This window comes from Bradyrhizobium sp. UFLA05-153 (assembly GCF_054185185.1).
Genome location: NZ_JBBIAM010000039.1, coordinates 1 through 54,902 on the forward strand (window position 1 = coordinate 1; position 54,902 = coordinate 54,902).

A 54,902-nucleotide genomic window follows, 5' to 3' on the forward strand; every position below is an offset into this window, starting at 1 on the left:
TGCTTCTCTCATGAGACAAAAGCATTGCGCGATTCGACCTCACGTACCAGCCGGATTAGGGTTTCCGACAGGGACAGGTACGCCAGAAGAAAACAAGGCGGTCGTAGCGGGAAGTCTCGCGCATTTCGGCACCTGTGTCGTCGACGAGGCGGACAAGAGCTTCACGTTTCAGATCGAGCGCGCGACATTTCCAAATTGGGAGGGCAAGAACAACAAGCGTTCTTTTGTCATCACCGGGGATGAACTGCGTTTTACGGACCCGCACGCGTCGGGCGGTGGAGTAGCAACGACCATCTTCGAGCGCGCGAAATAGGTCATCCCTTCTTGATGTAGCCCGTCACCCTCGGACCTCTTGGACCATTACGCCGTTGCGGCTTGCCGCATGGCAACCGTCTAATCGAATGAAGCGGCACAACGTCGACTTCTGGCCCCTCGCGCCATTTGCTGCGTCTGCACAAATGGGGGCGCTATCGGGACCGAAGCGGACATCGATTGGTAGCGAGAACTGCCCGGCTCAGTCGCGGATGACCCGAAGCAGCCGAACAGCCTCAATAGCCCTCGCAGAAAGCCGAGAAAGTGCTAGGCTCCGAAGCCGCATAGACATGATCCTAGAGGGGGGCACATGCGACGGCGAGAATTCTTGGCGTCAGTCTGTGGCGTCTCTGCCGCACTCTCGCTTCCGAGATTGGCGCGCGGGCAGTCAGCGCAGAAGCGCCCGCTGATCATTTGGATCGCGGCCTTTCCCATGCCTACGGGGAAAGAGGACCTTGGATTTAAGACCTACTTTTTGGAAGCGATGGCCGAGCTTGGTTATGTGCAAGATCGAGATTTCGCCCTCGAATATCGAACCGGGCATGGCCTATCTGACCTTCCCAACTTGGCAGAACAAGCTGTCAGAGCACAACCTGCTGTACTTGTCGCACCGGCCACGCTCGAAGCGGTCGCTCTAAGCAAGACAGGCTCGAACATTCCGATAGTTTGTCCGGCGCTTGCCGATGCGGTCCATTTGGGCTTGATCCAGAGCGAGGCGCGACCGGGTCGGAATGTTACAGGCATTGAGCCGTACATTGGGGGGTTGCCTGCCAAGCAGATTGAGCTTGCACGGGAGTTGGTGCCGGGTGCCGACAAGATTGGCCTGCTTACGAACGATGCTGATCCAAAAGGCCCGCCACAAACGCGTGAGCTTAGTTCGGTGATTGCAAAGATGGGATTGACTGCCCATTCCGCTAACGCGGACCAGCCAAGCGAGATTGGCCCGGCCTTGGAGCGGCTCGCGGCAGAAAAGGTGGATGTCGTCATAGTATTGCAGACCAACCTAATGCTCGTCCGACGATTTACGGTCTCAGATATCGCGCTCAAAAAACGGCTGCCGACCATCTACGGATACCGAGAGCACGTGCTCGCTGGTGGCCTCGTAAGCTACGGTGTCGACCTGCGCTGGTGCTACCGTCGCGGCGCGTACTTCGTGGACCGGATACTCAAAGGTGCAAAGCCCGGCGATTTGCCGATCGAATTTCCTACCTCATTCTGGTTGGCGGCAAATCTTAGTGCGGCAAAATCACTTGGCATTAGCCCGCCACCCAACTTGCTCGCCCGCGCTGACGAGGTGATCGAATAGCTCTATTTTGCGGCGCTGCATGAGTCCGGTTTTGGCCCTTCAGAAACCTGCCAACAGCCGGTCGCAACGTCTGCTGCTCGGAGTAGACCGGAAGTGGCGGCTTGATCGCTAAAACGGCACTCATGACCCCGAGCCGACTTCGGCTGATCGAAGTCCCGCGATACGGCGGGCTCTTGCAGCGCCTTCAGTTGGTATGTGAACCCCGCAGCTCAATTTGGAACTCCATCGAAAGGAAGGCCCCAATTAGGTTGAGTGCGGCCAAATCACGGGCTCGCGAACAGAACGCTGGCAGTTCGTTTGGCTCATCGGAGGGTTTATCCTTCCGTAAGTATATTGTTCTAAAGTCGGTCGTTAGTTGCGTGGAGTATGCATATGACTAATTTCCAAGAGCTGCGCGAGCTCGCAAACCAAACCCGCAGCTTCATCCAGATGTCCCATGATAAGGCGCGTGCGCTGAGAGTGGTTATTGCCAAGCACGACGTGGTCTTGGTTATTTTCCCGTCGGACGACAAAGGAATAGGTTTTCACGTCATTAAAGGTGAAGAACTTCTTCGCCAAATCGCGAATACGAAATGGACGGGCAATTACACCCATACGGCTATCGCCGTTCATAATCGAGAACAGGCGATTGTCCTTCAGCACGCGATGGCCGCCTAATTGAGATGGCTCGATCGCCATTTCAGAGGCTACGTCCGATCCCGCTATCGTTGGGCACTTGTTGAGGCGGCCGCCAATCTCAAGAACAGATCGGCGAGTTGCCCCGCTGCGCCGGATACTCCCGAAGCGCCCGATAGAGAAAGAATAGGTCTGGCTTCTCTCCAAGATGTCCGGATGTGGCCCCTCGCGTCATTTGCTGCGTCTGCTCAAAAGCGGTTGCTATCGGGACTGAAGCGGACATCGATTGCTAGTGAGCGCTGCCCGCTCAGTTGCGAAGGGTAGAGTCGAGATGTGGCGCGGTGGCTTTAGGCTGCACATATCTGTTTCCGCCTCTTTCGTCTGGCGGTGCCTTAGTGGTGCAGCCGTGACTCCGTTTCCACATCCCGCTCGTCGAACCGGACAGGCAGATCTCCCGCATCCGGCTCTCGGACAAGACCTCACGCCTTCACCCACGGCAGGTCGCGACCAAGCGCGGTTAGACGTTCGAGCCCGAAGTGCCCGTAAAGGTGCGAGAGTGGATAGGTCCCGCCCCTGCGTCGCCTGACCTTGTGCTTGCTGCGTAACCACCGGCGTAACCGCACAGCGGTGTAGTTGTCGATCGCGCGATACGCTTTGATGACGGTGCCTACGTTGAAGTAGTTCGCCCATCCGCGCAGTGTGCGGTTCAACTTCGCCACCAACTCTGTGGTGTCTTGCCCTAACCCAGTTCGAGCCGTCAGCGCATGAATGGTTTCAACCATGCGCTTGATGCTTTTCTTCGATGGCCGGTACCCCAGGCGCGCCTGGCCGGTTCTCGCTGAGTACATCCGTCCGAACGAGTAGCCCAGGAAGTCGAACTCTCCTTCCGGCACCTTGCAGATTCGTGTCTTGTCCTCGTTGACCGTCAGCTTCAGCTTTCCCATGATCATGCGCAGTTGTCGCAAGGCCTCTTCGGCCTTGCCCCGCCTGCACAGGATTACGAGATCGTCGGCATAGGTCACGATGCGAGAGCCGAGGCTTCGCTCCAACCCGAGCATCTTCCATCCCAGCACGAACCGGCGCATGTACAGGTTTGCCAGCAGTGGTGAGATCGGTGAGCCTTGCGGGATGCCGCGCCGCTTGTCCCGTGCCTCGGTCGTCCGTTTCTTCCTTCCTCGATCGTCGGTTTCTTCCACGGGGCATTCCAGCCACATCTTGATCAGATGCAGCACGCGCCGATCAACAATCCGACGCGAGACCGATTTCAGTAGCTCGGCATGTGGGATGCTCCCGAAGTAGTCCGCGAGGTCAGCGTCAACGACTTCCGGGTGGCCGCGAAACAGCTGCGCTTCCACCTCGACCACCGGCTGTTGGGCATTTCGCCCCGGACGGTAGGCATACTGCTCTGGTGGAAGGTCGGCCTCGAAGATCGGTTCTAGCACCAGCATCGCTGCCGTCATGCAGACTCGATCGCGCAAGGTCGAGATGCCCAATGGCCTGAGTTTGCCGTTGGCCTTCGGTATGTACACTCTTCTGATAGGGTCCGGTCGATACGTCTCCTGCCTGAGCGCAAGCGCCAGTTCACCAAGCCATCGCTGTAGCCCGTACACTTCGATGTCCGCGAAGTCCTGACCGTCCACGCCCGGTGCGCCCTTGTTGGAGCGGCATTGAGCATAGGCATGGGCCAAGATGTCTTCCCGGCTGATCTTGTCGTACAGGGCATAGAAGCGGTAGCCGGCTTCTGCCTTCGCTTTCGCGTGCAACGCCGTCTGCAGTTTCTGAACACTCTTCGGAGTTGATAGGTTGCCCAATCCCCAGGTCCCTCACTACGTCTTGCGTTCGTCTTGAACTGAGGTCCCTTCCCTCCCCCGGCGTTACCCGGCTTCACCAGTACTGCGAACCTCTCCGCATCCCCACGGCGCCCGGCCTGTCCCTCGCGGGCGTCCGGTTGGTCATCCCTGACCACGTCGTGGGGCCTCCCGTGTTGCGTACGCTTTCCTTGTGTACATGCTGTCGCCACTACCCCGGCGCAGCGACTGGAGGTACTGCTTCGCTCACTTCCTCCAGCCGTGTCAGCCTTCCCCGAAAGGGTCGTCGGGTCGGCCTGCGCATCGTCCTTTTCGAGGCTTGCTCGGCGTTCACTCGCGTTACGGCCTGCACACTCGCGCTGTCACCAATTCGTGACACGCTAATCGAAGGCTTCAGCCACTTCGTTACCTCCATGACTGCTCCGATTGCTTCCGGCTGGAGCGTTTGCCGGGTGGGACTTGCACCCACTGGAAAGCGCCGCCTTGTCACGGCGCACACCCCTAACGGACGTCACCGTTGTCGTGATGAATGTCCGCTTTCTGCGTGATAAAGCGGACATGGGATTGAGCTAGCGGACTTCCTATGATCGTTTGTTCCTGCAACATCCTAAGCGACACCGAGGTGCGAACTGTGGCCAACACTGCGACGCGCCGAACCACCAGCTATGTCTTTAGCTGCCTTGGCTGCAGAGCTCAGTGCGGTCGCTGCGCCCGTACCATCCGAGAAATCATGGACGAGGTATTTGACAGAGCGAAAGTCCGCTCGCAAAGTAGCGGTGATACGCCATTCCGAAAACGTCGCGCTTGATTTGCAACAGAACCCGAGGTTGACCCGAAGCGGTCCTTCGAGGCACCTCACATCCCCACGGTAAAGTGCTAAGCTCTATCTTCCCACAGGCGTGACCCTTGCAGGGAGGGATGCATGCGACGGCGGGAATTCATCGCAGGCACTGCGGCACTGCTCGTTTCACCACGGCGTTCGTGGGCACAGGGGACGCCTCGCCGGGTCGGCTATCTTGATAGCGCGCCCCTGTACTTGCCAAATTTCAAGGTGTGGCAGGACAGCATGCGCGATCATGGCTGGATCGAAGGGAAGAACCTGATCGTTGAGTACCGGTCGGCCGAGAATCATGCCGAGCGCCTAGCGCCTCTAGCGAACGAACTTGTCGCCCTCAAGCCCGATGTGCTCTTTGGCCCGGGCACGCCAGTAGCTTTAGCCCTGAAACCGGCAACAGCCAGCATTCCGATTGTAGCCATTGCTGTCGATCCCGTGGGGCTCGGCCTCGTCCAAAGCCTGTCGCATCCAGGCGGCAACGTAACTGGTCTTGCGTCCTTCGTCCCGGGAGAGATCGTTGGCAAAACGATAGAAAAGCTGCGGCAAATGGTTCCTACCGCCTCGAAAATTGCGATCTTGGTCAATCCGGACAATCCAATGCACAGGTTGCACGTAGTCGAGGACATACCCCAACTTGTCCAGAAACTAGGCGTCGCGCTGCCGATAGTGGAGGCGACCACGGCCGAGGAACTTGACATCGCCTTTGCCTCGGCCGCAGCCCAGCAGCCCAATGCCATAGTTGTCATGGGCGATGCCTTGATGGTTAACAACGACACACGCGTTACCGCGCTGGCGGCGAAGCATCGTCTGCCCGCGATTTACCTATTCCGACTATTCGCCACCAATGGCGGTTTGGTTTCATACGGCCCCGATATAGCCAATAGCCTCCGCCGTGCAGGCGACTACGTCGATAAGATCCTCAAAGGCACCAAGCCTGCCGATCTGCCGGTTGAGCAGCCGACCAAATTCGAACTGGTGATCAACCTCAAGACTGCAAAGGCGCTTGGCCTCACCATACCGCCCTCGTTTCTCGCCCTTGCAGACGAAGTAATCGAATAGAGAGGCGGTTATTTGCTGCGGCGCATGAGTCCGAAAATGGCCCTTCGCGTCATTTGCTGGGTCTGCTCAAAAGCGGTCACTATCGGGACCGAAGCGGACATCGATTGGTAGCGAGCACTGCCCGGCCCAGTCGCGAATGATCCATCTCGGACATTGGCCTATCGGACATCGGCCCACTTTTCTGCTAAACTGGCCCTTGATTTTCCCGGGCCGAGGTGCGTCTTGAGCGACGAGCGCGTGGAGCGGCGACTGGCAGCGGTGCTTGCGGCGGATGTTGCGGGATATAGTCGGCTGATGTGGGCTGACGAAGAAGAGACGCTGGTCCGGCTAAAGGCTGTAAGGAAGGCCATCGTTGATCCCACCATAGCATCCCATCGAGGCCACATGGTCAAAACGACCGGTGATGGCATGCTGATGGAGTTTGCCAGCGCCGTCGATGCGGTGCGCGGTGCAGTTGAAATCCAGCGGAGTGTGGCCGAGCAGAATGCCAGCGTGCCGCCGGATCAAAGGATCGAACTCCGGATCGGCATTCATGTCGGTGACGTCATTTTCGATGACAACGACATATTCGGTGATGGCGTCAACATTGCCGCCCGCCTTGAGAGCATCGCCGAACCGGGCGGGATTTGCATGTCTGAGAAGTTGACATTGCCTGTGATGACATGGGACAGCAGTCCCTTAAAAATATTGCTGAGCGCATGAGGGCGTGGCGGGTTCGGCCGACTTGTCAAACCCCTTCCGCAGTAAAATCAGGTTCGGCTGTGAGCCAGCCTCCGGTGCTCTCGCTCCCTGACAAGCCCTCCATCGCAGTGCTGCCGTTCCAAAACATGAGCGGCGATCCCGAGCAGGAATATTTCGCTGACGGGCTCACAGAAGATGTCATAACCGAACTGGCCCATACCAGCACGATGTCGGTAATCGCCCGCAACTCGACGTTTGTCTACAAGGGCAAGGCCGTCGACGTGAAGCAGGTTGGACGCGACCTCGGTATCCGGTATGTGCTTGAGGGCAGCGTCCGGCGCATAAACGAGCGTGTTCGTGTCACCGCGCAGCTAGTCGAGACCGCAACGGGGCGTCACCTATGGGCCGAGAAATACGACCGCGATCTCGCCGACATCTTTGGAATTCAGGACGAGATCACCCGCAGCGTCGTGGGCTCCACCCAAAGTCAGCTGATTTTTAGCGAAGGAGTTCTGGCCGAGCAAAGCCAGAGACCAGATTTTCGTACTTGGGATCTCGCCAAGCGCGGGTGGAAAAAGATTTACGAGTTGACGCCGGAAAGCATCGCAGCAGCGCGCGAGATCGCGGGCGAGCTCACGCGCATCGATCCATCATTCGCGAAAGGTCATCAACTTCTTGCTGCCGCAAGATATCATTTGGCCTTGATGGGCCTTCTTGGCAACCCACGAGAAATGCTTGATGTTGCTCTGCAGTCGGTCCAGAAAGCGATCCGGCTCGATGACGTCGACGAATATTCGCATTGGATGCTGGGCGGCATTCTAGGTCAGGGTCTCGGGTACCACGATAAGGCCATCGCGGCCTATCGCCGGGCCCTCGAACTTAATCCAAATTTCGCGACTGCCTATGGAAGCCTCGGCACCGTGCTGGCGCTCGCTGGACGGGTCGATGAGAGTATCCGAAACTCGGAGACGTGCCTGAGGTTGAATCCACGCGAGCCCGGTAACTTTTTTCGCCTCTCCGGGCTTGCACTGGCATACTTTGTTGCTCAGGACTACGCGAAGGCGCGCGAGTGGTCCGAAAAAGCCGTGGAGCGTAAACGAGACTGGTGGCAAGGCCACGCCCTTCTAGCCGTTAGCTGTGCGCTGCTAGGCGAGCAAGATGAAGCGCGCGCGGCCATCGGTGATTGGCTTCTCGCCATCCCGGGCGCGACCGTGAGCAATTTGCCACCAATACCATTCAGAAATGCAACGGACACGGAACGCTTCCGAGACGGCCTTCGCAAGGCGGGTCTCCCGGAATGACCCTGCAGCTAAAGTTGCGAGAGTCCGCTCCTGGCCCGACTCGGACCCCTGATGAAGTCCGCTATTGCGCCGCTATTAGGCTCACAGCAGACCAATTACTTGGGCGACCAGACCAGGCCGTGACATTCCGAAGAGGCAAAAACCGTGATTTTCTGATCTCCAAAGATCATGCTGGTCGTGATTCCTAGTTTATCGGTTTCTACGGTACTACCGCCTCTCCCACCAGAAACCATCTCAAGTTCGTTGTCCAATAGCTCATGAGTTGCGTGAGCGTGCGTGGTCATACTTTGTCTCCCAGTCGGTCCTTAGCCGTCAGCAACCTGCGGTTTCGGTTCATTCCCGCTGGGATGCATGTCACGCCGGCCGTACACCAGCCGGTACGGTTTGCCTTGCGGAAAAATTGTGCCTTTCGGGCACCACTTGCCTCTCTTTTTCGGCCTCGTCCCTTCTAACCTCGCGACTCAGGTATGGGTGATGAACATGGCCGGTAAAGCGAGGTAGCGCGATGCTCCTTTTTTTTCTGCTCACGCCTTGGATCCTCCTCAAAGTCTTCACATCCGCTTCGCAGGCGCGCTGGCTCTGACCGTTTGGAGACGATTTGCGGGATCTGCCGATTCGTTTGCGCAAGACGAACCTGGAGCGACTATTGGCGCGCCGGCCAGACGGCATCGCCGTTGCGCCTTTCGAGCGAGGCGAGATCGGCCCAGACCTATTCCGTGCGGCGCGTCGCATGGGCCTTGAACGTCTCGTCTCGAAGCATCGCGAGCGGCCTTACCGCGGTGGACGGCAAAAGTTCTGGATCAAAATCAAGAACCGAAGCCATCCAGCCGTTGAGCGCGAGCTATGAGCCCCTATCCGTACGCCTGAACACCGAAATGCGGTGGTCGTCCCGCCACAGCTCGACTGCTTTGCCATCCTTGAGTTGCCTAGCACGGGCCTTGGCCGCCTCGTCTTGGCGTAGCGGCATCATAGTGCCGGCGAGATCGCTCAGTTGCGGGACTGGATTCTGGGTGGCGCAATTGGGAGATGCTGGCGATATGCTGAATGCCACCTGTTGCCTCTCCTGCAGCCCTTGGGTTGATGTGTGAACCTCGCAGCAGCCGAAACATACTCACATTCATAGTCTAAAAAATTTGCTCGGAAGCAGGGGCGTCGCGATGCTGGTCGTGCGCTGGATTTCGCTAGTCGGCTTTATCGCGCCTATGGGGCTATTGCTGACGCCGCTACCGGCGATGGGGCGCGACCTCGACGGGCGTTACGCGAATTCTCTACTCAGGCCGTGGTTTGACCAACTGAAAAGTGGCAACGGCCTCTGCTGTTCGTCTGCCGATGGCTACGTCGTCGAAGACGCCGACTGGGAAGCGAAGAACGGTCACTATCGCGTGCGAGTGCCAAAGAGCCCCGACTCCAACATCATGGTATGGGTCGATGTGCCGGACAATTCCGTCATCAGCGAGCCTAATAAGGCCGAGCGGACCATGGTCTGGCCTGTCTATTTCGAAGGCGATACCGACGACGAAGACTATCCATACATATTTATCCGCTGCTTTATGCCGGGGAGCATGACGTAGATCGCTACTTGCTCCGCTGCTGTGATCGCCCACAGCCGATAGGCTTCCTCGATGTACGGGTCCGGCTCCGCGGGCTCCGGCACCGCTCGGCGCATCTTCCCGGCATGGGGACGAAATCACGCGAAACCATCTACGGCGGCTCGGTCCGGGCAGCGGCAGAGCGGGCGACGGAAGCACGCAAGCAAGCCGACCGGGCTCGCCTGCGAGGCGTGGAATAAGCGCATGCTCGCCTTCAAGGGACCGGCGCAGCCATCGCCGACGCTCGGCGACGCGCTCAATGCCGGTTACGGCTACCTGGAAGTCCGATGTCTCGGTTGCGACACCAATCAGGCGGTCGCTCTCGACATCGTGCGGCGGCCGAAGTCAACGCCGGTTCATGAGCTGGAGCGCTACATGCGCTGTAAGGATTGCTCGCGCCGCGTTCGTTGTGGTGGCCACGATAACAGTGACCGATACCCGTGCGCTCCTTCACAACTCACACGCGCGTACTGTAGTGTCCCCGGCTAAGATGGGTGGGGGAATTCAATGGCGTCAGAGGACGATGCAATCTGGCATGTACTGATCAACGGGGCACAGCGCGGGCCGCTCCGACGATCACAACTGCTGATGGGCTTGCGCGATGGTACCATTAGCGGCGACGATCTGGTCTGGCGACCCGGCTTCGAGAATTGGGTACCGCTTCGTGAAGTGCGGGGGTTCTGGGTCCTCCTAACCCACCAGATCCCAAACCAGAGACAATTGTTTCACCACCTCCGCTCCAAGCGGATATTCCTTGGCGCATGTCGATAGCAAGTGGAGCCTGTGGAGGGCTGCAACAATAGGCTTAGCCATCGCATCGTTAGTGCTAGCGATCAGCGCCTTCACGACACAAAGTTACTTCCTGGCAAACATCGGATACGCACCAACTGCCGGATTGATCGGCGAACTGATCGGCCAACTCCTCCTCCTGCCGCTCCTTTTCTTTCTGGTTACCGTGAGACGGCGCAATTTGCGTCCATCAAGTGTCAGCGCAGTCCAGGGGGCTGCAGTCTTCTTTGGTATCCTGATCGTAGTTGGAATTTCTCTTAGGATTTTCGGTTCAGTCTACTTCGCTCGCGACGAAATCATTGAAGGCGACGCACGAGCCGAATTCACCAAGGCCTTCGCGGCAGGTTGCTTCCGCTCGCAACGAAATGCGGCGATCAACGCTGGGTTCACGGACGCGCAACTAGACGGCTATTGTAACTGCGCTGGCAATTCCGTCGCATCGACCTTCACCTACAGGCAGCTTGCCTTGGGAGATAAGGAAAACCTTCGCAAAGCCGTTGAGCAGGTCGCACCATCGTGCCGAGGAAAGCAATAGGTGTCCTACATCAAATTCGACGGCGCAATTCACCGGAAAGCGCGACTAAACTGTCAAACAGGCGCATCAGACCACCACCAATGTGCAACCTCTACTCCATTACAACGAACCAAGAGGTCATCCACCGCCTCTTCCGCGTCGTCAACCGCTACGTCGGCAACCTCGCGCCGATGCCCGGCGTCTTTCCGGACTATCCGGCTCCGGTGGTCCGCAACACGGACGCGGGCACCGAGATGGCGCTAATGCGCTGGGGCATGCCACCACCGCCGCGCACGGGCGGCCCGCCGGTCACCAACATCCGCAACACATCGTCGCCGCACTGGCGAGGCTGGCTCAAGCCAGAGAACTGATGCTTGGTCCCGGCCAACAGCTTTGCCGAGTACGCACCGGAGCCGAACCCGGAGACGAAGAAAAAGGACGTTGTCTGGTAGCCGCCCAACGATGACCGACCCCTATTCGCCTTCGCTGGCATCTGGACCACGTTCAACGGTTATCGCGGCACGAAGTCGAAGCCGGTGCCGGGGCCGCATCAGGTGTACGGCTTCCTGATGACCGCGCCGAACGCGGTGATCGCGCCGATCCATCCGAAGGCAATGCCGGTTATCCTGACGACCGACGAGGAGCGCGACGTGTGGATGCGCGCGCCGTGGGACGAAGCGAAGGCGTTGCAGCGACCACTACCCGATGACGTGATTGCGATCGTCGCGCGTGGTGAATCGAAGGAAGATCAGGCCGCCGCATGAAGCTCACCACCGAACGTCCCTTCGCCAACCCGGAAGCCGCAGCGCGCAAGCTGGTCGAATTCACCTCCGGCATCGAGCCTGTCCAGGATGGCCGCATCCATATCGAGAAGATCAACACGCCGTTCCTCTACGCGTTCAAGGCCAGCGGGGCCGAGTTCGGCGCCGGCATCAAGCATGCGGTCGAACGTGGCTGGCTCGAGCTGCACGAGTCCGGGACCTACGTGAGGCTTCTACAGGCAAACGCCGGCAACTGAGGCGGCTTCAGTTCCCAACCGATGAACCTTCGTCTGGTCCATTCAGACTAAATCCATGCCGGGGTTTTGCATCACACCCACCCTGGGGCTGGAAGGACGCCGCCTGCGGATCATTTCAAGCAGGCGGCGATTTTATTTCCTCATGGAGCATCCCAAGAATGACCAAAGGCTGGGCGCGGCCTTTCGATGATCCGATAGAGGTTGGCGGCCAAAAGCTGGTCACGCTGCGCGACGCCGGCCAGTACATCGCTGCGCTGCCAAAGAAAGAGCATGACGCGCCGGAATGGCAAGCGGCTATGGAGGCGCTGATCCTGGTGGCGGAGAAAGGCGGCCCGACCAAGTTCGCCCGGATTGGCATCATGCGCGCCTTGAACCGCGACCACGTCGAGGCGTTCAGTTCAGGACAGAAAAAGCCTCACTGGGGTCGGCGCAAGCTAAAGCGAGATGAGTGATTTTGCAGGTCAAGATCGGGCAGGTAGAGAGGGCGAGCATGACTAACAATCAGGTCAATCGCATTGTCGAGCACCTTTGCCAGCAATTGCACGTGGCGATCCGATTGAAGGGCACACTTCCGGAGGTCCGCCCGCCAAACCTCAAGGATCTTGTATTCGATCCTGTGTCCGTGAGAACCGTATTGGCGACAGGCTTACATTGGGCAGGCGTCACAGTTGCCGAGAAGACAGAGGTTAGCGAAGAGCCGCCGTGGTCGTGACGAAAGGCGCGGGACCGAAGCCCCAGCTAGATCGCAATTCCAGCGGCTTGGTCCGGTTCAGACTATCTCGTAAGCGCGATCGCCACCCGGAACCACAAAGTCAGGATTGTCCGCCGACGAATTGACCCGTCGTTCGACGATGCCGGTTATGCGGAGCCAAAGGAGAGGATCGATGCCTTCTCCGATGAGAACTTCGGCGTCAGGATCGGGCAGATCCATCAAATGTGCCATCAACTCACGAACCGTCATGACGCTTCGCCCGTTGCCACTTTTTCCCGGTACAGCATGGGGCTGGCTAAGTGGCAAGCAGTAAACTTCCGGACGAGGCATAGAGGGAACTACTAGGTGCGTGCCAAGCGCCTGGACGAGCATCCAGGCGATTCACAGTAGACTCGTCCCCCCGCAGGACCATCTACGCCATGCTGGGGATCGTGGAGGCCCGCCAGCGTGAACCGGCGGGCCACTTGATTACTGCCTCAGCCGTACCGTGGCGGCCGGAGCTGCTCCAGTCCACCCTCGATCACTCGGAGGTCCTCGAGTACAGAATTTCGAGACGGATCGATGCCAGATGTGGACTGTAACGTTCCCAGCAACTGGCGCCGAAGTTCTCGCATATTCTCCAGGGCTTGCCGGTTCTTCAAACGCACATAAGCGGAAACGATCGATTCAATGGTTGTTGGCAATGGGTAGCTCCGAATGCACAGTTCTAATATAGATTGTAGACTAATCCATTCGAGCTAATCCGCAAGATCTGATTATCCGAAGCCGGCAGACCGCCGTCATATAGACGCTGGTAGGTAATTAGTCCCAAGGTTCCATCGGGACGGGGCCGCTGGGGAAGGTTGCGGCCTTGTGCTTGGGGTGGAGGCCCGCCCACCAGACTGGGCGGGCCTTCCTTCAGACCGGACTCCCATTGTGATTTAATTCATACTGCACTTCGGCAAAGCTGCCGCAGGTTATTGCGTCCTGATTGACATTGGAGGACGGCCATAAAGGCGAAGGAAAATTGCTTAGTCGTTTTTGCTGCGGGAAGACAACTTGATCTGCTACGCGGGGAAGCTTCACGTATCGCCAAAGAAAATAAAGTGGACTGGCACATCGACTGTGCCGACATCGGCACGCGCTTTTGCTTCGAGGACGCTAAGGCGAAAGAAGCCTTCGCGCTCACCTGCGACAACTTCGGCATATCCTGCCGAGACAGCCAGCCATGAAATCCCCCGTCGCGAAACGATCCATCGTCGTCGCCAGCCACAAGACCAGCGTCAGCCTAGAGCTGGCCTTCTGGACCGGCATGAAGGAGATTTCCAGCCTGCGCAACATAACGCTGTCGGAGCTTGTCGGTGAGATCGACCGTAACCGCCAGCATGGTAATCTGTCGTCCGCGACACGCCTGTTCGTCCTCGACTACTTTAAGGACCGCGCCGCGATCCAGCCTCAGCAGAAAATGTCAGCACCACAACCATCCCGCGATGGAGCGTGAGCTCTGGGCGCGGAATCGAAGCCCAGCGCGTTGTTCGACGGATGGGATTTCTCCGGTTGGATTGATCCATCTCAATAAACCTCCCGAGGCGAGCCTAAAATCTCTGGGTCGATGAGATGAATTGTATTGGTTGCAATAAACTCAAAAGCAATGGAGGAGCGTCATGATCAGGCTGGTCACACGTGGTTGCTTCACCGAGAGTTATGCCAAGGGATTGGTTAGCGCACCCGAGGACAGAGAGCCGGCTGTGCGCAAGCTGATTGAGGGTGCTGGTGGCGAGCTTATCAGCTTTTACTTCACGACCGGCGACAGCGACTTCATGGTCATTTCTGAGGCTAAAGAGTCCGAATCCATCATCGCCGCAATGTTGGCAGCGGTGGCGGCGGGCACAATATCTGACGTGAAAACTGCAAGAGCTTGGACCGGAGCGGAATTCAAAAAGGTGGCCGAAAAAGCTTCCAAAGCAGCGAGCCACTATCGAGCCCCCGGCAAGAGCTAAGCGCGTCCGCTGGCCTGACGAGGTGCGGTTGTCGGACATCGAGCCGCGGTTCGTCTGCTCCGGCGTGCGGCAAGGGCGGCTCCATTCTCAGGGGCGGCAGCGAGATGAGCATCTTCCCAAGCCAGAATCGCGCTAAAGCTGGTTTATGAAGCTCAGCGCCGAACGTCCCTTCGCCACCCCGGAAGCCGCAACGCGCAAGCTCGTCGAGATGGCCGTCGGCATCGAGCCAGTTCACGACTGTCGCATTCGTATCGAGAAGATCAACGCCCCGTTTCTCTACGCTCTGAAGGGCAGCGGTGACGAGTTCGACGCCGGCATCAAGATGGCGGTCGAGCGCGGCTGGCTCGAGTTGCACGAGAGTGGGCCTATGTGCGGCTCTTGAAGACGGACGCCGCTTAACTGAAGCGGCCCTATCGAAGGAAGTGAAGGCACCAAAATGAACCAGGTGAATGCCCGGCGCGAGATTATTCGGGAATGGCGTTCGCTTCCGAAGGAGCTGAGACAAACGGACGAACAAGCCGCAGCGTTCGCGATGCAGATCAAAGACAAATACAAATTCTCTAGCGATAGCGCAGACCCATATCAAACCGTCATGGGTTGGCTGCTGAGTTACCTATCGCTTACGCGCAGGCCTGGAGTGAAAGACAGCGGAGCGCCCGTGGCGACTTTCTTTCGCAGGTGATGACCAACTTAGTTCGCTAACTACGTAAGCGCTGTTGCCGTCGTCAGGGATTCGGATAGCCCTTCCACAACCACTCCAGCGCCGCCGGCAGGGTTTGCGCAACCGTCGGGCGGTCGACATGCTTGGCGTTGCGCGCGAACAGGAACCGGTAGTGGTAGCCCTTCTCCGTCAGCACCTTCGCCATCAATTCGGCGAACAGCGTCCAGTCGTGCATGCCATCAGGGATCGTCGGGTTGGGATAGAACAGGTCCTGATCGCCCATCTCGAACCAGTAACGGATCGGCTTGGTGGGCGCGCTGGGGATCAGCGGCACGCCGGGCGGCTCCGACGGCGTGAGCACACCCGCCTTGACGGTGAGGTTGGGACCGGCGGGGCCCGCCCATGGGCTGTGATATTCCCACGCGCCGCCGCGCAGCGCCGGATTGTACGGCCATTGCTGGTTCACCATCGTCGGCGAATAGGCCAGCACCCGGTGATAGAGTTCGGGATGAAACCACGCCATGGTGAAGGCCGCCGTGCCGCTCGAGCTTAGTCCCATGGTCGCGCGGCCCTCGGGGTTCTTGGTGAGTTTTACGCCGGCATTCTGCTCGACGAGCGGCAACACCTCGCGCTCGACAAACTGCGCATAGGTCCCCGACACCGTGTCGTATTCGCGCCCGCGCTGGGCACCCTGCGCGTCCTGCCCGCCATGCCGATCTGGATCGAGACCATCGGCGGAACGCGGCGCTGCGCGATCAGATTGTCGAGGGTGGTGTTCATGTCCTTCCAGGCCATCGAGCCACCGTCACCCAGCACGATGAACGGCGCCTCCGTGCCGGGCACATATTGCGCCGGGACATAAACCTCGATCGTGCGCGTCCAGGTGCCGGGATGGCTGGTTGTGACGATCATGTTTGACTTGTCGCCCGGCGCCGTCGTCGCGATCATGATCGAGCTGTTGCCGCAGCCCGCCACATCGTCGCGGATCAGGCCGGGGTTGTAGATCACGCTGTCTTTCGACGAGAGGGTGAACGACGTAACCTTGCCGCGCGGCACGCCCTCCTTCGCCACCGTCTCAGGCGCGGGCGCATGCGTCGGGCCGACGATGAAGTTACCCTCAGCGCCGGCCGGCGGCAGCGTGCCGTCGGAAAGCTCGGTTGCGCGCGGATAGTTCGGGTTGGACGGATCGCGCGTGGGTGGCGCCGTCTTGAAATCGAGGCCTGTGGCGTCGATGAAGAAGGGCGCCGTCTTGTCAGAGGTGTTGGCGCCGGGGGGAACGGCCATGTTCTGGGTGACGCAGGGCGATTGCGCGAGGGCGGCAGGCATGAGCGAAACGGCAGGGATCAGCGCCCCCCGCGAGGACAGCCAACAATTTGCGCATCGTCTTCTCCCGGCGAAGACGAGTCTCATTGGCTCGCCTTTACGGGAACTATGACGAGCGGCCGGAGGACGGTCAAGCATGGCCCCTAATGGCCGTCATACTCCGAAAGCGGAGTATCCAGTGACGCCCCGGCGCGGGGTATCGCAGACGACATTAAGCGCTCAGGGATCACAACGGTGCCGAGGGAGCCGCATCGCGACCCTTGATCAGGTCCAGTGCGAGGGCATCGATAGCCTGCGTCCATTCACGAGGCGGTCGGGATCAGCGTCACGGCCGTGTCGGCCGATTTTACTTGTCGGTGCCAAACTTCCCGCGACTTCGTGCCTTGGCGCTTTTTGGACGCCGGCGAGCTGAGCGTGCGGACGGTCTCGTTATTGCTGGCGTCCAAAAACCAGCACAATAGCCGACATGACGGTTGTGGTTTAGCATCGTCGTTTTTGCGCATCGCGTCCCAGAAGCGCCGGGCGTCGACCTCATGCGCAAAACCAACGACGATATCGTCGGCATACCGCACAATCATCATTCCGCCCGTGGCCTCGTGCCGTCGCCAGCGCTCGGCCCATAGATCGAACACATAGTGCAGGTAGACGTTGGCGAGCAGTGGCGAAATCACCGACCCCTGCCCCGTCCCCTTTTCACTGATTGTGACGACCCCGTCCTCCAGCACGCCCGCCTTGAGCCATTTCTGGATCAGGCGGATGATGCGTGGATCGGCGATCCGATGCTCGAAAAACGGATCAGCCAACTTTGACTGACTTCGTCGAAAAAGGATCGAACGTCCGCGTCAAGAATGAAGTTCACCTTCTTGTCGGTGATCCCGACCGCCAGAGCGTCCAGCGCATCGTGCTGGCCGCGCTTCGGCCGGAAGCCATAGCTGAACCCGAGGAACTCTTCTTCGTAAATGCAGTTCAACACCGCAACGGTCGCTCTTCCTCTCCGGCTTCCTGCCAAGAGAGCGTGGGGATGGATGCGCAGCGGGGAAACAGGTTTCCTCTTTGGCCGGTCTCCCGCACATATCACAGATCGCGCTGTCGGTGGCCTGCTCGACGGCGCGTTCGGCAAGGCACCCGTTGACGCAGGGGTGTCTTGTCAGGGCGGAGCGCCCGCTCCGAGTGCCCAGGCGACGGGTTGCAAGGCCGGTTTCACGTCGCGCAGGGCTGGAACAGGGGCATCCAGCCCGCCTCTGATGTGGTCGAGAAACAGGACTATAGCGCTGTTCGGGATGTCGTTGATGTTGCAGCGGTAAAGGTCATTTGTCAGGGGTTGCCGCATGCGACGGGTCGCCGCACATGATCCAGATCAACGCTGCCCGCTCGACTGTCGCCAAAAGTGGTGCATGCATTTGACCCAAGACCGGGTTTTCAACATCGAAGTGGCCCTGGCCTTCATGCTGTCGCCAATGGATTTGCTCGTCCTGTCTGCTGTTTTCACCAAGCGGATAGCAGGATGTAGGTGATCAGAGCGACGCTGAGAATGATGGTCGCCAAGACAGACATCCGCTGGATCTGTTGGTCGAGCGTTGGTAGAGGCGGCACATGAGAAACATCGTGGACGAAGCCGGCGAGATCATCGCGATAGCAACGGATGACCATACGCTCATCGGTGGCCACCACCGCCTCGCGGTGGTGGCCAGCCTCGGTAAAAAACTGTTCTGGCAAGATACCGGCGAACCTGTGAAGCTTAATCCCTTCTTCGGGGGAAGTTCTCATCGAAAGACAGCCTGATGCGCAGTCCAACTTGACGCGACTGGCCGAGCGTCCGGTCGAGGCGCATCACGTCGATGCTGCCGACCACTCCTCCTCGCGTTCCAGCCGCACCGCCTCGCACGTCGGGTTCTTCGACTTGAGCCACGTCCTCGACCGCCCGCTGCGATAGGGTGCATCCGTCCGCTTCGACACGATGCCCTCCAGCCCCATGCGGCAGACATGCTCGAAGACGGTTGGCCCGTCACCCGTCACATGCTCAGTGAACCGGATGGCGCGCCGCTTGGCCTTGCCGATCAGCTTGGAGCCGGCGCTGGCGCTTAATCAACGGCAGGTCGCGCAGGTCGTTGCCGTCATGCTCGATCAGGTCTTACCGATTAAGCACGGTGGGAGGTTGGCGAGCCGGGCTTCTACCTGGCCGCGTGACCACTTCTGCCGCAGCACGATTGCGCCGCGCTGATCGTGGCCCACGATGTGGAACGAGTTCTTGCCGATATCGATGCCTATCACGGCGATCGCTGAGCTGCGTTTCTGAGACATGGCGTGCTCCTTGTCTTGGGCGCCCCTTGCCAGCTTGTCATGCTGGCAGGGCCGGAGCACGGCCGGACCATTCCATTAGCGGACCTCAGCTCAGCTGCTCGCATAGCGCCAGTCCTGACGGATCAGACGCGATCACGCGCTCATCCGCTGAGCCGCATTGTCCAGATAGGCGGCGAGATGCGCGCTGAGGTCGCGCGCGTCATCGCCGGCGCCATCGATCAATGCTGACTTCCGACGCCGCAAGAACTGCATCCCCATGAGGTAGACGCCCGGCGCCGGGACAACGCCGCCGTCATGCGTGACGTAGCCTTTGCGGTCGAGCACCGGCAGCTCCAGCCAGGAATAATCCGGCCGATAGCCGGAAGCCCATATGATGGTCCTGATCCCGCTCTTGACGAGGTCCATGCCGAGCGGGGGCGCGTCCTCGACGCGGGTCGGCGGCAGCCGATCGGGCGTCGCCACCGCGCCGTCGAGGCCGTTCGCGCGCGCCCATTCATCGAGGAGCTCGAGCAGCCTCCGCATCTTGAGATCGGAAAGCGCGCACATGTTGCGCAGCGAGCCGGAAAATTGCGCCTTGCCGTCCTGTGTGATGCCCGCGAGACGGCCGGTAAGCTTTACACCAATGTCGGAGAGCGCATTGAGGTCGAGCGTCGAGCGGTCCGGCGTGCCGGCAAGCTGCAGCGAGGGAACGCGCCGCGCCCGCACGACGTCGTCCACCTGGTCATAGCGTTCGTCGAGCACGCCTGCGGCGTCCATCCACCATTCCAGATCCTTGCCGCGATAGACGCGCGGGGCCCGGATATGCTCGCCGACCGCGAGCGTGACTGGCCGTCCCGAGCGCTGGAGCTCGTGCGCGATCTGTGTGCCGCTCGAGGACGCGCCGACGACGAGAACGCCACCGTCGGCGACCTGAGCCGGATTGCGATAGGATTGCGCTGTCAGCGTCGCGACCGACGGCGGCACGCTCGCCGCAAAGCTCGGCACCTTCGCGGTGTTGCACGCACCCGAGGCAATGACGACGGTGCGGCATCGCCAGTCGCCGCGATCCGTGCGCACGAGGTACCCCGCACCATCGCTGCGCACGGAGGTGACGGTCGTATGCGTTCGCACCGGGGCCGAGATCGATTTCGCATAGCCTGCGATGAAGTCGACGATTTCCGGCAGCGTCCGATAACCATCGGGATCGCTGCCCGTATAGGTGAATCCGGGCAGCCGGCTCTGCCACTTGGGCGTGAGCAGCCGCAGCGAGTCCCATCGCTCGGTACGCCAGCTCTGCGCGACTTCGCCGCGCTCCAGCAGGACATGGTCGATCGAACGCTCCGCGAGGCAGCGGCTCATCGCAAGAGCCGCGTGCCCCGCACCGACAATGACGGTGGTGACAGCGCTCATCGGGCCGTCTCGGCAAGATAGTGGTCGCTGCCGCGATCAGTTCACCACGACGGTAACGTTCGTCGGATTGGTCACGATGTCATAGACGGCCGAACGCTTCTGCGATTGCGCAACCAGCGCCTCGATGTCCTCGGGCTTCGCGTCGGCATCGATCTTATATTTCACCGTGATGCCCTTGAAGCCGTTGCGCACCTCGCTGTCGATGCCGAGGATGCCGGCAAGGTCCATGTCGCCCTCGATGGTCGCGGTCACGGACTTCAACTGGATGTTCCGGTTCTGCGCGACCGCCGCGACGCCTGCGGTGAGACAGCTTGCCAGTCCGACCAGGACGAACTCCACCGGCGTCGCGCCCTTGTCCTCGGAGGCGAAGACCTCCGGATGATCGGCATCGAAGTTGAAGGTGGTCTTGCGGTGCTGCTCTTCGCCGAGGCCGAAGAAGCTTTCGACGGTCGAATGGCTGTGGGTGCCGTTCTTCCACTCGCACGCCGCGCGCCACTTGAACTGCGCGGCCTCCGGAGCCTTGGTGAGAGCGTCGCGCGCGTCGAGCAAAGCCTGAACGTTGACGCCATTGCTGACAGTTGTACCGTTTGCCATGATGTGTCTCCCTGTTAATATCCGTGCGGTTGAGTTACTAATCCCGCGGCAATTTCGTTGCCGCGCGATCAGAAGTTCTGAAAGAGCTAGACAAGCGAAACCTCGATTGCCAGCGGCGGCCGCTCCCTGAGGGTGCAGTCCACGGTCGATTGCGTCTCGGCGATTTCGGCCAGATCACGCAATTGCTGATCAGGGACATTTTCCGCCCCGATCTCAATCGACATACGCAGGCTACTGAGCGCTGTCGAAACTCCATCGATGCCCGTCATTCCGCGAGCGTCTGTCTCACTGTGTACGGTCACCTTGAGCGATCTCAGGGTGATACCGAGGCGAGCAGCACGCATGGCGATCGACGTAGCAGTACATGAAGCCATAGAAGCTCGCAGCAGCCAGCCGGGGTTCGGCCCACTCGCATCACCTCCCATGGCAGGCGGCATGTCGGTGATGACCCTCTCCCCATGGGGCCCCGTGACTTCACACAGCAGTCCATTCTGCCACGTTGCGCTCGCCGGCGGGTTCGACTTCTTGGCTGCCGCCGGGCGTTCGAGGAACACACGGTGTAGTCTTTCCAATGACTCGCGCACGCGCGAATTTGACATGGTCCGATCCTTCCAAATGGACGTACCGAACTGTTCGTCCGGCGAAAGGGGTTCACTTCGTTCCTGCAACGACAACGAATTCTCCCGGTATCGAATAGTGGTCGCTAATCAGATAGGCCTTGAGGGACTCGAGATATTCCTTGCGCGCTTCTGACTTCGTGTCGGGCGAAAAGTGACTGTAGGCGAGCGCCACCGGTCCGCCGACGAATGCCGCATCACAGGCTTCGTCGCCCGTGGCGTATTCGAGTCGTGTCTCAAGTCGCCTCTCGACAACGTCGCCAAACCCGGCAGCGCTGAACGCATGCTGAAGGTTCTGGGCTGTGCCAAGGCGAAAGAACATTGGGCAAACCTCCGATTGGACACGCGCATCAACGATGGGGAAAATTTCCGCCCACCCACACTTGCTCCGCTGGCCCCAAACGGCGCATACGGCGCGCCCTCCCGGCCGCAGCACTCTATGGAAGTCGCGTATCGCCTTCTCGGGATCAGGCACGTACATCAGGCCTAGAGCGCAAAGCACGACGTCGAATGAATTGTCGCCGAAGGTCGACTGCTCGGCCTCCATGCGTTCGAACTGAGCATTTGCGATTCCCCGACCGGCCGCGATGTCTCGCGCGGCGAGGACCATCTGCTCAGAAATGTCCGTGCCGACAATCATACCACTGGGCACAATCGCGGCGGCAGCTCTGAGGGTCACAAGCCCCGTGCCACAGGCAACGTCCAGAACCTCGCCCCCGGGCTCAAGGGCGGCCAAATCGAGTAGGGTGGACTGTGCCGGTTCGAGTTGGGTTTGCCACGAACGTTCATAATACGAGGCGGCCTTGTCCCATCCGTACCGTTGCACGCGTCGTTGCAGCTTAGCGTCCATCTTCATCCTCTCGATGAGGATCGTCGCAATCGGCAGGATGGAGGATGCGCCCGAAATAGGTCTAAGTGTTTGAGGATTGCTTGATTTGTCCCTGAGATTGCCCTGATTATTCGCTGAGGACGCGGCCGATTTCCAAGGCGAACGGGGGTACTCGTGCGGTTCGACTGCCTCGATCCTACCCGACTCCCATTACCGGAAGTCACGTCTTTGAGTGACGGTCGGAGTCCCGCGATTGGCTCCCAGCATTCAGGAATCAAACGTTTCGATGCCCTGGCGCGTGAGCCCCGCCTGCTATGCGACCAGTAGGTTCGGCCAGGCGTGGCACGAAGGTGCGCCGCAAGGTCTCAGCGCCGGGCGGGCGCCGGCACTAACCAGGCAGCGTCGAGCGGGCCTTCGAGATCGTGCGAGCGCACTTCGCCTCCGTGGCTCGGGCAGTTGACCCGCACGTGTCGCGCAGCCAAGAAGCCGTGCCAGCGGCCGCGCGCGTGTCGGCGGCAAGCATCCTGCTGGACCGCGGCTGGGGCAAGCCCACCCAGCCGCACACCGGCGAGGACGACAAGGACATCCACGTCACCATCCGGAACATAGTCCAGGAGCGGCGTAAGGATTGACGTCGGTGTCCCCATTCAACGGCCGGCGCAGTCGTGTCGCTGCAGCAGCCGGCTGACAGGCAGCACGGCGCGCCCCGACGGGAAAAAAGATGACATGCGGCGGCAGCGGCGCGGTGCGGTGTGCCTGACGAAGCGGCCCTTGGCATCGCGAGAACGTATCATCGATCAATCCTCCAGCCCGAGCCGAACGCGAGCGCGCGCGATGGTCTTGTACGACAGCTTGCCGAGGCCACGGCGCTCGATCTCGGCAGCAGCAGCCCTTGAGGACAAGTGCGACAACTCCCGCAGGACAGGCTCCAGCTCGGCGTCACGGGCTGCGGCGGCGCTGCGGTTGGCGTCGGCGATCTCCTGCCTGCCAAGCCTGACGCCGCGCGCCTTGGCCGCTGCCAGTGCTTCCTTGGTGCGCCGGCTGATCATCGCGCGCTCCTGCTGCGCAATCGCCGCGTAGATGTGCAGCATGAACGGGTCGACGTTCCTGCCCAGCGCGGTGACGATGAACGGCACCCGCTGCGCCATCAGGCCTGAAATGAACGCGACGTCACGGCTGAGCCGGTCGAGCTTGGCCACGTCAACTTCACACCGGACCTTCTAGCTAGGGTGGCGGAGATTCTCCGCTATCGCTTCATCTCGCCTCGAATCGAGTGTCAAGGAAAGCCGATGTTCAATCCGATTCCCGACAATGACGCGAATGAAGCCTATGAGGTCGTGCCCGCTAGCTATCCTGCGGGCTGTTGGACAGTTACGGCCCAAGGCATCCCCATTCGCCATTTCGGCGATAAGCGGATGGCGGAGCGGTACGCCAGCGACCCGGAATATCGGGCGAGCGTCGTCAGCCGGACACTGTAGCGGCGGGACCGAGAGCGCAAGGCGGAGTGGTTACGCAGGGGTCTGCAAAACCAGTTGCATTAGATCAACCGCCGTCGCCCTTCTTGCCGCGCCATCATTGATGTGCCGCGCATCACAGTCGAGGCGAGACCGATATATCGTCATCCGCTTGCAATGGGAAGCGGAGAGCAACATATGAAGATCTATCTGTTGGTGATGCTGACGGCCGTACTTCTGTTCGCGGGCATGGGAGTCATGCGGTGGTACGAATCGCGGATGACCCTGGTGGCCGGATCGGAACCTACGTCGACAGATATCAGGATCTGCGCAGTTCCGGCGAAACCGTCATCATCGACGGCCTCTGCGCCTCCGCCTGCACCATTGTTCTCGGCGCCATCCCGCACGACCGGATCTGTGTGACCTCGAACGCGACGCTCGGCTTCCATGCCGCCTGGGATTTCGGTTCCAATGGCCGGGCGATTACCAATCCCGAGGCGACCCAGCTGCTGTACTCGATGTATCCGTCGCAGGTGCGGCGCTGGATCGCGCAGCGGGGCGGGCTCAGCCCGCACATGATCTTCCTCAGTGGCAAGCAGCTCCAGGCGATGTACAGGCCTTGCTATCTGGACGCGCAGGCCGCGACCAGCACGCCGCGGTCCTTTATTACCCCGCCTCGCTTGCGAGAAGGGGCGGAGGCCGCCTTCGGCGACGTCCCTAAAGCAGGTTACATGGTGCCATCGCACTGGCGCGCCCGAGGGGGAAGATGACATGCGGCGGCAGCGGTGCGCCTGACGAAGCGGCCCTTGGCGTCGCGGGGATGCGTCATGACGCGCCCCCTGTTGCCTGGAAGCCGAGGCGGACCATCGCATTCCTGACCGAGACCGCGTTCCAAGGCTTGCCGCTCCAGCTCTTGATGCCGCGGCGGTCGAATTCGGCGGCAATGGCGCGGAGCGACTGACCGGCGAGCTTCTGCAGGATCGGCCGCAGCACCTTGTCGCGCCTGGTCGCCGCCGCAACCAGCTTCGGATTGCCAAGTTGCTTGCCCTGCGCCTTCTTGGCAGCGAGTGCATCCCGGGTACGTTGAGAGATCAGCCGACGCTCCTTCTCGGCCAGCGCTGCGTAGAGGTGCAGCAGGAACGGATCGACGTCGGCGCCCAGCTCGGTGACGACGAACTGGACGCGCTCCGCCATCAGCCCGCTGATGAAGTGAACGTCGCGGCTGAGCCGGTCCAGCTTGGCAACCGCGACCGCGCACTTGCGATGTTTGGCCTCAGCCAACGCGGCGGCCAGCTGCGGGCGGCGATCAAGCACGTCGGCACCTTTTCCGGTCTCGACCTCGACGAACTCACCGGCCAGCGGGAAGCCCTCCGCCTCGGCGAACCGGGCAATGGCCTCGCGCTGCGCTTCCAGTCCGAGGCCGGAGCGACCTTGGCCCACACCAACCGAACCTACGATATCTCATCCAACGCATGAGGCACTTCACCGGCGCCGCAGTGGGCTCAGGTCTTACGCTCTTTAAGAACTCCGTTGAAGGGCCACCAACGTTAGTAGCGGGCGCCAAAAGCCGACGCCACATCGCCTACTCGTCAGGATTATCAGCTCGAGGATCGGCAGCGCCACCCGCTTCGGCCACGTTCTTTATGAGCGCTCGAGTTCGAACGACGATGTCGCCTGCTCGCTTACTATCGTTTGCGATGCTATTGAGCACTCGCCCGACTTGTTCCATATCTGGCGATTGAGCACGCAGTAGGTTCATTCCGACTTGCGCACTAACGATCACCGTCGTGATCGCGTTGATGACCTCATGGGCTTGGGCATCATAGCTGTGCATGAATTCCGCGGAGATCATCCCGTGGGCAAATGGGATGCAGTGTTTGGTCTGCTTGGACATAGTGCGCTACCTTCTTCAGCGCTGTCGGCCCGAGACGCTGCTCCAACGTCGACGGGCTAATTTCCCCAGAACTGCTAGTTCCCTGAACATATGACCATGCTCTGGGTATATGTTCATCACAGAAATTTGGGTTGTCAAGTGTCTTCCCGGGCGCCGTCTGGTTCCACTTTTCGCGGCCCGATGCTTCAGCTTCTTGCCGCAATAGAGGATATGACGGCAGAGACGAGTTGGGAGAAAAGCACCCCCATTACTCGGCCCAGCATTGACCTCGGATAGCAGCTTTGAGCATATGCCCTAACCTTGGGCATTTTCTCATCGCCAGCAATTCGCCGTTAACGCATCGTCCGTGAGGAAAGGATGGTGCCAGCGACCTTCGAACCGTTTGCAAGCGGAGGGATTGCGGCGCATTTGTCAAGGCGACGGGCGATACCGCAGGAATGGGATCCTTGGTTTGCATCTGGGCGGAAACCGCCAAACCATGCGGCGAAGATAACAGCGCATCGACGTGCGATGGCCTCGGCATGCAGTAAACGTGTGATCAATTCCGCGGCAATAATCGCAACTGCGACCGACAAGACCGCTATTGTATAGTGAGAAATCGCGGTCGGCTTTGGTAACCCTCGAGGGAGATCAGGTCTTGTCATTCTGCTTGCTCGTCCCGCTTGAGGTGATGAGACTGCAATGCTCGCGCGATGAATTCCTGCAATTCGTGATCTGGCTGCCCATCGTTGCAGGGCACCCCGGTCTCCGGCAACCAAGATTAGCGCATTTTGAAGAGATCGGCGCAATTCGACTGGCCGCCGGGTAGGTCCAGGTTTTCTTCATTACCGGACCAGACCATACGCAAGTCTAGGAGAGTCGCCGGGCCGAAGAAGCTGAGGCAAAATACAGCAAATTGCGGCAATCGCGAGTAAGCGAGTGGTGCTGAATCCGGATAAGACTCAGGCACATCGGACGATCGCCTGGTGGTCAATCTGGAGAATCTTGCTAACTGCCGCGCGGCACCGCAGTGCTTTCGGTTCTACAAAGAAGGAGAACGGACATGATCTCTGCGGCATTTCCGTACCAAAAGAAGCGGCGGCGGGTCCTCGGCAGGGAGATGGCGTATGTGGAGGTGGGACAGGGCGACCCGATTGTACTGTTGCACGGCAACCCCACCTCGTCGTACCTGTGGCGCAACGTGTTGCCGCAACTGCAGCCACTGGGCCGCTGCATCGTCCCCGATCTGATTGGCATGGGCGACTCTGACAAGCTGCCTAACAGTAGCTCTACCTCGTATCGCTTCGTCGAGCACCGCCGCTACCTCGATGCTCTGCTTGGGGCCCTGGATGTGCGCGAGCGGATTACCTTCGTCATCCATGACTGGGGTTCGGCGCTCGGCTTCGACTGGGCCAACCGTCACCGCGACGCCGTGAAGGGGATCGCATACATGGAGGCGATCGTAGGGCCGCAGTACTGGGACCACTGGGACAAGTTCGACATGCGACCCGCCTTGCAGGGGCTGCGTTCAGAGAACGGCGAGGAAATGGTCCTACGAGACAACTTCTTCATCGAGAAGATCCTGCCGGGGGCTATCCTGCGCCCCCTCTCCGCCGAGGAGATGACGGAGTACCGACGGCCGTTCTCCGAGCCCGGCGAAGGCCGACGGCCGACGCTGACTTGGCCCCGGCAGATTCCCATCGAGGGCGAGCCCGCCGACGTGAGTGCGATCGTGACCGCCTACACGGACTGGCTGGCGACTAGCAGTGTGCCTAAGCTTTTCTTGAGGGCCGAGCCCGGTGGGATTCTCGGCCAGGGCCCGGTTCTCGACTTGGCCCGCAGCTTCCCAGCACAGACCGAGGTGACGATCGCGGGGCTCCATTTCGTTCAGGAAGATTCTCCGGACGAGATCGGGAGGGCTATCGCTGGCTGGATGGGGGCCATGTAGGGCTGATCGATCTCGCTTGCGCCGACGAGATGATCGAATGAGATTCGCGGGCGAGCGCCAAAGCCGGACTAGGTTGTCATCCTCTCGTAGAACCTTGCCACCGGGGCTGCGTTCTAGGGAAAGGAATACCTTGTGGACTTCTACCGGCCTCGATCATCAAACTTATGGGAGAGAGCAGTGGGACTGTCCTGGCAACAAGGTCCGCTCTCAACAGGAGCAATCGGCCGGTTCCTCGTGCCCAAACCTCTGCCCAAAAGACTGTTGTACGTCGAACGGTTACGCCGGCGCATGCGCGTGCGCTTTGGGGGAATCTGGATCGCCGATAGCGAGCAAGTCCTCCTGTTCTTCGAGCCGGGCCGCTATCCGGTGGCCTACTTCCCGGAGGCCGACGTTTCCCCTCATGTCCTGGAACGCACCGAGCATAGCACCCAACACCCCGATCTCGGGCTCACGTCCTGGTACAGCGTCGGGGCGGACGAGCAACACATCGCGCAGCGAGGGGCCTGGCAGCACATTGCACTACCCGCTCACGCGAGCGAACTGCAGGCCCACGTCGCGTTCGCCTGGCGGGCCATGGATGCCTTCTACGAAGAAGACGAACGAATCGTGGGCCATGCCGCCGACCCCTACCACCGCATCGACATTCGCCAAGCCTCTCGTAACCTTGTGGTCCGCTATCGTGATCGGATCATCGCCGATACCAAGCGGCCGGTGGTCCTCTACGAGTCCGGCTTCGCTCCGCGCTGGTACGTTCCACGCGCCGACATCGATGAGTCCTCCCTCACCCCCGTGAAACTCCAGACTTTCTGCCCATACAAGGGGCTCTGCAGCTATTACTCCATCGATGACGCTCGTCTGGCGGCATGGTCGTATCCTGACGCCTATCCCGAGGTCCGCCGCATCTCCAACCTGGTGTCGTTCGAACCGGACATTGTCTCAGTACATATCGATGGCACGCAGCTCCATCTTGAGCCGGGCCAGTCCGTGGTTCCGCACGGCCCCGATCGCAACCTCGACGTCGCCGAGGTCGTCCTCGATCAAGCCCCCGGTGGCGGGCCCGCAGCGGATGCGAGCGGCTAGGAGGACTTCCGGTTCCCGGCAAAGTGGAGCGAGACATGGCTCGACTGCTTTCAGTGAACGTCGGACTTCCGCGCGATATCGAGTGGAAAGGTCGCATTGTACATACCGGGATCTGGAAAACTCCCGTGCGTGGCGGCTGTCGGGTCGGCCGGTTGAATCTGGACGGAGACGGTCAAGGCGACCTGGGCGGCCACGGGGGTGAGCAGCGAGCCGCCTTCGTCTATCAGATCGAATCGTATCGCTACTGGCAGGAGCGATTGAAGCGGACTGACTTCGTCCACGGACAGTTCGGCGAGAACTTCACGGTCGAAGGATTGCCCGACGACATCGTTTGCATCGGCGACCGTTATCAAATCGGCGGCGCAGTGTTCGAGGTCACTCAACCTCGCGTGACCTGCTATCGCGTTGGCATTCGGATGAACGAGCCGCGGATGCCGGCATTGCTGACATCCAGCGCACGTCCGGGGTTTTACTTCCGCGTCCTGCAGGAGGGAGACGTGGGCGCCGGTGACGAGATTGTGAAGGTGGGAGAAGCGAACGAGCGAATGACTGTCGCAGAGATCAACGCGCTCCTTTATTTGCCCAATCATGCGTGCGACCAAATGGAGCGCGCCTTGCGGATCGAGTCGCTTTCGCCCGGATGGCGCGCATCGTTTGAGGCACTACTGCAAAGCCGAACGACTGCCGCGGGGAGTGGCAATGCGGGGCTTGCGCCGGCAGCAGCCGCGCATCCGGTTTCACCAGGATTTCGGCCGCTCACGGTGATGGCGATCGATCAGGAGTCCGTCGACGTCATCTCCCTGTCAATGCGAGATCCGGGCGGTCAGCCGCTGCAGCAGGCTCTGCCCGGTCAGTACGTCGTCTTGCGCCTTCGCCCGACCGGCGGCGGCCCGCCACTTTTTCGCAGCTACTCGCTCTCGGGTCCCCTCTCGACGGAGCGCTATCGGATCAGCGTGAAGATCGACCCGAATGGGGTGGCTGGAACCTACCTGCGGGAGCAGGTTCGGATGGGCGATGTTCTCGACGCCAGCTCGCCGCGCGGAAGCTTCATCCTGCAGTCCGGAGAGCGGCCTGTAGTGCTGCTCAGCGCGGGCATCGGAGCGACGCCTGTTCTCGCCATCCTGTACGAGCTGGCGGCAACCCGCTCGACGCGGCAGGTCTTATGGCTGCACACGGCTCGGGACCGGCAGCATCATCCATTTGCCGCCGAGGTCCGCCGCCTCATGTCCACGCTCACCCACGGCCGCAGCTACATTTGTTACAGCCGGCCGGGCTCGCGCGACAAGATGGGTGAGGATTTCAACGCTACCGGTCACCTGACGCGATCGGTCTTCGACGAAGTCGGCATCCCGCGAGAGGCGGATGTCTACCTCTGCGGGCCGGCTCGCTTCATGGCAGACATGAGAGAAGCGCTCGCAGCCTTGGACATGGCGCCGGAGCGAATCCACGTCGAGATCTTCAATGGCAGCGAGCCGATGACTCCTGGCATCGTCGGCGCAGCGACGCGAGCGCCACACGTGCCTAAGGTCGACGCCAATACCGGTCCGCTTGTCTCGTTCGCGCGAAGTGGGATCGCTGTACACTGGAAGGCGTCAGCTTACCAGAGTATCTTGGAACTCGCCGAAGCGTGCGACGTCCCGGTCCGTTGGTCATGCCGGACCGGTGTTTGTCATAACTGCGAGAGCGGTTTGGTTTCGGGCGCGGTCGCCTATGAACCGCAGCCACTTGATAAGCCCGCCGATGGCAACCTTCTCATTTGCTGCTCACAACCAATTCGTGACATTGTCCTCGATTTGTAAACCCTGAGGGCGGCTTATCAGACGAAGAGGAGTCGCGGCGCGATGAATACAACCAGCACAGCGGCCATAAACTTCTCAGTCGAGGTCATCACGTTGTCGGTGAGCGACGTCGACCGAGCGCTGCGGTTCTATGTCGACCAGGTCGGCTTCACGCTCGACGTCGACTATTCGCCGGACGACGCGTTCCGCGTCGTGCAGCTCACTCCGCCAGGCTCTCGCTGCTCGATACAAATCGGACGCGGACTCACCGATGCGCCCGCGGGATCACTTCGCAACGTCTATCTCGTCGTCACCGACCTTGAGGATGCACGGAGCCGCCTGCTCGAATGTGGGGTCGAAGTCGGTGAGATCCGGCATAAGGTACCCATTGATGCCTGGGGCGGGGGTTTCGCACCCGGGCTCGACCCCACACGTAGGGACTACGCGAGCTTCGCCGACTTCTCGGACCCGGATGGCAACAGCTGGGTGCTACAGGAACGGGGTTACCGCAACATGTAAGTATCGTGGAAGCTTGGTGAGGCTGGCTGCTTCATCGCTGCCAGTTCGAAGTGCTCAATGCGTCCGAGAATGCCGTACAGCGGCTGATGATGAGTCCTCCGAAGCGCGCCTGTGGTCTGTCGGTTCCTTGGCGTTCCGCCATGCGGCTTCGTACCGAGCTCGGAAAAGGCACTCTCGTCCCTCATGGCCCCGTCGTACGCACCACGATCTAGCAAGAACAACCCGGCCGCGATAATCCGGAGAAAGCACCTTTGATCGGAGATGACTAAACTCACGAGGGAGCTTAAACCACCTGCGCCTTTGAGAGACCATCAAATGAAAATATCAGGAGCCACGGCAGGCATTGCACCATCAATCGCCCTTCTTTTCGCTCTTGCCGGTCTGCCAATCGCCGCAATGGCGGACTCCGATCAAAGGTCGCCCAAAAAGCTATCTTCGCCTTCTGTTGACACTGTCCGCGTTCAACCTCGCGGCCAGGAGTTCATGCCAAACTCCGCCGAAGACAATGCCATCCAGCGGCGCTTGTCGATTTTCAACGAACAACAAGGCCAGGAGGATCTTGCACTGGACAAAAAACTGAAGATCTGTCGTGGCTGTTGACCGGCGCGCCTCTGTCGCAGCGGCAGCGCTTGCTGGACTTCATCGCAAGCACAGCCCCTTCGATCAATCAGTCATGGCTTCTCGGTAAATGAAACAAATATACGATCCAGCATTAATTTCTATCGTTGATAGCGATCCGCTCGCACGAGAGAGCTTAAGACTCCTGCTTGAGGATGCAGGCTTCATAGTTGAGTGCGCGGCGTCAGCCGAAGATTATCTGGAACAGTCCGAAGCATGCCGACCCGACTGCATTGTACTCGAGATCCAACTTTTAGGGCGAAATGGTCTCGCGCTTCAAACTCAGCTAGCAAACTCCGAGCCCCAAACCCCGCTGGTATTTGTCACCATCGAAAACAATGTTCGAACTTCCGTTCTAGCGATGAAAGCGGGCGCAGTGGACTACTTGACGAAGCCCTTTCAAGGTGAGGAGGTGTTGGCTGCGGTCCGCAGCGCCGTCGCGCTGAACCGTGTCGATCGAGCAGAGCGCCGGTTGCTGCAGACACTGCGCACTCTGTTCACATCACTCTCGCCTCGCGAACGCGAAACAATGGGGCTGCTTGCGGCAGGCAATGGTGTGAAGCAAATCGCAGGACAAATGGGCGTGCGCCCTCACACGGCCCGCGTCCACAGCAGCCGGGTCATGCTAAAGATGGGCGCTCGATCCATCGCTGATCTAGCGCGAATGGCCGACAAGCTTGAACATGACGAAGGAGAACGTTCTCGATGCAAAGCCACAAGGATCTGTCAGCCACATCAAAGTCACTTCGATTATTACTTGGCCGGTCGCGACTCCGAGCGCTTTTCGACCGCTGGTCCCCCTTATCGACAGGCTACCCATGCCTGACTCCACTTCTGGGTCGACAAAAATACCGAAAGTAAGGCTCAGGGTGTCGCGGACTTAGACTTCCGCGAAGCGCGAAAAAGAATTCAGTTCTCACACACGGCGCGAGGTGCAGGCATTTTTGAAGACGTTGATGGCAAGGACGCCTGGTGCTCGCAAGTCAGCGAAGTGAGTGGCAAGAGTGTTCTATGGTGATCTGTCGTCGGCAGCGTTAGGCAGTCCGTTTGCGATACCGACGCGACGACCAAAAGGCGCTCCGAAGGACGCGCCGGCGCAGCAATACCGCGTAGTTCATCCGGGGTCTAACAAGGTTCGCGTCTGCCGCGAGACAGGTTAAGGTTGCAGCGCCATAGCAGCCAGGCCACCTTTCTCGAGAATAAAGCCGGCAATCTCATCAACTCCCAGCCCGTTTTTCAAATTGGAGAAAATGAAGGGCCGCGCGTTGCGCATCCTTCGCGCATCCGATTCCATAATCTGGAGGTTGGCACCGACCAAAGGAGCCAAATCGATCTTGTTAATGACAAGAAGGTCCGATCGAGTAATGCCGGGACCGCCCTTGCGCGGGATCTTTTCGCCCGCAGCGACATCGATCACATAGATCGTCAGGTCTGCCAGCTCCGGACTAAAGGTTGCCGCCAGGTTGTCACCGCCTGACTCCACGAAGCACAGTTCTGCTCGAGGGAATCTGAGGTCCATGTCCGCAATCGCGGCCAGATTCATCGAAGCGTCCTCACGTATCGCAGTGTGCGGGCAGCCGCCAGTTTCAACGCCCATGATGCGCTCCGCCGGAAGAGCTTGCGCGCGTGTGAGTATGAGCTGATCCTCTTTGGTATAGATGTCATTCGTGATCACATATATCTCGTAGTACCCCCGAAGATGCTTGCATAGTGTTTCGATAAGCGCGGTCTTTCCTGAGCCGACCGGCCCTCCGATTCCAACACGGAAAGGACCATGAAATGTCGCAGCCGCGCCGCCGCGACTCAGTGGACTTTGGTTGATGACTGCGGTCATGACCGGAACAACCTCGTGTACTGAGTTTCATGCAAAATGGACGACAACTCGACCATAACTCCTGCCGATCCGATCTCCTCGAGCGAGGCATTGCGGGCGCATAGACTAGCCGACAGAACCGCCCTCTCGAGCGCTGCGATCGCAAATTGACCGTCGGTCTGGCCAAGGGGTATCAACCTAATCCCCGCAGTGACGAGATTTGCGGCATAGCTGTGCATGAATGCTGGCAGAGCAATGTCCAGTGATATCTGTTCCTTGGCCGACCGGACACCAAGAACGACGGCCAGGATTGGAAAAACTGGCATTTTCGACAGCGCATCGAGCATCGGATCGGGCCACATCTGCTGGAGCATCGTAAGGCACGCCGCAGCTTGCTGCGACGCTTCCAAGCTGAACTCGTATGTGCCGCGAGACGCGGCCGCCAGCTCCGCCACTTGGGCCAGCCTGGTGTGATCGTTGGCAACCGCGCAATGATGCGCTTGGCTGAAAAAAATCGCTTCGTTCCGAACTGAACCATAGCAAAGGTCTGCCTCCAACCATTCAATCAGGCTGTCGCGGCCATCGACATCTCCTGCTTCGACCGCCCATTCGAGACCATGTGAGTAGCTGTAGGCTCCTATGGGAAAAGTCGGCGAGAGCCAGGTCTGCAGCCGCAACAACGACCGAGGTGAACAGGAATATCGATCGCGGCTGGTGCCATCGTTGGCAAATGGGTGATCTAGTGGCATTTCAGTACATGAAGTAGCGCTGGGCCATGGGAAGCACCTTTGCGGGTTCGCAAGTAAGCAACCGTCCGTCGGCTCGAACTTCGTAGGTCTCCGGATCAATTTCCATATAGGGAAGAGAGCTATTCAATATCATCGAATGTTTGCCGATCCGGCGCGTGTTTCTGACCGGAAGAAGCTGCTTTGCGAGCCCGAGCGCCCTGGTTCGTTCCAGCGAGGCGAGGCTGACAAAGGTAACGGAGCTCTTGATCAGGGAGCGGCCGAACGCGCCGAACATGGGCCGATAGTATTCCGGTTGGGGGGTTGGAATGGACGCGTTCGGATCGCCCATGATCGCCGCCGCGATCGTGCCGGACTTGAGCACCATATCAGGCTTCACTCCGAAAAATGCCGGATCCCAGACTACAAGGTCGGCAAGCTTTCCTATTTCAATCGAACCGACATAGCTGGAAATACCCTGGGCAATTGCCGGATTAATCGTGTATTTGGCGACATAACGTCGGGCCCTGAAGTTGTCGTGTGCACCGCTCTCTTCCGGCAAGCGTCCAAATTGTTTTTTCATCTTGTCCGCGGTCTGCCAGGTCCGCGTTATCACCTCACCGATACGTCCCATTGCCTGGCTGTCAGATGACACAATCGAGAAGGCGCCAAGATCGTGCAAGATGTCTTCCGCGGCGATGGTTTCCTTGCGAATGCGGCTTTCAGCGAAGGCGACATCCTCGGGGATCCGGTGATCGAGATGGTGGGTGACCATCAGCATGTCGAGCGCTTCGTCGAGCGTATCGACTGTATAGGGGCGCGTCGGATTGGTCGACGCCGGAAGTACATTCCCCTCGCCGCACACCTTGATGATGTCGGGTGCATGGCCGCCGCCGGCGCCTTCAGTGTGGAAGGTATGGATCGTCCTTCCCTTGAACGCAGCGATGGTATCTTCGACAAATCCGCTTTCATTGAGCGAGTCGGTGTGAATGGCGACCTGGATGTCCATTTCATCAGCCACAGAGAGACAGCAGTCGATCGCACTCGGAGTCGCTCCCCAGTCCTCGTGCAGCTTCAGCCCGCATGCCCCCGCCTCAATCTGTTCGACCAGGCCGGCAGGCAGGCTTGCGTTGCCCTTGCCAAAGAAACCAAGATTCATGGGAAAGGCGTCGGCCGCTTCGAGCATCCGCTGAATATGCCACGGCCCCGGCGAACAGGTTGTCGCCGTCGTACCGGCCGCCGGGCCTGTGCCTCCCCCGATCAACGTTGTCAACCCGGAATACAGCGCTTCCTCGATTTGCTGCGGGCAAATGTAGTGAACGTGGGTGTCGATACCGCCTGCTGTAATGATCTTGCCTTCACCGGCAATGACCTCCGTTCCCGGTCCGATGACAATTTCTACATCGGGCTGCACATCGGGATTTCCGGCCTTGCCGATCGCCGCAATCAATCCATCCTTGATTGCGAGATCGGCCTTCACGATCCCCCAGTGATCAAGGATTAGCGCGTTGGTAACGACCGTATCGACCGCTCCTTCGGAGCGGCTTCGTTGTGACTGCCCCATACCGTCGCGAATGACTTTTCCGCCGCCAAACTTCACTTCCTCCCCATAGTTGGTGAAGTCTTCCTCCACCTCGATGATAAGGTCGGTATCCGCAAGGCGGACCTTGTCGCCGACCGTGGGGCCGAACATCTGCGCATAGGCAGCTCGGCTCATTGTGTTAGGCATGCTAATCTACCTCATTGATAACCGACGCGCCCGGTACATCAGTCTCATCGCAGAGAGCCGTTCACGGCTCGGTTGAACCCAAAAACGAGACCAGACCCCGCATAGGGGATCAGGGACACTTGCCTTGATTGCCCCGGTTCGAACCGCACGGCCGTGCCGGCGGGAATGTCGAGGCGATAGCCGCGGGCGATCTTTCGATCGAATTCGAGCGCTGCGTTGGCCTCAGCGAAATGGTAGTGACTGCCAACTTGGACTGGCCTGTCGCCCTTGTTGGCGACCTTCATCACGATGGCCACCCTGTCCTTGTTCAGGATAATCTCACCTGGCGCCGGGAAGATCTCCCCTGGGATCATTGCAATTCTCCTCCCGAGATTATACGGGTGGCCGTGCTCAACCGCCTCTTCCACTCGCTTGCGATCTTCTCGACTAAGCGTCGAATACAAAGGCCCATGGCAATGCCGGCCGAGTGAAGCGACGCCGTTGAGACAGTGAAGCCAGCGGCATAAGAAGCCAGATTGCTGGCTGCGGCCTCCGTTCCGTGCGCGTGGCCATGAAAAAGCGCGAACAGTCCAACAATCGCCGCTCCGAGTATGACGGGCAGTCTCACTCGCAACGCGACGAGAACTCCGAAGACAACGATCGATGCCGCGATCGCTGGCTCAATCAGGGCGATTTGCAAACCCCAAGCGGCAGCAGCGAAGCCAATCAACATCGCTGCCACGAAAATTAAAGGCCATGCCCAGATCGCCCGTCCACCAACTAGCGCACCCCATAGGCCGACCAGCGCCATGACAGAGGTGTGATCAATACCGGTAAGTGGGTGGATAATACCTGCGACAAATGAATGGGTGTCGCCAATGGTGAGATGAGCGGAAGCCGGATCCATCAGTATATTGGCAAGGACCATGCAAACGAGAAGGGATTGCATCATCGGCTCCTAGCGAATCGGATCATGAATAGGCACGAGCTTGGTTCCGTTGGGGAATGTGGCTTCGACCTGCATTTCGTGGATCATTTCCGGAATACCTTGCATGACCTGATTGCGCGTCAGCACAGTGCCGCTCGCACATATCAACTCAGCAACCGACTTTCCGTCGCGAGCCCCTTCCATGACGAAATCGGAGATGAGCGCGATACTTTCGGGGTAGTTGAGCTTGATGCCTCTTGCGAGCCGCGCCCGAGCCACCATTGCGGCAACGGCGATCATCAACTTGTCTCTTTCCCGCGGCGTAAGGTTCATGAAGGTCTCCGTCTGTCGCCACGTGCTTCAGCACAACCACATTTTCGGCACTCGAAAAGGACCTGGGCCGAGTTCGCGATCGAAATGTTGAAGGATGCGGATCATGGCGATCTTCAAATCGGAAGACTCCCTGGCGGCGAACCGTACGACAATCAATCCGCTCACCATTGTCACCGCACAGTCGCATTGCCGCGACTGTGCAACTTCGCGAAGCAATTCCAACCTGCGGTCGGGATGGGGAGCACAATAGATCAACGTACCGATGGCTCTGCGGTCGGAAAGAAGTGCCTTCCTGGATAAATGCCGAATCGTGCTGTCGGTCACAAGAAAACTGTCCGCCCAGATCAACCGGCCGCCTCTCCTCACCAGCCAGCTGTCGCGAATATATCCTCTCGTGATTTCCTCGCCACGGGCGGCACGACCAAGCACAATCCACTCGAGCGCAATCAGTTCTGCGCCTGGGTGGAGATCAATCTCAATCTGTCGACAAATTCGGGCCCCATCAAAGACGATGGTTTCCTGCGGAAGCCACGCAAGCTTCGCTGAGTCGCGGGCCTTCAATCGGGTGTTAATGCGTGCGGGCTCATTCAGCGCGCGATAGATTTTTTCGGCCGCCTGCGAGGTCATCGCCACGCGCGCGTCATCCACCGCTATAATGTCAAGTTCGAACCGGTCTCCACCGGCGATACCGCCCGCGGCATTGACGAGAACTGCTTCTATCGCTGCATCGCCCGCAATCCGCGGGAACATGATGCGAGTTGGAAATTTATCGTAGAGGTTCGCAATACGCGTCACACTCCCGGCACTGTTAAAAACAACGCTTGCTGTTCCCCTGGCCCGCTCCAGATTGGCGTCGCGCAGCAGGCGATGCGCCCGACCGGGCCTGCCGTCGTCCACGTTCGGATTGCAGTGGCTCGTTTCGAACATTGCAAAATCAGACATTGGGAGGTCGACATGCGGCCTTTGCGCACAAAGCGCCGACGATACCGGATCTTGAAGTAAGGGGCGTAACCATTGGCTGCTCTGGTCACGCCCCAGGAGGACCGACGGCAGATCAGAAGCCCGCCAGACCCTGCGGGCTGTTGTAGGGGATCTTTACGCTGCAGACCTCGTTGAGCGAACCATCAGGCTGTGTGGCATAGCCCACGAGCTTCGCTGCATTCCCATAGATCTGATAGAGATGCGCCCCATCGGGCGTGATCCAGTTGTCGGCGGGACCGCTGGTCACCGTTCCGTTCAGCCCCCTGGCGGTGCCGTCCCCCGGAACTTTCGGGCATGCAGGATCGCGCGCGAGTTCGAGGCCGCGGCCATTGATGCGGTAGCTGCTGATATTGCTGTAGCCGAAGTTCGTCGCGTACACCGTACGATCATCCGGCGAGACTGCTAGCCAGCACAGTTCGGACGGCACGCCTGCGCTCGTGTCGATCTTTACGAGCGAGCCTATGTTGACTGTTCCGTCTTTCTCGACGGTGCCCATAGAGCATCCATCGCCGACAGCATATCCGATGAGGAAGGTATCGGACCGCTCGTGCAGGAAGGCAATGTAGAATGGAGAGCCACCTTTCGCGTCATAGAACCTGGTCGTGCCCAGCGAGCCATCCTTTCGCAGGGGGAATACGGCGAGCCCGTCGGGATCTGGCGCATTCGAAGCGATTGAGTGGAACGCACCGCCGGCCCGCTGGACCCAGAGAATAGGCGAGCCATCTGGATACAAGCCTGTGTGCGCAATCGGCTCGTCGAAAGTGGTGCCAACAAAGACGAGCTCTTCGTTAGGCGAGACCACGACCATAGTGGCCACCCGGTTCCTTTTGCTATAAGTGTTGACCGTGTACTGTTCCTGGCGCGTCGTGAGCTTGCCTTCGGCGTCAACGGACATCAGCCGGAGGTGATCGGGGCCGAACGAGTGCAATACGAACAGAGTGCGGGTCTTTGGAGAGTAGGCCAGCGACTTGGCGGTGCCGCTCCGACCCTCGACCGGGTTGCCCGTCGCCTTGACGTCCACGAGCGTGAGCCGACCGTCTTCGGCAATACGGAATGTAGACACCGAATTATCGCCGCCATTGGTCGTAAACAAAAATCGCCGATCCGGCGTGATAATGACGCTAGCCGCCCCCTCAAACGCATTGGGCGCGCTGTCCTGGCCGCTAATCGGCTTGAACTCGCCCGAGCCCGCGCCTCCCGTGCTGACGCGCTCAAGTTCGTCAAGTTCGCCGCTGGCGCGTCGTTTGTAGTGGATGATCGCATTCGCAACTTCGTTTGTCTGGGTGTAAAGGTGTCCGGACTGCCCCCTGGACATGTCACTCATGGGCATCTCCTTCATCGTCGGTTCTTTGGCCATCGCGTTGCTCCTTCGGTTGGCGTGGATTACGTTGTCGGAAGTTGAATTCACTCTGTGCGGAGCGTCCCCAAGGGCGCTATCGCTTTAGAACTGGGTACCCATTGACGTAGACCCACTCTGTCGCTTGTGCCGGGACATGGCAGGACTTGCAGTCCAGCGCGTAGTCGGTCGACGTGGTCTTTGAAGGGTTCGTCGCGTCGAACCACGACCAGCCCCAGCCATCTCCCCACAATGCGTTACCCGGAAAGCGACTGGCGTCGCCTTTCACCATTACAAACCAGCCCTTCAGGCTGTCTGCGCGGCTCACGGTTCCTGTCGTCATTTCGCTTGTGGCTGCGCTGTAAACCTCCTTCACAAGCACCGTCCCGTCGGGAAAGTGGCCATCCTTGCGGTACGCATCGATTGCGCCCGTTGATGCTAAAACGACGTGGATCTCCTTCGATCCTTTGCCGTTTTCGGTCGCTATCGCCCAGCTTCCCAGCGCCTGATAGGTCGCGAGGTAGTTCTCCGGCACACGCAGATTCCCGCGCGCGTCGACGACGGCTTCCGCCGGCGAACCGTGATCGAACGCCTCGGCGGTCTCCCAACCGCGTCCGGCGACAACAACGATCGTGGCGATTGCTACAACACCCAGGCCCATGGCGCCGATCGCTTTCATGATCATGTCCTCGCTCGACGACGAGCCGCTCAATTATTTGTCCAGCAATGGATAGAACTGGGTCCAGACCTCGTCCTTCTTGGCGCCGGCGATATGGCAATAGGCGCATTCACCCTTGTCCTTCACCTTGGCCATTGGAGCTTTGGGCTCGTGATGATTGAAGTTGAAGTATCCCCAGCCGTTGGTGTCAGCGAAGCGCTTGGAATCCTTCACCGTCACGTCTGCGCCGTTGAAGGGTCCGGGGAAATATCCTCTCCCCGACGGCTCAGTTCGCGATCCGTCCGCGTTTTCACCCGGGATAGTCAGCTGCAGTTCCTTGAAGAAGATCGTCCCCTCGGGAAATTGGCCGGTCTTCTGATAGACCTCGTACGAACCCGGCTCGATGTAGACGTTGTGAAACTCCGGGAAGCCGGCCTTGCCATTGTTCAGCGCGTTGGGCGTCAGCGGCGATCCGAGGTAGACCCACTCGTGAAAATTCTTCGGGAGGAGCAGCTGTCCGTCCGCAGTATACTCGGGCAGATAGCGCGCTTTGGTTTGGGCAGCACCGTCTTTGAGCGAGCCCAACAACAGGGTGGTTGCTACCGCACTGGTTACGACAGTTACGGCCGCTGTTCGAAATCCAACGAGCATGATCTCTCTCCTGCATCTCTAACCTGATATGGCCCACGCAAACTGATGACGAGCTCTCTATCGGGAATAGCTCAGGAAATATCTCTCCTGTGCGCATCGCGCGCGTCGTCAATTGACTTCACTTTCTCATTCTTGATGCAATTGGCATGTCACCCGTCGACAGGCGAGGTCTCTTGCATCAAGTTTGGCTGCGCGATTGCCCAATGACGGCGCGCTGTGCTGGGGCCGGAGTCCACCCTGACAAAAGGCAACTTTCGATGAACGATAATCACATCTCACGCGGCTTCACACCGAAGCGACAGGAACAGACACCGAAAGAACGTGTGCCGCCTGGGCAATATGTAACGGTCGATTTTCCGATTCTTTCAGCAGGACCGACACCCCAGATCGAAGTGGCACACTGGAAACTGATTCTCCAGCTAGGAGGGTCTTTAGTTCGCACCTGGAATTGGGCGGAGTTCGAGGCATTGCCGCAGACTACGATCAAGACAGATATTCACTGTGTCACCAAATGGTCCAACCTAGATACCGTCTGGCAGGGCGTCACGCTCGACGATCTGCTCCATAGCGCGGGCCTCTCAGAGCCTGCCGACCCTTACATGATGGTTCACTGCTATGGAGGGTACACCACCAACGTTCCGGTCGTGGATCTCGTTGCCGGAAAGGGCATGATCGCGACACGACATGATGGCCTACCGATTGCGCCGGCGCACGGCGGTCCAGCCCGGCTGCTAGTGCCGCATCTCTATTTCTGGAAGAGTGCCAAGTGGGTGCGACGGCTTCGTTTCATGCCGAGCGACGAGCGTGGTTTCTGGGAGTCGCGCGGATATCACAACTACGGCGATCCCTGGAAAGAGCAACGATACGATGGCGATTAAATCATCTGCTTCGTCGAGGCGACTGGAGTGGCAGCTCATGCTAGTGCACGACATCATCGTCGAAACGTCCCGCGTCAAAAGTATTCGTCTGAAGGCAGACGGTTGGGCCGGACACCTGCCTGGCCAGCACGTCGACATCCGGCTCACTGCCGAGAACGGCTATCGGGCGGAACGCAGCTACTCGATCGCGTCACCACCCGGCGATGAATTGCTCGTCTTGACCGTGGAGCGCGTAGAGGACGGCGAAGTGTCACCTTATCTCCTTGACACACTTCGCGCCGGCGATCGCCTCGAGCTGCGCGGCCCTGTCGGGGGGTACTTCGTCTGGACAGGCCTCGAGAATAACCCACTGTGCCTCATCGCAGGAGGGTCCGGCGTTACACCATTGATGTCGATGCTTCGTCATCGAGACACAGCAACGAATCGCGGTCCGGCCTTGCTCATGTATTCATCCAGACGTTTACAAGAAGTCATCTATCGAGATGAACTCGACGCGATGGCCGGCCGTGATCCTGCTCTGCGTATCGTCCACGCGCTCACCCGCGAGGCCCCACCCGACTGGACCGGCCATCGGGGACGGATCGACAAGAGCCTGATCGCCGCCAATTGCTTCGCACCCGCGCAACGACCGGCCATCTACGTCTGCGGTCCGACATCTTTTGTCGAGAGCATCGGGGCCTGGCTTGTGGAGATCGGATTCGAACCTCTCAATATCAAGACCGAACGTTTTGGACCCTCAGGAGGATAGATGTCATGGCTCATAATATCTCCGACCTGATGCTCGAGGGAAACACCGCGGCACTTCTCCTCCAGGATGTTTTTGCTCTCGATATCACTCTCGCACGGATTCGATGCGCGGCCTGTGATTGTACGAGCGGGGTCGGCGCCTTGGCCGCGCATGCCGCACCGATGGGCACCATTCTAAAATGTTCCGATTGCGATGACGTTCTGATGAGAGTGGTCGACACGCCGCGTGGCCTGTTGCTCGAGATGGCAGGCGCGCGTTACCTGAGGTTTGACCCCGGGACGCCGGCATCCCGTGCAAATGCAGGGCCCTCCACTGTGGAGACACAGGAGGGACGAGCCGGTTGCGATATCGTCGCAAGCCGCCGTTAGCGACGACGATGCTAGAAAGCTGCGTTTGCTCGTACGTGATAGTCTTCGGATACCTGGCGTTCCTCCCTCCCCTACCGGGCTCCCTGCGGCCAGTTGATATCCGACCGGCCGCTTCCTTCAAGACAAATAACGAGAAGCAAGCTTCTTGACGCGAGGAGAGAGAAAATGAGCAAACGCCGCGTTACAAAAGGCATTGAGGTGATCGGGGCCGACGGAGTACATATCGGAACCGTCGATCGGGTGAGCGGAGGCCGGATAAGGCGTGCCAGGTCCGACAGCGGCGAGGGAATTCACAAGGGTCACTATCACTACATTGCTCTTGGGTTCGTAGCGGATATCGAAGGTCAAAAAGTCCGGCTATCGGTGAACGCCGCCAACGCGCTAACCCTCGAGGAGGAAGCCGCCGGCGAGCCGACGTAGGAGCCCGCACATGATTCGCATCTCGGGGCACGTATCTCAGAGGGGATTGCTCGGGGAACCATACGCAGACTTGTCGTGATAGCACTGCGCCTCGAACTGTCGATATCGCAATTAGACCGAGCGCCGCGACCACCTTCAAAGGCTCAGGATCGACGCGACATTCAGATCCGGAAAGAGCTGAGAGTCCTCGTCTGCAAATCCCGATGTTGGACGCTCTGGATGCACGAAGGCTTCGCTCTCCAGAAACTCACCATTTGGGTAGTACTCTACAATGCCACTAGACCAAATTTCCGATAAGGCCGTCACCAGATGTTCGATGTCAGCATCTGTGTGAAATGGCGATACCGTTACGCGAAGCCGCTCAGTTCCCCTTGGGACCGTCGGATAGTTTATTGGCTGGATATAGATGTCGTACTCTTCCAAAAGCAAATCGCTGATGTACTTGCAGAGCCTCGCGTTTCCAACTATCACCGGAACGATATGGCTCGGATTGCGTAGATGCGGGACCGACCGCTCATCCAATCGGCACCTTAAGCGTGCAACCAATTCGTGCATCCTATCTCGCTCAACCGAGCTCGACTTGAGATGTCGTACGCTGGAGAGGGCACCCGCCGCAATGTGCGGCGGAAGGGCCGTCGTAAAGATGAAACCTGAAGCACAGCTTCGCACAAAATCGCAGAGCGCTGCTGACGCCGCGATATAGCCTCCCACGACGCCAAAGCCTTTAGCCAACGTCCCTTCCACGACGGAAAGTTGGCTGACCAACCCACGCTGCTGGGCAATGCCTCCACCCTGCGCTCCATACAAGCCTACAGCGTGAACCTCGTCGAGATACGTCAGCGCCCCAAAAGCCCTCGCCGCCCGGCAAATCTCGGCGATTGGCGCGATGTCGCCATCCATGGAATAGACGGACTCGAAGGCGACCAGCTTCGGCCTGTCGGGCGATACCTCCGCGAGCTTGCACTCGAGATCGATCGGATTGTTATGTTCGAATATCCGAATGGTTGCCCGACTGCTTCGAAGGCCTTCTATCATTGAGGCATGATTCAGGGCGTCAGAAAATACGACACACTCCGGCAGGTTCGCCGCCAGCGTACCGAGCGCGGCCCAATTCGAGACATATCCTGATGTGAACAGCAACGCCTGTTCCTTTTGGTGAAGCTCCGCGAGCTCCCGCTCCAGAAGCACGTGATAATGATTAGTTCCTGAGATGTTGCGCGTACCGCCGGCTCCGGCCCCACTGCGGTCCAATGCCTCGTGTATCGACGCCAGAACCTTGGGATGATGGCCCATGCCAAGGTAGTCGTTGGAACACCACACGACGACTTCCTTCGTGCCTCGAGGACTCCGCAAGGTTGCACGAGGCAGTCTTCCGACGATCCGCTCAAGATCAGCGAACACCCTGTACCGTCCCTCTCTGCGCAGACTTTCGATCCGATCTGTAAAGAAGGCTTCGTAGTTCATGGGCTACCTCGAAGCGTGAGAAGCTCGAATTTAATCGAGCATAGTGCTTCCGTCTGTTTCCCGCTTGCGTGGATTTCTTCCGCATTTGCGCAAAATGGACGCGCGTAATTCCCTACCGAGACTGCCCGGCGTACGCCTTGCGGCTACCGAATTGCCATCAATAGACCGTGCCGAGCTGCATCTATGTGCGAAACGCGCGTCTACGTACGGCGATCAACGGTTTCGAAGGACGGCGGAAAGGCGGCGACATTCTAGACGGATTGACCTCACCCGCGTGACTTGTCCGACTGAAAAAGCATCGACTCTCGGTATCGCCGCAAAAGCTCTAGATCCGATATTGGCTGCGGACTCGACAGCCCCAACTCTACGGTCTGGCACGCTTACTTGCGAGCTCGCACGGCCCGCGCGCGATAGGCGGCCTGCTTAGCTCTATTGCCGCAGACGGCCATTGAACACCAACGACGGTGATGTCCCCGCGTTCGATCGATAAACACAATCGTACACTGATGGCCTTCACAAGCCTTCACATGTTTGAAGTCTTCTTCGCAGACAAGTTGGGCCATAGCTTTAGCAATTGGAAATAGCAGAGCATCCGGCGACCGCCATCGACGTTGCCGTCTCCAGACTAAGCCCGATACCAGTAAGTCAGACTGGCCGTCCTTGTCGGATTTTTTCCGCCCCGCTTCACGCGCAACGACTTGGCCGAATTCATCGTCCCTCGCGAGAACGCGATTGAGCGGCTCCAGCTCTTGGAGAGCCTTGGGCTTCAGCGCTCGGCCCCTGTGTGCCTTCACGAATTCGCGGAACCACTCTCTCAGCTTACGCGCCTGCGCGGCGACCGCATCAAATTCGCCGGGCACGGCCGTCTTTCGCAGCTCAGCTATAGCTTCAGACGGGACTAAGCGCGCTCCCAAGAGCCACGCGATGAAATCCTCGCCCGACTCGATCCATTCGACTTCAACATCGACAGGTATCGCTCGTGAGTTCAAAAAATCCAGGCCAGGAGAATCCGCGACAAAGAACGGCGCGGGACGTTGAACAGCCATGACAATCACTCTAAAGCTCAATTACCAACAGTAACCGGCAAAACCCGCCTTGACAAGTTAACACTACGATAGCCGTCTAGATGGACGCCGCGACCAGGGTCGTGAAATCCCTAAACTATCCAGGACAGGCGGCCGGGCGCATACAAATGCACAACTGCACTCCAGGCCGATTCAACGTGACATTTCTCGACATACGCCGGTTCAGCCGTCGTCGACCGCGGGGGCGCTGGATCTGAGCCATTTAGCCAATAGTGCGCCGATACTGCTGTGGTGGTGCGGCCCCGCTCGTCGACGGCAAGTTACAGCCGAGCAGCGAATAACCTGGGTCTGCGTTCCGCGATTGATTTGTCTTTTTCAATTTTGATGCATTCGTCGCCAAGCCCATCGACAAAGAGTCGACCAGGTGCAGAGTGCAGATATGCACGAGCGGACATCGACCGCTAAATAACCCCTACCGGAAACTGGGGCAAATTCGGTTGCGTTCTCATCACTGTCGATCGATTCTAGTGAACTGAGGAATAGCATGAAGACTGAGAAGTTTGATGCGATCGTAATCGGGGCAGGACAGGCTGGGCCGCCTCTTGCAGGCAGACTGAGCAGTTCAGGAATGCGTGTTGCGGTTATCGAACGAAAGCTGATCGGGGGAACTTGCGTAAACATAGGCTGCACTCCTACCAAAACCCTAGTCGCCAGCGCCCACGCGGCTCATGTGGCGCGGCGCGTGCGAGTCTACGGAGTTGAGACAGGCCCTGTTATGGTCGATATGCAGGCAGTGAAGGCAAGGAAGGACGCGGTAGTCAGAGCGTCGCGTCAAGGCGTGGAGGATTGGCTCCGAGGAATGAACAATTGCACTATCATCCGTGGCCACGCCAAGATGACCGGCGCGGATACCGTGGAGGTGAACGGTAGCAGGCTCGTGGCGCCCCGCATATTCCTCAATGTGGGTTCCCGCACCGCCACTCCTGACATTCCGGGGCTGAGTGATGTGCCCGTGCTGACGAGTTCGACGCTGCTCGACCTTGAGCTCGTGCCGCGCCATCTGGTTGTGATCGGTGGAAGCTATGTCGGTCTTGAGTTTGCTCAAACCTTTCGGCGCTTCGGGGCCGGGGTAACCATTGTCGAGAAGGCGGATAGGCTCATAGCTCGCGAGGATTACGACATCTCAGCGGCGGTTGAGGATATCTTGAAGAAAGAAGGCATCGTTATTCGGACGGCAGCCGAATGCGTTCGTCTGGAAAGGAACAGCTCCGAAATCGCAGTCCGGGTTGATTGTTCCTCCGGTCCTGAGAAAATCTTCGCTTCGCATGTCCTTCTTGCTCTCGGCCGTCGTCCCAACACGGATGATTTGGGATTGGAGACTGTCGGCGTTCACGTGAACGACGCAGGCTTCATCGTCGTCGATGAGGAGCTTGCCACCAACGTCAAGGGGATCTGGGCACTAGGCGATTGCAATGGCCGCGGCGCCTTCACCCACACGGCGTACAACGACTATGAAATCGTTGCCGAGAACCTATTGGACGGGGGCTCTCGAAGGGTCAGCCAACGTATTCCAAGTTATGGGGTGTTCATCGATCCGCCGTTGGGTCGAGTAGGATGGACAGAACGCGAAGCAGCCGCCGCCGGCCACAGGGTTCGAATCGGAAAACGCCCCATGACACGAGTCGCCCGCGCCCGAGAAAGAGGAGAGACTTTGGGATTCATGAAGATCATTGTCGATGCCGATAGCGACCTCATATTGGGTGGCGCCATTCTGGGCGTAAGCGGCGACGAAGCAGTGCATGGCCTGCTTGGAGCAATGAATACTCGGCTCACCGCATCCGAGTTCAGTCGTATTGTTCCGATTCATCCTACCGTGTCAGAACTTATACCCACGATCCTTCACGAACTGCAGCCGTGATTGCACGTGACACCAGGCTGCGCATCCGCCGTGTAAGCCGGCAGAGCTACGAACGGCTCCTCGCTCGCCGGGCCAAAGATGGATCAATCCCGACCAGGAGACGGCACACCACGCCAGCCGGATCAAATTCAATATGCACTCTTGCCTCGGATAGAGCTCTCGAGATTAGACGCAAGCCAAACCCCTCTTGCTCCGGCTGTCTCACTTGGGGCCCGCCGCGCTCACGCCACTGTATAGCAAGAACTTCGCGACCACCATCGGGGAATGTATCCCAAAGCACTTCTACAACTCCGGACGCAGACCTCAGAGCACCGTGCTTACAAGCATTTGTGGCGAGTTCGTGAAAGATCATATGAAGAAACAGAGCAAGCCGCGGCTCTAGGATGAGGTCGGGTCCCGCGAGCAGAATTCGCTCTCGCCAGGGAGATGCATGCGGCTTAAGCGTTTGTTCGAGCAGCCTGTCGATGTAGATGCCGTTTTGGCGCGCTCTCTCTATCCCACTATAGGCATCGGACAAGGCCGCAATTCGTTCCGTAAGCGCGATCCGGTAGCCATCCGCGGTCGTCGCCTGCGTGTTATTCACGAAACATTGGACTACACTAAGCAGGTTCAATATCCGATGCTCAAGCTCCTTGATCATAAGTTCGAGCGAAGCGTCGCAACTGGAATCTGATGTCTCATCTGGTAGAATGGCAAATCCATTCTGAAAGGAGTCGGAGGGCGGTCCCATAGGTTCACCTAGGATGAATCGGCTGGCGTCCGCGACAGCTAAAGAGCTTTCTGTCGAAGCGTTTCTGCATCGAAGTCAGTGATCTGCTTTCTCCCTGGTCCGTTACTCCTTCGCGGCTGCACAAGGTCCGGGGCGCGCGGCCATCGCCGGATAGCGGTTCAAGAGCGAAAGTCCAAATGAACGCGAGTTCTGCGAGCGAACGGAACGATAGCTTATCGGAGCATAGTCAGAGCACCTCGCAGCTAGTGAGATCTGTGAATTTTGCGCGGTTTCGACGCTGGTTGCTGCTTCTGGCTTATTACGGTTGAGGTGATCTTGTCAGAATCACAGAAATACTGGACGTCGAATATCTTCTCGAGCCACGACGCTTCGTTCTAGCCCTACGCCACTGTGTGCTTATCGCTTCCCGCGTTTCGAAACAGCAGCAGCTCTGTGTGCGACTTTAAAAGGCCAGGATTGGATTGGTGCGCAGAGGACGGGAAGGGAATAACTTCGAGCGACCGGCGGTGATATCCCGCCCGGCTGCAACAGGCTTCAAGGCCCCGATTGCGTAGCCCCTTCCTTTGCAAGAATCACGGAGAAGAGTTCATTCGGATCGGTCCATTCCGCGATTGGGCTCCAGCCTCCGGCCCGCAGAAGAACGCGTGCGTCCCGCGGAGTATACTTAAGACTATTCTCCGTGTGGATTGTCTCTCCGCGCATCATAGAAAAGCCCGGGCCGTCGACCTGAAAGCGAACGTCGCGACGGGTCTCAAGGTGCATTTCAATTCGCGCCTCCATGTCGTTCCAGCGGACAACATGCCGAAAGGCGTCCACAGGTATGGAACCATCAAGCTCTCGATTGATCCGATGCAGGAGGTTGAGATTGAACGCGGCTGTTACGCCCCGTCTGTCGTCGTAGGCAGGAACGAGGATGTCTGGACCTTTGATGCGATCTGTGCCGATCAACAGCATTGAGCCGCGCCCCAGGGTCATCGCCAATTGTCGCAGTAGATCGACCGCCGTGGATCACTCCACGACGAGCCTTCAGTGATTCGTTCCTGGTTTCATTCGCTCTCTCCTCGGCTATCCAAGGAGGGGGCAATTCCTCATGACACCGAGGGGGCAGTTTTCCATGGCGCGCGACAGCAGGATCCGGGTCTTAGCGGAAGAGCCCGATCCGAACTCTACAATCACACGGTGCTCACCCGTGAGAGCAGCGATCTCGGTGACGCATGAGCTAAGAATCGAACGTTCTGTTCGGGTCGGATAATATTCAGCGAGATCGGTGATTGCCTCAAAAAGCGCAGAACCTCGATGATCATATAGCCATCGGGCGGGAATTGTGCGCTGGCGAGCGCCCAAACCCTTGAGCACGTCATGCCGGAACGCTCGATCAACCGCTGCCGTATCTAGCCTTCGGTCGCTCTGGTAACAATGCATCGGAGTTCCTTTGGCGGGGTTGAGCCCCTGCCGCATGGACGGACCAGCGGCTGCTAGCAACCACCTCAGGCGAGCAGTGCAGCAAGCCTTCGCAGCCCTCGGTGGATGTTGACTTTAATCAGGGCCGCGGACTGACCGGTTGCACCGGATGCACGAGCAATGCTGAGGCCGTTCAGCTTTACCAGACGGATGGCCTTGGCTTGGGCAGGGCTTAGGCGGCCTAACAGATGATCTAAGGCGGCGGCACTTATTGCCGCTCGCTCGTGATCCTCTACTGACACCTCGTCGTCGAGTGATATTGGGATAAATCGGGATGCATCACGAACACGGTCAATCCATTTATGTCGCGCAATTGCGTAGAGCCACGCGCCGAATGATCTCGATGCTTTGTACGTGTGACGTTTGGCGTGGATTGCAAGGAGGGCGTCTTGCCTCGCGTCCTCTGCCGCAGCAAAGGGGAGCCGACGCTCGAAATAAAGACGCAGCCAGATGTCCAATTCGCGAAGCAATCGGTCGTAAGCTTGGCTATCCCCAGGTCGCCCCGCGACCATGAGACAACGCCATCTGCCCGAACGCTCATCCCAACTCGCCAAACGAACTGCAGTTCGCGTCTTATGCGACGCTCGGACTGCACAGTCCGGGATCGACTTCAGCTGAGCAGGGCCACCGTTACATACGTGAATTGAGGTGACTTTGTTGCCATCGGTTAGCGCTGGCATCAGGCAAGACTCCTTTCGATGCAATCGAGCAGGTAATCCATCTCGAACGGCTTTCGTAGAAGACACAGTGCCCCCGCTGAGATCGCATCGTCGTCTAGTTGCGCGTCGGGTAAGGCCGTGATGAGGATAACTGGTGTCGCGATACCCTGTTCGTGGAGAGTTCGGAGGAGGTCGAGTCCACCTATTCGTGGCATATGAACATCGGCAATGATGCAGTCCACATTCAGCAAATGGCGCGAGCCCAGAAACGTTTCCGCGGAGGTAAAAGGCTCTGCGAGATAGCCGACCGACCGCATTAGATCCACGAGTGACGAGCAAAGTGCCTCGTCGTCGTCGATGATCGCCACAAAAGGTTTCTTCACCGCACGAATTCCCACGATATGCCCGAATTCAACGCGGCGCCGAGAGGTGAAGCTGGCATAACCGCGAGCACTCGGGTGCGACGGCCACATAAAGCGCGAAGTCCGATAGGATGAAGTCAAACAGAGTTTCATAGCATTATCTGAGAACGCCCCACAGTGCGCATCGCCGCGGCAATACGGAGTATCACCTTGCTTTTGCCCACGCGCGTATACAATCTCTCGGTTGTGATGCCCCGTCCCATACCTTGGTATGGGTCACTTTCGCGCAACCCGGCCAGTCGCGATAATGTAACCTCGGTGCAAAGGGGGCGCTTTCTTTCACATCAAGGTGAACGGGCGCGATAACGTGCAGCGGACTTTCCGTAGACTTTCTTGATGCGCCAGCTCAATTGCCAACCAGCGAACCGAGTTCACTCCGCGACTAGGCAATCGTCGGACTGAATTCCCTTTCAACGGTACGCCATCTTGGCGCCGCAGGTTCATAGATCATCCCTCCGGTCCTCTGCAGAGACCAATCGGGTTCGATCAGTGCTCTCAGCGGGAGGCTCCGTCCTGACGTCTAGCGGTCAGAATCACGGCTGTCAGGGTCGGGCCATATCTTGACGAGGGAAGGCCGTGTTGGGAATGAATGACAGCGCTCGAATCTACCCAATCTCCTTCGCCTCCGGGATATGTTCCGACAAATCATGCCGCTCGATTTCGCAGGGTTTGGCTCCCAAAGCAAAGCGCTCGCGGTTACGAAACGTCGCAACCACCCGAGCACCCGCGTTGAACGACCATTTTGCGTGCCGCTCGGCCGGATCAGATTTCCTTCAGGAGTGGATTACTTGAAAGGCGACCCCGCGGATTCTCACCTGTAGCGCGAGAGGAACTCACGCATGACGGCGGCGATCTCTTCGCAATGGGTCTCGAGCGCAAAATGACCAGTCTCGAAGAAGTGCACCTCTGCTGCTGGAATGTCGCGCATGAACGCCTCTGCGCCCCGCGGTAGGAAGAAGGGATCGTTCTTGCCCCAAGCCGCCAAGAACGGTGGCTTGTGTTTGCGGAAATAGGCCTGGAATTCCGGATAGGTGGCCACGTTGTTTTTATAGTCGCGAAAGAGGTCGAGCTGGACTTCATCGGCGCCTGGACGCGCCAGGTAGAAGTTATCCAGCGAATACCCGTCCGGAGACACCATGGACGTGTCGGCGACGCCGTGGGTGTACTGCCAGATCGTAGTCGCCGGTGAGAGGAAGGATCTGAGGGCCGCACGGTTCGCCGCCGACGGGTCCTCCCAATAGGCACGGATTGGATTCCAGCCGTCGCTTAGTCCCTCCTCATAGGCATTTCCGTTCTGTGAGATGATTGCGGCAATGCGCTCAGGATGCCGAACAGTCATTCGAAAGCCGATCGGCGCGCCATAGTCAAAGACGTAGATCGCAAAGCGGGCGAGGCCGATGACCTCGGTAAAGCGCTCGATGACCTCGGTTAGTCTGCCAAAAGTGTAAGCAAACTTGTCGTGAGACGGCATGTCCGACTGACCAAACCCGGGCAGGTCTGGTGCTACCACGCGGAAACGGTCAGAGAGTGCCGGGATCAGCGCGCGAAACATATGGCCGGCGGAAGGAAATCCGTGAAGTAACAGCAACGCCGGTGCGGTCGCTCGGCCGGCCTCGCGGTAGAATACGTTGAACCCTTCGACGTTCGCCTTGCGATATTGGATCTTCGACATAGGTGGGTCTCATGGTCCGGTTACGTGGATGTGGCTCGGCTCATTCGAACTCCCTGCGATATACCGTAGGTGTCCAGCCGGTTGTTTTCCGAAACGCGGTGCTGAACGAGCTGGTTTGGGCATAGCCCAAGCTAAGCGCAATCTCCGTGATTGACGTCTTTCGATCCGCCAAAAGCAGCTTCGCGACCTCCATGCGCCGCCGCACTTGGTATTGATGCGCTGGAATCCCGAACGATTGTTTGAATGCTCGGCAAAAGTGATGCAGGCTGAGTCGAGCAAGTTCGGCGAGTGTCAGAAGGCACACCTGTTCCGCCAGATGCTCTTCAATGTAGTCAACGACTGCGCGCTTTTGCCAGCTGGCGAGCCCTCCACGACTCACGGCCTGCTCACCGACTAACTCCTGGTCGACGCGAACTAGTTCATGGGCAAGCACGCCAGAAAGCGCCTCCAGGTAAGGAGTATATTTGGTTTGGCCGCTCTCAATCGCGTTCTTCAACTTCGATGCCGTTTCCCAGACAAGAGAGTCCTCAAAGTACAATCTTGGCAGGAAACCAGCTCCGCCGCTGCCTGTTTTCTGAAGGGCCGCAGGATTCAGATAGAGAAACGTCACTCGAATGCATGCGCTAGCTTCATGCCGTTCACGATAGGCGCATCCGGCAGGCACGAAAGTGAGTTTATGGACAAAACTTCGAAGCTGCGAACGTAGACCATCGATGGACGTTTCACCACTCTTCCGCATACCCTCGTTGTACAATGCGAGGAGATGGGTTGGTCCCTGGAAGCAAACCTCAATTTTGCTGCCGATCGGAACATGGACGCTTTCCGAAAACCACCAATGCCAGCCCATACCGAGACGCTTAACGGGCTCGGCAGGAGTTATCTTTACGGTCGAATGATGTGCGATGTCCTCGAGCGATTTCAGCACGTCCACATCAGCTCTCGGCCCAATCTGTGTCATGCCGGCAGAAACATCATCGATACCCTCCCGGGGCATCACTCTGCCTTCACTTGAATTGGACGCGCACGTTGCCATTGCGATCATACTCCGAGAACAAATCCACCCAGTGCCGAATGGCAGCGCAATGCGCCTCGGCACCATGCTGTCGGTCACCTACGTCCACAATCTCTCGATTGTGATACCTAGGTCCATACGTTGGTATGGGATCTTCTGCGATAGGCTGGTTCTGTTCTAAAGTCGCCGGAGGCCGCGGTGGGAGCCGCCATCACCTCTCCAGATCGAGCGCCTCAGCTATCTGGGTAAGCGTCCGACGGATTTTGCCTCCAATTTCTGCATGAGGCTGCCGCGATGCATTTTGACTGTGATTTCGCTGATTGAAAGCTAACTGGCCACTTGCTTGTTCATGAGCCGAGACGTGACCGCATCAAGCAGATTTTGACCCCTTATGGGTTTGGTGAGGAAATCTACCGCACCCTACTTCAAGGCTCTCACGGTCATTGGAATGTCACCAAAGCCGGTCATCAGACGACGGGGAGCCTAGCGTTGATGCTTTCGAGATGCCCTTGTAGCTCCAGGCCGCTCGTGCCCGGCAACCTGACGTCTAACACCAGATATGCTGGTACGTTAGGTAACTCGACTTTGAGGAAATCCGAGGCAGATCCGTATAAGGCGACTTGATAGCCCATAGACCGAAGCAAGTCCCAAGGGACTCCAGAACCGGCATGACGGCGTCGACGACGTGAACACAGACCGAAGACAGCATTACTGTTTGCTTCTTGACATCCGACTTGATTTGCAGAGCGGGAGAACGAAAGCGAAAGTCGTGCCATGCCTCTTGGTTTCTTCCACCCATAGACGCCCTCCATGGACGTTTACAATCTTGCGGCAGATCGAAAGACCCAGGCCGAGACCACTTCCCTTTGTGGTGTACAGCGCATCGAATAGGCGATCTCTATTCGCGGGATCAATGCCTTGGCCAGTGTCTGTGATTGTTACGGAGACATGATCGTTTGTCCCTCTTGACGAGGCAGTCAGAACACGGCTCCTTCCCTCAACGCCAGACATCGCTTCAACTGCATTGCGGACGAGGTTGAGGACGACCTGCTGAAGTTGAACTCGGTCCGCCTCGATATTTGGCAATGATCTGTCAAAGTCAGTACGGAGCGTGACGCTGGCGCGTTCAAGCTCTCTCTTTGACAACCGAAGGACCTCTTCAATTGCTTCGTTGATGTCAATGTTGGCGAAATTTAGCGGCGCATCCCGTACCAATGACCTCAGGCCAGTGATTACATCCGTCGCGCGGCGACCTTGTTCGATGATGCGCATGGCGGACTTGCGGGCCTCATCCGGTTCGACGGGATTTCGCTCGAGCCATCGGAGGCAGGCCTCTGCACTCATGATGATTCCAGTCAAAGGCTGATTGATCTCGTGAATAATGGAGCCTGCGAGTTCGCCAACTGATGCGAGGCGTACGGCTCGCGCAAGCTCATTCCGCGTATCCGTAAGTGCCTGTTCCGCGGCCTTTCGGTCGGTGATGTCGGAGA

Annotated in this window: 66 protein-coding genes and 6 pseudogenes (1 of these 72 running past the window's edge); 36 read left to right on the top strand and 36 right to left on the bottom strand. The window is 58.8% G+C overall.

Annotation, left to right across the window (positions count from 1 at the left end):
• The 3 genes from Q2941_RS22910 to Q2941_RS22920 form a co-directional block, all read left to right on the top strand.
• The coding region (locus Q2941_RS22910; protein ID WP_458193805.1) for a lipocalin-like domain-containing protein at positions 1–313 on the top strand (313 nt) is incomplete at its 5' end.
• A gap of 432 nt (positions 314–745) precedes the next feature.
• Complete coding sequence (locus Q2941_RS22915) at positions 746–1,618, top strand: ABC transporter substrate-binding protein (RefSeq protein WP_458193806.1); 873 nt, start codon at positions 746–748, stop codon at positions 1,616–1,618.
• A 372-nt stretch (positions 1,619–1,990) separates the two neighbouring features.
• Positions 1,991–2,275, top strand: coding sequence for a hypothetical protein (locus Q2941_RS22920; RefSeq protein WP_458193807.1), 285 nt, complete (start codon positions 1,991–1,993; stop codon positions 2,273–2,275).
• A gap of 437 nt (positions 2,276–2,712) precedes the next feature.
• On the opposite strand, the gene ltrA is transcribed toward Q2941_RS22920, so the two are convergent.
• A complete protein-coding gene (gene ltrA, locus Q2941_RS22925) occupies positions 2,713–4,044 on the bottom strand; it encodes a group II intron reverse transcriptase/maturase (protein ID WP_458193808.1) in 1,332 nt (443 codons plus the stop codon).
• A gap of 580 nt (positions 4,045–4,624) precedes the next feature.
• On the opposite strand from ltrA, the gene Q2941_RS51935 reads away from it, so the two are divergent.
• The 13 genes and pseudogenes from Q2941_RS51935 to Q2941_RS22985 all read left to right on the top strand — a co-directional run bounded on the left by Q2941_RS51935 (position 4,625) and on the right by Q2941_RS22985 (position 12,539).
• Positions 4,625–4,849 (top strand): (2Fe-2S)-binding protein, encoded by a 225-nt coding sequence (locus Q2941_RS51935; protein ID WP_084802031.1) that lies wholly within the window; start codon positions 4,625–4,627, stop codon positions 4,847–4,849.
• 114 nt (positions 4,850–4,963) lie between these two features.
• Positions 4,964–5,935, top strand: coding sequence for an ABC transporter substrate-binding protein (locus Q2941_RS22930; protein ID WP_458193809.1), 972 nt, complete (start codon positions 4,964–4,966; stop codon positions 5,933–5,935).
• Between the two features lie 222 nt (positions 5,936–6,157).
• The gene (locus Q2941_RS22935) at positions 6,158–6,637 is read left to right on the top strand and encodes an adenylate/guanylate cyclase domain-containing protein (protein ID WP_458193810.1); all 480 of its coding nucleotides are present in this window, start codon (positions 6,158–6,160) and stop codon (positions 6,635–6,637) included.
• 59 nt (positions 6,638–6,696) lie between these two features.
• Complete coding sequence (locus Q2941_RS22940) at positions 6,697–7,917, top strand: tetratricopeptide repeat protein (protein WP_458193811.1); 1,221 nt, start codon at positions 6,697–6,699, stop codon at positions 7,915–7,917.
• A gap of 589 nt (positions 7,918–8,506) precedes the next feature.
• A pseudogene (locus Q2941_RS22945) lies at positions 8,507–8,764 on the top strand (DNA ligase-like domain-containing protein); the annotation flags it as partial.
• A gap of 310 nt (positions 8,765–9,074) precedes the next feature.
• Positions 9,075–9,488, top strand: a complete 414-nt coding sequence (locus tag Q2941_RS22950) for a hypothetical protein (RefSeq protein ID WP_458193812.1) — start codon at positions 9,075–9,077, stop codon at positions 9,486–9,488.
• Between the two features lie 104 nt (positions 9,489–9,592).
• A pseudogene (locus Q2941_RS22955) lies at positions 9,593–9,905 on the top strand (hypothetical protein); the annotation flags it as partial.
• Between the two features lie 108 nt (positions 9,906–10,013).
• The gene (locus tag Q2941_RS22960) at positions 10,014–10,277 is read left to right on the top strand and encodes a DUF4339 domain-containing protein (protein ID WP_458193813.1); all 264 of its coding nucleotides are present in this window, start codon (positions 10,014–10,016) and stop codon (positions 10,275–10,277) included.
• Positions 10,261–10,830, top strand: a complete 570-nt coding sequence (locus Q2941_RS22965) for a hypothetical protein (protein WP_458193814.1) — start codon at positions 10,261–10,263, stop codon at positions 10,828–10,830. The genes Q2941_RS22960 and Q2941_RS22965 overlap by 17 nt, the downstream gene beginning before the upstream one ends.
• Before the next feature lie 80 nt (positions 10,831–10,910).
• Positions 10,911–11,573, top strand: a pseudogene (locus tag Q2941_RS22970) (SOS response-associated peptidase).
• The gene (locus tag Q2941_RS22975) at positions 11,570–11,827 is read left to right on the top strand and encodes a hypothetical protein (RefSeq protein WP_458193815.1); all 258 of its coding nucleotides are present in this window, start codon (positions 11,570–11,572) and stop codon (positions 11,825–11,827) included. Before Q2941_RS22970 ends, Q2941_RS22975 begins: the two are co-directional and overlap by 4 nt.
• Positions 11,828–11,985: 158 nt before the next feature.
• Positions 11,986–12,279 carry a hypothetical protein gene (locus Q2941_RS22980; RefSeq protein WP_458193816.1) on the top strand — a complete coding sequence of 98 codons (294 nt, stop codon included), beginning with the start codon at positions 11,986–11,988 and terminating at the stop codon, positions 12,277–12,279.
• Positions 12,280–12,317: 38 nt separating this feature from the next.
• Positions 12,318–12,539, top strand: a complete 222-nt coding sequence (locus Q2941_RS22985; protein ID WP_458193817.1) for a hypothetical protein — start codon at positions 12,318–12,320, stop codon at positions 12,537–12,539.
• Between the two features lie 57 nt (positions 12,540–12,596).
• Here the strand turns inward: Q2941_RS22985 and Q2941_RS22990 are convergent, their stop codons facing one another.
• Positions 12,597–12,788 (bottom strand): hypothetical protein, encoded by a 192-nt coding sequence (locus tag Q2941_RS22990; protein WP_458193818.1) that lies wholly within the window; start codon positions 12,786–12,788, stop codon positions 12,597–12,599.
• Positions 12,789–13,624: 836 nt separating this feature from the next.
• On the opposite strand from Q2941_RS22990, the gene Q2941_RS22995 reads away from it, so the two are divergent.
• The 5 genes from Q2941_RS22995 (at position 13,625) to Q2941_RS23015 (ending at position 15,200) form a co-directional block, all read left to right on the top strand.
• A complete protein-coding gene (locus Q2941_RS22995; protein WP_458193819.1) occupies positions 13,625–13,750 on the top strand; it encodes a hypothetical protein in 126 nt (41 codons plus the stop codon).
• Entirely contained in the window at positions 13,747–14,019 is a 273-nt protein-coding gene (locus Q2941_RS23000; protein ID WP_458193820.1) for a ribbon-helix-helix domain-containing protein, read from the top strand. Before Q2941_RS22995 ends, Q2941_RS23000 begins: the two co-directional genes overlap by 4 nt.
• Positions 14,020–14,182: 163 nt before the next feature.
• Complete coding sequence (locus Q2941_RS23005; RefSeq protein WP_458193821.1) at positions 14,183–14,518, top strand: GYD domain-containing protein; 336 nt, start codon at positions 14,183–14,185, stop codon at positions 14,516–14,518.
• Between the two features lie 145 nt (positions 14,519–14,663).
• Entirely contained in the window at positions 14,664–14,900 is a 237-nt protein-coding gene (locus Q2941_RS23010) for a hypothetical protein (RefSeq protein ID WP_458193822.1), read from the top strand.
• A 54-nt stretch (positions 14,901–14,954) separates the two neighbouring features.
• Entirely contained in the window at positions 14,955–15,200 is a 246-nt protein-coding gene (locus tag Q2941_RS23015; protein WP_254111214.1) for a hypothetical protein, read from the top strand.
• A gap of 43 nt (positions 15,201–15,243) precedes the next feature.
• Here the strand turns inward: Q2941_RS23015 and Q2941_RS23020 are convergent, their stop codons facing one another.
• The 4 genes from Q2941_RS23020 to Q2941_RS23035 form a co-directional block, all read right to left on the bottom strand.
• Entirely contained in the window at positions 15,244–15,804 is a 561-nt protein-coding gene (locus Q2941_RS23020; RefSeq protein ID WP_458193823.1) for an alpha/beta hydrolase, read from the bottom strand.
• Positions 15,771–16,505, bottom strand: a complete 735-nt coding sequence (locus Q2941_RS23025; RefSeq protein WP_458193824.1) for an alpha/beta hydrolase — start codon at positions 16,503–16,505, stop codon at positions 15,771–15,773. Before Q2941_RS23025 ends, Q2941_RS23020 begins: the two co-directional genes overlap by 34 nt.
• A 299-nt stretch (positions 16,506–16,804) precedes the next feature.
• On the bottom strand, positions 16,805–17,305 hold the full coding sequence (locus Q2941_RS23030) for a reverse transcriptase domain-containing protein (RefSeq protein ID WP_458193825.1): 501 nt from the start codon (positions 17,303–17,305) through the stop codon (positions 16,805–16,807).
• Complete coding sequence (locus tag Q2941_RS23035) at positions 17,251–17,511, bottom strand: hypothetical protein (protein ID WP_458193826.1); 261 nt, start codon at positions 17,509–17,511, stop codon at positions 17,251–17,253. Before Q2941_RS23035 ends, Q2941_RS23030 begins: the two co-directional genes overlap by 55 nt.
• A gap of 584 nt (positions 17,512–18,095) precedes the next feature.
• On the opposite strand from Q2941_RS23035, the gene Q2941_RS23040 reads away from it, so the two are divergent.
• Complete coding sequence (locus Q2941_RS23040) at positions 18,096–18,284, top strand: hypothetical protein (protein WP_458193827.1); 189 nt, start codon at positions 18,096–18,098, stop codon at positions 18,282–18,284.
• Positions 18,285–18,332: 48 nt separating this feature from the next.
• On the opposite strand, the gene Q2941_RS23045 is transcribed toward Q2941_RS23040, so the two are convergent.
• The 6 genes and pseudogenes from Q2941_RS23045 to Q2941_RS23070 all read right to left on the bottom strand — a co-directional run bounded on the left by Q2941_RS23045 (position 18,333) and on the right by Q2941_RS23070 (position 22,253).
• On the bottom strand, positions 18,333–18,458 hold the full coding sequence (locus tag Q2941_RS23045; RefSeq protein ID WP_256575978.1) for a hypothetical protein: 126 nt from the start codon (positions 18,456–18,458) through the stop codon (positions 18,333–18,335).
• A 177-nt stretch (positions 18,459–18,635) separates the two neighbouring features.
• Positions 18,636–18,803, bottom strand: a pseudogene (locus Q2941_RS23050) (IS110 family transposase); the annotation flags it as partial.
• Positions 18,804–18,935: 132 nt separating this feature from the next.
• The gene (locus Q2941_RS23055; RefSeq protein WP_458193828.1) at positions 18,936–20,192 is read right to left on the bottom strand and encodes a flavin-containing monooxygenase; all 1,257 of its coding nucleotides are present in this window, start codon (positions 20,190–20,192) and stop codon (positions 18,936–18,938) included.
• 36 nt (positions 20,193–20,228) lie between these two features.
• A complete protein-coding gene (locus Q2941_RS23060) occupies positions 20,229–20,786 on the bottom strand; it encodes an OsmC family protein (protein WP_027526663.1) in 558 nt (185 codons plus the stop codon).
• An 86-nt stretch (positions 20,787–20,872) separates the two neighbouring features.
• Positions 20,873–21,460 carry an OsmC family protein gene (locus tag Q2941_RS23065; protein ID WP_458193829.1) on the bottom strand — a complete coding sequence of 196 codons (588 nt, stop codon included), beginning with the start codon at positions 21,458–21,460 and terminating at the stop codon, positions 20,873–20,875.
• Entirely contained in the window at positions 21,438–22,253 is an 816-nt protein-coding gene (locus Q2941_RS23070; RefSeq protein WP_027526665.1) for a class I SAM-dependent methyltransferase, read from the bottom strand. Before Q2941_RS23070 ends, Q2941_RS23065 begins: the two co-directional genes overlap by 23 nt.
• Before the next feature lie 446 nt (positions 22,254–22,699).
• Between Q2941_RS23070 and Q2941_RS23075 the strand changes: the two genes are divergently transcribed.
• Entirely contained in the window at positions 22,700–22,864 is a 165-nt protein-coding gene (locus tag Q2941_RS23075; RefSeq protein WP_254111220.1) for a hypothetical protein, read from the top strand.
• Positions 22,865–23,029: 165 nt separating this feature from the next.
• Here the strand turns inward: Q2941_RS23075 and Q2941_RS23080 are convergent, their stop codons facing one another.
• Positions 23,030–23,431, bottom strand: a complete 402-nt coding sequence (locus Q2941_RS23080) for a recombinase family protein (RefSeq protein WP_051390063.1) — start codon at positions 23,429–23,431, stop codon at positions 23,030–23,032.
• A 90-nt stretch (positions 23,432–23,521) separates the two neighbouring features.
• Here Q2941_RS23080 and Q2941_RS23085 point away from each other — a divergent pair, with 90 nt between their 5' ends.
• Together Q2941_RS23085 and Q2941_RS23090 are read left to right on the top strand one after the other, a co-directional pair.
• Complete coding sequence (locus Q2941_RS23085; protein WP_458193830.1) at positions 23,522–23,710, top strand: hypothetical protein; 189 nt, start codon at positions 23,522–23,524, stop codon at positions 23,708–23,710.
• Positions 23,711–23,905: 195 nt separating this feature from the next.
• Positions 23,906–24,456: pseudogene (locus tag Q2941_RS23090) on the top strand (hypothetical protein).
• 55 nt (positions 24,457–24,511) lie between these two features.
• Here the strand turns inward: Q2941_RS23090 and Q2941_RS23095 are convergent.
• The gene (locus Q2941_RS23095) at positions 24,512–25,126 is read right to left on the bottom strand and encodes a recombinase family protein (RefSeq protein ID WP_458193831.1); all 615 of its coding nucleotides are present in this window, start codon (positions 25,124–25,126) and stop codon (positions 24,512–24,514) included.
• Between the two features lie 142 nt (positions 25,127–25,268).
• Positions 25,269–25,580 (bottom strand): hypothetical protein, encoded by a 312-nt coding sequence (locus Q2941_RS23100; protein ID WP_156944694.1) that lies wholly within the window; start codon positions 25,578–25,580, stop codon positions 25,269–25,271.
• A 1,042-nt stretch (positions 25,581–26,622) separates the two neighbouring features.
• Here Q2941_RS23100 and Q2941_RS23105 point away from each other — a divergent pair.
• From Q2941_RS23105 to Q2941_RS23130, 6 genes are all read left to right on the top strand, one after another.
• Positions 26,623–27,507, top strand: a complete 885-nt coding sequence (locus Q2941_RS23105) for a haloalkane dehalogenase (RefSeq protein WP_458193833.1) — start codon at positions 26,623–26,625, stop codon at positions 27,505–27,507.
• A 177-nt stretch (positions 27,508–27,684) separates the two neighbouring features.
• Complete coding sequence (locus tag Q2941_RS23110) at positions 27,685–28,587, top strand: DUF427 domain-containing protein (protein ID WP_027526671.1); 903 nt, start codon at positions 27,685–27,687, stop codon at positions 28,585–28,587.
• A 35-nt stretch (positions 28,588–28,622) separates the two neighbouring features.
• Positions 28,623–30,386: an MOSC domain-containing protein gene (locus Q2941_RS23115; RefSeq protein WP_458193834.1), complete on the top strand. Its 1,764-nt coding sequence runs from the start codon at positions 28,623–28,625 to the stop codon at positions 30,384–30,386.
• A gap of 42 nt (positions 30,387–30,428) precedes the next feature.
• Positions 30,429–30,884 (top strand): VOC family protein, encoded by a 456-nt coding sequence (locus Q2941_RS23120; RefSeq protein ID WP_458193835.1) that lies wholly within the window; start codon positions 30,429–30,431, stop codon positions 30,882–30,884.
• A gap of 315 nt (positions 30,885–31,199) precedes the next feature.
• Entirely contained in the window at positions 31,200–31,484 is a 285-nt protein-coding gene (locus tag Q2941_RS23125) for a hypothetical protein (protein WP_156944695.1), read from the top strand.
• A gap of 88 nt (positions 31,485–31,572) precedes the next feature.
• Positions 31,573–32,328 (top strand): response regulator transcription factor, encoded by a 756-nt coding sequence (locus Q2941_RS23130; protein ID WP_458193836.1) that lies wholly within the window; start codon positions 31,573–31,575, stop codon positions 32,326–32,328.
• 330 nt (positions 32,329–32,658) lie between these two features.
• Here the strand turns inward: Q2941_RS23130 and ureG are convergent, their stop codons facing one another.
• The 10 genes from ureG to Q2941_RS23180 form a co-directional block, all read right to left on the bottom strand.
• Complete coding sequence (ureG, locus tag Q2941_RS23135; RefSeq protein ID WP_035664307.1) at positions 32,659–33,336, bottom strand: urease accessory protein UreG; 678 nt, start codon at positions 33,334–33,336, stop codon at positions 32,659–32,661.
• Positions 33,333–33,992 (bottom strand): urease accessory protein UreF, encoded by a 660-nt coding sequence (locus Q2941_RS23140; protein ID WP_245288190.1) that lies wholly within the window; start codon positions 33,990–33,992, stop codon positions 33,333–33,335. Before Q2941_RS23140 ends, ureG begins: the two co-directional genes overlap by 4 nt.
• Before the next feature lie 73 nt (positions 33,993–34,065).
• Positions 34,066–35,769, bottom strand: coding sequence for an urease subunit alpha (gene ureC, locus Q2941_RS23145; protein WP_458193837.1), 1,704 nt, complete (start codon positions 35,767–35,769; stop codon positions 34,066–34,068).
• Between the two features lie 44 nt (positions 35,770–35,813).
• Positions 35,814–36,122, bottom strand: a complete 309-nt coding sequence (locus Q2941_RS23150; RefSeq protein ID WP_027526678.1) for an urease subunit beta — start codon at positions 36,120–36,122, stop codon at positions 35,814–35,816.
• Positions 36,119–36,697, bottom strand: a complete 579-nt coding sequence (locus Q2941_RS23155; RefSeq protein ID WP_245288191.1) for a HupE/UreJ family protein — start codon at positions 36,695–36,697, stop codon at positions 36,119–36,121. Before Q2941_RS23155 ends, Q2941_RS23150 begins: the two co-directional genes overlap by 4 nt.
• A gap of 9 nt (positions 36,698–36,706) precedes the next feature.
• The gene (locus Q2941_RS23160; RefSeq protein WP_027526680.1) at positions 36,707–37,009 is read right to left on the bottom strand and encodes an urease subunit gamma; all 303 of its coding nucleotides are present in this window, start codon (positions 37,007–37,009) and stop codon (positions 36,707–36,709) included.
• A 27-nt stretch (positions 37,010–37,036) separates the two neighbouring features.
• On the bottom strand, positions 37,037–37,951 hold the full coding sequence (locus Q2941_RS23165; protein WP_458193838.1) for an urease accessory protein UreD: 915 nt from the start codon (positions 37,949–37,951) through the stop codon (positions 37,037–37,039).
• Between the two features lie 112 nt (positions 37,952–38,063).
• Positions 38,064–39,347 carry a lactonase family protein gene (locus Q2941_RS23170; protein WP_458193839.1) on the bottom strand — a complete coding sequence of 428 codons (1,284 nt, stop codon included), beginning with the start codon at positions 39,345–39,347 and terminating at the stop codon, positions 38,064–38,066.
• A 76-nt stretch (positions 39,348–39,423) separates the two neighbouring features.
• The gene (locus Q2941_RS23175; RefSeq protein WP_458193840.1) at positions 39,424–40,011 is read right to left on the bottom strand and encodes a cytochrome P460 family protein; all 588 of its coding nucleotides are present in this window, start codon (positions 40,009–40,011) and stop codon (positions 39,424–39,426) included.
• Positions 40,012–40,038: 27 nt separating this feature from the next.
• Entirely contained in the window at positions 40,039–40,635 is a 597-nt protein-coding gene (locus tag Q2941_RS23180) for a cytochrome P460 family protein (RefSeq protein ID WP_027526683.1), read from the bottom strand.
• A 257-nt stretch (positions 40,636–40,892) separates the two neighbouring features.
• Between Q2941_RS23180 and Q2941_RS23185 the strand changes: the two genes are divergently transcribed.
• The 4 genes from Q2941_RS23185 to Q2941_RS23200 all read left to right on the top strand — a co-directional run bounded on the left by Q2941_RS23185 (position 40,893) and on the right by Q2941_RS23200 (position 43,049).
• A complete protein-coding gene (locus tag Q2941_RS23185; RefSeq protein ID WP_458193841.1) occupies positions 40,893–41,513 on the top strand; it encodes a sulfite oxidase-like oxidoreductase in 621 nt (206 codons plus the stop codon).
• A 37-nt stretch (positions 41,514–41,550) separates the two neighbouring features.
• The gene (locus Q2941_RS23190; RefSeq protein WP_458193842.1) at positions 41,551–42,261 is read left to right on the top strand and encodes a ferredoxin reductase; all 711 of its coding nucleotides are present in this window, start codon (positions 41,551–41,553) and stop codon (positions 42,259–42,261) included.
• 29 nt (positions 42,262–42,290) lie between these two features.
• Entirely contained in the window at positions 42,291–42,629 is a 339-nt protein-coding gene (locus tag Q2941_RS23195) for a DUF6510 family protein (RefSeq protein ID WP_245288199.1), read from the top strand.
• A gap of 165 nt (positions 42,630–42,794) precedes the next feature.
• A complete protein-coding gene (locus Q2941_RS23200) occupies positions 42,795–43,049 on the top strand; it encodes a DUF2171 domain-containing protein (protein WP_027526686.1) in 255 nt (84 codons plus the stop codon).
• Positions 43,050–43,184: 135 nt separating this feature from the next.
• Here the strand turns inward: Q2941_RS23200 and hemA are convergent, their stop codons facing one another.
• Both hemA and Q2941_RS23210 read right to left on the bottom strand, forming a co-directional pair.
• Entirely contained in the window at positions 43,185–44,513 is a 1,329-nt protein-coding gene (hemA, locus tag Q2941_RS23205) for a 5-aminolevulinate synthase (RefSeq protein WP_084801702.1), read from the bottom strand.
• 380 nt (positions 44,514–44,893) lie between these two features.
• Positions 44,894–45,559, bottom strand: a complete 666-nt coding sequence (locus Q2941_RS23210) for a CGNR zinc finger domain-containing protein (RefSeq protein WP_027526687.1) — start codon at positions 45,557–45,559, stop codon at positions 44,894–44,896.
• A 523-nt stretch (positions 45,560–46,082) separates the two neighbouring features.
• On the opposite strand from Q2941_RS23210, the gene Q2941_RS23215 reads away from it, so the two are divergent.
• Entirely contained in the window at positions 46,083–47,456 is a 1,374-nt protein-coding gene (locus tag Q2941_RS23215) for an FAD-containing oxidoreductase (RefSeq protein ID WP_458193843.1), read from the top strand.
• Positions 47,457–47,502: 46 nt separating this feature from the next.
• Here Q2941_RS23215 and Q2941_RS23220 read toward each other — a convergent pair whose 3' ends face one another.
• From Q2941_RS23220 to Q2941_RS23260, 9 genes and pseudogenes are all read right to left on the bottom strand, one after another.
• Positions 47,503–48,186, bottom strand: coding sequence for an HWE histidine kinase domain-containing protein (locus Q2941_RS23220; RefSeq protein WP_458193844.1), 684 nt, complete (start codon positions 48,184–48,186; stop codon positions 47,503–47,505).
• Positions 48,187–48,720: 534 nt separating this feature from the next.
• Positions 48,721–49,179 (bottom strand): annotated as a pseudogene (locus Q2941_RS23225) (L-histidine N(alpha)-methyltransferase); the annotation flags it as partial.
• Between the two features lie 72 nt (positions 49,180–49,251).
• Positions 49,252–49,644: an L-histidine N(alpha)-methyltransferase gene (locus Q2941_RS23230; RefSeq protein ID WP_458193845.1), complete on the bottom strand. Its 393-nt coding sequence runs from the start codon at positions 49,642–49,644 to the stop codon at positions 49,252–49,254.
• A 29-nt stretch (positions 49,645–49,673) separates the two neighbouring features.
• Positions 49,674–50,105, bottom strand: a complete 432-nt coding sequence (locus Q2941_RS23235; RefSeq protein WP_245288195.1) for a sigma-70 family RNA polymerase sigma factor — start codon at positions 50,103–50,105, stop codon at positions 49,674–49,676.
• A gap of 221 nt (positions 50,106–50,326) precedes the next feature.
• The gene (locus tag Q2941_RS23240) at positions 50,327–50,689 is read right to left on the bottom strand and encodes a response regulator transcription factor (protein WP_027526692.1); all 363 of its coding nucleotides are present in this window, start codon (positions 50,687–50,689) and stop codon (positions 50,327–50,329) included.
• 850 nt (positions 50,690–51,539) lie between these two features.
• Entirely contained in the window at positions 51,540–52,400 is an 861-nt protein-coding gene (locus Q2941_RS23245) for an alpha/beta fold hydrolase (RefSeq protein WP_027526693.1), read from the bottom strand.
• Positions 52,401–52,440: 40 nt separating this feature from the next.
• Positions 52,441–53,394, bottom strand: coding sequence for a helix-turn-helix transcriptional regulator (locus tag Q2941_RS23250; protein ID WP_458193846.1), 954 nt, complete (start codon positions 53,392–53,394; stop codon positions 52,441–52,443).
• 255 nt (positions 53,395–53,649) lie between these two features.
• Positions 53,650–53,712 carry a hypothetical protein gene (locus Q2941_RS23255; protein WP_371260539.1) on the bottom strand — a complete coding sequence of 21 codons (63 nt, stop codon included), beginning with the start codon at positions 53,710–53,712 and terminating at the stop codon, positions 53,650–53,652.
• Between the two features lie 408 nt (positions 53,713–54,120).
• Positions 54,121–54,902: the end of an ATP-binding protein gene (locus Q2941_RS23260; RefSeq protein WP_027526695.1), read on the bottom strand. The gene runs 868 nt beyond the window's last position; 782 of the gene's 1,650 nt are visible here — the last part of the coding sequence; its start codon lies off the right edge, out of view; its stop codon occupies positions 54,121–54,123.

Bases quoted from the DNA above. Each gene is read 5' to 3' on its own strand.
- ureC (WP_458193837.1), bottom strand. From the start codon at position 35,769: ATGCCTAACACAATGAGCCGAGCTGCCTATGCGCAGATGTTCGGCCCC.
- Q2941_RS23220 (WP_458193844.1), bottom strand. From the start codon at position 48,186: ATGGGACCGCCCTCCGACTCCTTTCAGAATGGATTTGCCATTCTACCA.
- Q2941_RS22985 (WP_458193817.1), top strand. From the start codon at position 12,318: ATGACTAACAATCAGGTCAATCGCATTGTCGAGCACCTTTGCCAGCAA.
- Q2941_RS23170 (WP_458193839.1), bottom strand. From the start codon at position 39,347: ATGGCCAAAGAACCGACGATGAAGGAGATGCCCATGAGTGACATGTCC.
- Q2941_RS23120 (WP_458193835.1), top strand. From the start codon at position 30,429: ATGAATACAACCAGCACAGCGGCCATAAACTTCTCAGTCGAGGTCATC.
- Q2941_RS23100 (WP_156944694.1), bottom strand. From the start codon at position 25,580: ATGTCCAAGCAGACCAAACACTGCATCCCATTTGCCCACGGGATGATC.
- Q2941_RS23245 (WP_027526693.1), bottom strand. From the start codon at position 52,400: ATGTCGAAGATCCAATATCGCAAGGCGAACGTCGAAGGGTTCAACGTA.
- Q2941_RS23130 (WP_458193836.1), top strand. From the start codon at position 31,573: ATGAAACAAATATACGATCCAGCATTAATTTCTATCGTTGATAGCGAT.
- Q2941_RS23160 (WP_027526680.1), bottom strand. From the start codon at position 37,009: ATGAACCTTACGCCGCGGGAAAGAGACAAGTTGATGATCGCCGTTGCC.
- Q2941_RS23025 (WP_458193824.1), bottom strand. From the start codon at position 16,505: ATGCCTGCCGCCCTCGCGCAATCGCCCTGCGTCACCCAGAACATGGCC.
- Q2941_RS23200 (WP_027526686.1), top strand. From the start codon at position 42,795: ATGAGCAAACGCCGCGTTACAAAAGGCATTGAGGTGATCGGGGCCGAC.
- Q2941_RS23215 (WP_458193843.1), top strand. From the start codon at position 46,083: ATGAAGACTGAGAAGTTTGATGCGATCGTAATCGGGGCAGGACAGGCT.
- Q2941_RS23005 (WP_458193821.1), top strand. From the start codon at position 14,183: ATGATCAGGCTGGTCACACGTGGTTGCTTCACCGAGAGTTATGCCAAG.
- Q2941_RS23180 (WP_027526683.1), bottom strand. From the start codon at position 40,635: ATGCTCGTTGGATTTCGAACAGCGGCCGTAACTGTCGTAACCAGTGCG.
- Q2941_RS23175 (WP_458193840.1), bottom strand. From the start codon at position 40,011: ATGATCATGAAAGCGATCGGCGCCATGGGCCTGGGTGTTGTAGCAATC.
- Q2941_RS23190 (WP_458193842.1), top strand. From the start codon at position 41,551: ATGCTAGTGCACGACATCATCGTCGAAACGTCCCGCGTCAAAAGTATT.
- Q2941_RS23055 (WP_458193828.1), bottom strand. From the start codon at position 20,192: ATGAGCGCTGTCACCACCGTCATTGTCGGTGCGGGGCACGCGGCTCTT.
- Q2941_RS23125 (WP_156944695.1), top strand. From the start codon at position 31,200: ATGAAAATATCAGGAGCCACGGCAGGCATTGCACCATCAATCGCCCTT.
- Q2941_RS23040 (WP_458193827.1), top strand. From the start codon at position 18,096: ATGAGAAACATCGTGGACGAAGCCGGCGAGATCATCGCGATAGCAACG.
- Q2941_RS22930 (WP_458193809.1), top strand. From the start codon at position 4,964: ATGCGACGGCGGGAATTCATCGCAGGCACTGCGGCACTGCTCGTTTCA.
- Q2941_RS23165 (WP_458193838.1), bottom strand. From the start codon at position 37,951: ATGTCTGATTTTGCAATGTTCGAAACGAGCCACTGCAATCCGAACGTG.
- Q2941_RS23185 (WP_458193841.1), top strand. From the start codon at position 40,893: ATGAACGATAATCACATCTCACGCGGCTTCACACCGAAGCGACAGGAA.
- ureG (WP_035664307.1), bottom strand. From the start codon at position 33,336: ATGACCGCAGTCATCAACCAAAGTCCACTGAGTCGCGGCGGCGCGGCT.
- Q2941_RS23155 (WP_245288191.1), bottom strand. From the start codon at position 36,697: ATGCAATCCCTTCTCGTTTGCATGGTCCTTGCCAATATACTGATGGAT.
- Q2941_RS23085 (WP_458193830.1), top strand. From the start codon at position 23,522: ATGTTCAATCCGATTCCCGACAATGACGCGAATGAAGCCTATGAGGTC.
- Q2941_RS23015 (WP_254111214.1), top strand. From the start codon at position 14,955: ATGAACCAGGTGAATGCCCGGCGCGAGATTATTCGGGAATGGCGTTCG.
- Q2941_RS23070 (WP_027526665.1), bottom strand. From the start codon at position 22,253: ATGGACGCTAAGCTGCAACGACGCGTGCAACGGTACGGATGGGACAAG.
- Q2941_RS23115 (WP_458193834.1), top strand. From the start codon at position 28,623: ATGGCTCGACTGCTTTCAGTGAACGTCGGACTTCCGCGCGATATCGAG.
- Q2941_RS23150 (WP_027526678.1), bottom strand. From the start codon at position 36,122: ATGATCCCAGGGGAGATCTTCCCGGCGCCAGGTGAGATTATCCTGAAC.
- Q2941_RS22920 (WP_458193807.1), top strand. From the start codon at position 1,991: ATGACTAATTTCCAAGAGCTGCGCGAGCTCGCAAACCAAACCCGCAGC.
- Q2941_RS23210 (WP_027526687.1), bottom strand. From the start codon at position 45,559: ATGGCTGTTCAACGTCCCGCGCCGTTCTTTGTCGCGGATTCTCCTGGC.
- hemA (WP_084801702.1), bottom strand. From the start codon at position 44,513: ATGAACTACGAAGCCTTCTTTACAGATCGGATCGAAAGTCTGCGCAGA.
- Q2941_RS22960 (WP_458193813.1), top strand. From the start codon at position 10,014: ATGGCGTCAGAGGACGATGCAATCTGGCATGTACTGATCAACGGGGCA.
- Q2941_RS23250 (WP_458193846.1), bottom strand. From the start codon at position 53,394: ATGCCCCGGGAGGGTATCGATGATGTTTCTGCCGGCATGACACAGATT.
- Q2941_RS23000 (WP_458193820.1), top strand. From the start codon at position 13,747: ATGAAATCCCCCGTCGCGAAACGATCCATCGTCGTCGCCAGCCACAAG.
- Q2941_RS22950 (WP_458193812.1), top strand. From the start codon at position 9,075: ATGCTGGTCGTGCGCTGGATTTCGCTAGTCGGCTTTATCGCGCCTATG.
- Q2941_RS23195 (WP_245288199.1), top strand. From the start codon at position 42,291: ATGCTCGAGGGAAACACCGCGGCACTTCTCCTCCAGGATGTTTTTGCT.
- Q2941_RS22975 (WP_458193815.1), top strand. From the start codon at position 11,570: ATGAAGCTCACCACCGAACGTCCCTTCGCCAACCCGGAAGCCGCAGCG.
- Q2941_RS23105 (WP_458193833.1), top strand. From the start codon at position 26,623: ATGATCTCTGCGGCATTTCCGTACCAAAAGAAGCGGCGGCGGGTCCTC.
- Q2941_RS23010 (WP_458193822.1), top strand. From the start codon at position 14,664: ATGAAGCTCAGCGCCGAACGTCCCTTCGCCACCCCGGAAGCCGCAACG.
- Q2941_RS22980 (WP_458193816.1), top strand. From the start codon at position 11,986: ATGACCAAAGGCTGGGCGCGGCCTTTCGATGATCCGATAGAGGTTGGC.
- Q2941_RS22990 (WP_458193818.1), bottom strand. From the start codon at position 12,788: ATGACGGTTCGTGAGTTGATGGCACATTTGATGGATCTGCCCGATCCT.
- Q2941_RS22915 (WP_458193806.1), top strand. From the start codon at position 746: ATGCCTACGGGGAAAGAGGACCTTGGATTTAAGACCTACTTTTTGGAA.
- Q2941_RS51935 (WP_084802031.1), top strand. From the start codon at position 4,625: ATGATCGTTTGTTCCTGCAACATCCTAAGCGACACCGAGGTGCGAACT.
- Q2941_RS23230 (WP_458193845.1), bottom strand. From the start codon at position 49,644: ATGCGGCAGGGGCTCAACCCCGCCAAAGGAACTCCGATGCATTGTTAC.
- Q2941_RS23060 (WP_027526663.1), bottom strand. From the start codon at position 20,786: ATGGCAAACGGTACAACTGTCAGCAATGGCGTCAACGTTCAGGCTTTG.